Annotated in this window: 56 protein-coding genes and 2 pseudogenes (2 of these 58 cut by a window edge); 30 read left to right on the top strand and 28 right to left on the bottom strand. The window is 74.3% G+C overall.

Annotated features, from left to right (window positions below; translation table 11 throughout):
- Positions 1-165, bottom strand: the 5' end (the start) of a protein-coding gene (dnaA, locus tag KPL57_RS32665; protein WP_226354460.1) for a chromosomal replication initiator protein DnaA. Its footprint begins 1599 nt before the window's first position; the window shows 165 of its 1764 coding nt (coding positions 1-165); the start codon lies at positions 163-165; its stop codon lies off the left edge, out of view.
- Between the two features lie 504 nt (positions 166-669).
- Between dnaA and rpmH the strand changes: the two genes are divergently transcribed.
- The 9 genes from rpmH to KPL57_RS32620 all read left to right on the top strand — a co-directional run bounded on the left by rpmH (position 670) and on the right by KPL57_RS32620 (position 8534).
- A complete protein-coding gene (gene rpmH / locus KPL57_RS32660) occupies positions 670-807 on the top strand; it encodes a 50S ribosomal protein L34 (RefSeq protein WP_020622600.1) in 138 nt (45 codons plus the stop codon).
- 27 nt (positions 808-834) lie between these two features.
- Positions 835-1221 (top strand): ribonuclease P protein component, encoded by a 387-nt coding sequence (gene rnpA, locus KPL57_RS32655; RefSeq protein ID WP_208820459.1) that lies wholly within the window; start codon positions 835-837, stop codon positions 1219-1221.
- 41 nt (positions 1222-1262) lie between these two features.
- Positions 1263-1628: a membrane protein insertion efficiency factor YidD gene (gene yidD, locus KPL57_RS32650; protein ID WP_308253063.1), complete on the top strand. Its 366-nt coding sequence runs from the start codon at positions 1263-1265 to the stop codon at positions 1626-1628.
- A 40-nt stretch (positions 1629-1668) separates the two neighbouring features.
- Positions 1669-2820 carry a membrane protein insertase YidC gene (gene yidC, locus KPL57_RS32645; RefSeq protein ID WP_226354459.1) on the top strand — a complete coding sequence of 384 codons (1152 nt, stop codon included), beginning with the start codon at positions 1669-1671 and terminating at the stop codon, positions 2818-2820.
- Between the two features lie 155 nt (positions 2821-2975).
- Positions 2976-3467 carry a protein jag gene (locus KPL57_RS32640; RefSeq protein ID WP_374203860.1) on the top strand — a complete coding sequence of 164 codons (492 nt, stop codon included), beginning with the start codon at positions 2976-2978 and terminating at the stop codon, positions 3465-3467.
- Positions 3464-4138, top strand: coding sequence for a 16S rRNA (guanine(527)-N(7))-methyltransferase RsmG (gene rsmG, locus KPL57_RS32635; RefSeq protein WP_226354457.1), 675 nt, complete (start codon positions 3464-3466; stop codon positions 4136-4138). The genes KPL57_RS32640 and rsmG overlap by 4 nt, the downstream gene beginning before the upstream one ends.
- 70 nt (positions 4139-4208) lie before the next feature.
- Complete coding sequence (locus KPL57_RS32630) at positions 4209-5102, top strand: ParA family protein (protein WP_060713924.1); 894 nt, start codon at positions 4209-4211, stop codon at positions 5100-5102.
- Position 5103: 1 nt separating this feature from the next.
- Positions 5104-6075 carry a ParB/RepB/Spo0J family partition protein gene (locus KPL57_RS32625; protein WP_226354456.1) on the top strand — a complete coding sequence of 324 codons (972 nt, stop codon included), beginning with the start codon at positions 5104-5106 and terminating at the stop codon, positions 6073-6075.
- Between the two features lie 1520 nt (positions 6076-7595).
- Positions 7596-8534 (top strand): phosphotransferase, encoded by a 939-nt coding sequence (locus KPL57_RS32620; RefSeq protein ID WP_226354455.1) that lies wholly within the window; start codon positions 7596-7598, stop codon positions 8532-8534.
- 46 nt (positions 8535-8580) lie between these two features.
- Here KPL57_RS32620 and KPL57_RS32615 read toward each other — a convergent pair whose 3' ends face one another.
- Both KPL57_RS32615 and KPL57_RS32610 read right to left on the bottom strand, forming a co-directional pair.
- On the bottom strand, positions 8581-9531 hold the full coding sequence (locus KPL57_RS32615) for a D-alanine--D-alanine ligase (RefSeq protein WP_062399020.1): 951 nt from the start codon (positions 9529-9531) through the stop codon (positions 8581-8583).
- An 89-nt stretch (positions 9532-9620) separates the two neighbouring features.
- Positions 9621-10991 carry a PLP-dependent aminotransferase family protein gene (locus tag KPL57_RS32610; protein ID WP_224401045.1) on the bottom strand — a complete coding sequence of 457 codons (1371 nt, stop codon included), beginning with the start codon at positions 10989-10991 and terminating at the stop codon, positions 9621-9623.
- A 272-nt stretch (positions 10992-11263) separates the two neighbouring features.
- Here KPL57_RS32610 and KPL57_RS32605 point away from each other — a divergent pair, with 272 nt between their 5' ends.
- On the top strand, positions 11264-11953 hold the full coding sequence (locus KPL57_RS32605; protein WP_224401046.1) for a GNAT family N-acetyltransferase: 690 nt from the start codon (positions 11264-11266) through the stop codon (positions 11951-11953).
- 86 nt (positions 11954-12039) lie between these two features.
- Here KPL57_RS32605 and KPL57_RS32600 read toward each other — a convergent pair whose 3' ends face one another.
- The 8 genes from KPL57_RS32600 to KPL57_RS32565 form a co-directional block, all read right to left on the bottom strand.
- Positions 12040-13200: an N-acetylmuramoyl-L-alanine amidase gene (locus KPL57_RS32600; protein WP_073573702.1), complete on the bottom strand. Its 1161-nt coding sequence runs from the start codon at positions 13198-13200 to the stop codon at positions 12040-12042.
- Positions 13201-13402: 202 nt separating this feature from the next.
- Entirely contained in the window at positions 13403-13729 is a 327-nt protein-coding gene (gene trxA, locus KPL57_RS32595) for a thioredoxin (protein ID WP_020622767.1), read from the bottom strand.
- Between the two features lie 50 nt (positions 13730-13779).
- Positions 13780-14793, bottom strand: coding sequence for a thioredoxin-disulfide reductase (gene trxB, locus KPL57_RS32590; RefSeq protein ID WP_073573701.1), 1014 nt, complete (start codon positions 14791-14793; stop codon positions 13780-13782).
- A 192-nt stretch (positions 14794-14985) separates the two neighbouring features.
- On the bottom strand, positions 14986-15546 hold the full coding sequence (locus tag KPL57_RS32585) for a hypothetical protein (protein ID WP_226354454.1): 561 nt from the start codon (positions 15544-15546) through the stop codon (positions 14986-14988).
- 140 nt (positions 15547-15686) lie between these two features.
- The gene (locus tag KPL57_RS32580) at positions 15687-16199 is read right to left on the bottom strand and encodes a sigma-70 family RNA polymerase sigma factor (RefSeq protein ID WP_226354453.1); all 513 of its coding nucleotides are present in this window, start codon (positions 16197-16199) and stop codon (positions 15687-15689) included.
- Positions 16200-16276: 77 nt separating this feature from the next.
- The gene (locus KPL57_RS32575; RefSeq protein WP_226354452.1) at positions 16277-18040 is read right to left on the bottom strand and encodes a protein kinase family protein; all 1764 of its coding nucleotides are present in this window, start codon (positions 18038-18040) and stop codon (positions 16277-16279) included.
- A 243-nt stretch (positions 18041-18283) separates the two neighbouring features.
- The gene (locus KPL57_RS32570; RefSeq protein ID WP_226354451.1) at positions 18284-20560 is read right to left on the bottom strand and encodes a DUF6049 family protein; all 2277 of its coding nucleotides are present in this window, start codon (positions 20558-20560) and stop codon (positions 18284-18286) included.
- Positions 20557-21105, bottom strand: coding sequence for an NUDIX hydrolase (locus KPL57_RS32565; protein WP_202417219.1), 549 nt, complete (start codon positions 21103-21105; stop codon positions 20557-20559). Before KPL57_RS32565 ends, KPL57_RS32570 begins: the two co-directional genes overlap by 4 nt.
- Before the next feature lie 196 nt (positions 21106-21301).
- On the opposite strand from KPL57_RS32565, the gene KPL57_RS32560 reads away from it, so the two are divergent.
- The 4 genes from KPL57_RS32560 to KPL57_RS32545 all read left to right on the top strand — a co-directional run bounded on the left by KPL57_RS32560 (position 21302) and on the right by KPL57_RS32545 (position 25108).
- Positions 21302-22786: a CCA tRNA nucleotidyltransferase gene (locus KPL57_RS32560; RefSeq protein ID WP_308253062.1), complete on the top strand. Its 1485-nt coding sequence runs from the start codon at positions 21302-21304 to the stop codon at positions 22784-22786.
- Positions 22787-22927: 141 nt separating this feature from the next.
- Positions 22928-23524, top strand: a complete 597-nt coding sequence (locus KPL57_RS32555) for a YqgE/AlgH family protein (RefSeq protein WP_073573695.1) — start codon at positions 22928-22930, stop codon at positions 23522-23524.
- Positions 23525-23580: 56 nt separating this feature from the next.
- Positions 23581-24579, top strand: a complete 999-nt coding sequence (locus tag KPL57_RS32550; RefSeq protein WP_226354450.1) for an ABC transporter substrate-binding protein — start codon at positions 23581-23583, stop codon at positions 24577-24579.
- A 19-nt stretch (positions 24580-24598) separates the two neighbouring features.
- Positions 24599-25108: a DUF427 domain-containing protein gene (locus tag KPL57_RS32545; protein WP_226354449.1), complete on the top strand. Its 510-nt coding sequence runs from the start codon at positions 24599-24601 to the stop codon at positions 25106-25108.
- A gap of 53 nt (positions 25109-25161) precedes the next feature.
- Here KPL57_RS32545 and KPL57_RS32540 read toward each other — a convergent pair whose 3' ends face one another.
- Entirely contained in the window at positions 25162-25647 is a 486-nt protein-coding gene (locus KPL57_RS32540; protein WP_226354448.1) for an SdpI family protein, read from the bottom strand.
- Positions 25648-25854: 207 nt separating this feature from the next.
- Between KPL57_RS32540 and leuS the strand changes: the two genes are divergently transcribed.
- The 3 genes from leuS to KPL57_RS32525 all read left to right on the top strand — a co-directional run bounded on the left by leuS (position 25855) and on the right by KPL57_RS32525 (position 30045).
- Positions 25855-28716, top strand: coding sequence for a leucine--tRNA ligase (gene leuS / locus KPL57_RS32535; RefSeq protein ID WP_308253061.1), 2862 nt, complete (start codon positions 25855-25857; stop codon positions 28714-28716).
- Positions 28717-28762: 46 nt separating this feature from the next.
- Positions 28763-29530, top strand: coding sequence for a hypothetical protein (locus tag KPL57_RS32530; RefSeq protein ID WP_226354447.1), 768 nt, complete (start codon positions 28763-28765; stop codon positions 29528-29530).
- A gap of 86 nt (positions 29531-29616) precedes the next feature.
- Positions 29617-30045, top strand: a complete 429-nt coding sequence (locus KPL57_RS32525; RefSeq protein ID WP_226354446.1) for a DUF805 domain-containing protein — start codon at positions 29617-29619, stop codon at positions 30043-30045.
- 23 nt (positions 30046-30068) lie between these two features.
- Here the strand turns inward: KPL57_RS32525 and KPL57_RS32520 are convergent, their stop codons facing one another.
- The 5 genes and pseudogenes from KPL57_RS32520 to KPL57_RS32500 all read right to left on the bottom strand — a co-directional run.
- Positions 30069-30524, bottom strand: a complete 456-nt coding sequence (locus KPL57_RS32520; RefSeq protein ID WP_226354445.1) for a HEPN domain-containing protein — start codon at positions 30522-30524, stop codon at positions 30069-30071.
- Entirely contained in the window at positions 30521-31276 is a 756-nt protein-coding gene (locus tag KPL57_RS32515) for a UPF0158 family protein (RefSeq protein WP_226354444.1), read from the bottom strand. The genes KPL57_RS32520 and KPL57_RS32515 overlap by 4 nt, the downstream gene beginning before the upstream one ends.
- A 50-nt stretch (positions 31277-31326) precedes the next feature.
- A complete protein-coding gene (locus tag KPL57_RS70495; protein WP_226356731.1) occupies positions 31327-31566 on the bottom strand; it encodes a hypothetical protein in 240 nt (79 codons plus the stop codon).
- Between the two features lie 87 nt (positions 31567-31653).
- Positions 31654-31752, bottom strand: a pseudogene (locus KPL57_RS70490) (DUF1707 domain-containing protein); the annotation flags it as partial.
- A 127-nt stretch (positions 31753-31879) separates the two neighbouring features.
- Positions 31880-32740, bottom strand: a pseudogene (locus KPL57_RS32500) (DMT family transporter); the annotation flags it as partial.
- Positions 32741-32822: 82 nt separating this feature from the next.
- Between KPL57_RS32500 and KPL57_RS32495 the strand changes: the two are divergent.
- A complete protein-coding gene (locus tag KPL57_RS32495) occupies positions 32823-33725 on the top strand; it encodes a LysR family transcriptional regulator (protein WP_226354443.1) in 903 nt (300 codons plus the stop codon).
- A gap of 12 nt (positions 33726-33737) precedes the next feature.
- On the opposite strand, the gene KPL57_RS32490 is transcribed toward KPL57_RS32495, so the two are convergent.
- The 4 genes from KPL57_RS32490 to KPL57_RS32475 all read right to left on the bottom strand — a co-directional run bounded on the left by KPL57_RS32490 (position 33738) and on the right by KPL57_RS32475 (position 37249).
- Positions 33738-34457, bottom strand: a complete 720-nt coding sequence (locus tag KPL57_RS32490) for an SDR family oxidoreductase (RefSeq protein WP_226354442.1) — start codon at positions 34455-34457, stop codon at positions 33738-33740.
- A gap of 102 nt (positions 34458-34559) precedes the next feature.
- Positions 34560-35159, bottom strand: a complete 600-nt coding sequence (locus KPL57_RS70485; protein ID WP_226354441.1) for a C40 family peptidase — start codon at positions 35157-35159, stop codon at positions 34560-34562.
- Between the two features lie 364 nt (positions 35160-35523).
- A complete protein-coding gene (locus KPL57_RS32480) occupies positions 35524-36603 on the bottom strand; it encodes an inositol-3-phosphate synthase (protein ID WP_226354440.1) in 1080 nt (359 codons plus the stop codon).
- A 1-nt stretch (position 36604) separates the two neighbouring features.
- Positions 36605-37249, bottom strand: a complete 645-nt coding sequence (locus tag KPL57_RS32475) for a PadR family transcriptional regulator (RefSeq protein ID WP_226354439.1) — start codon at positions 37247-37249, stop codon at positions 36605-36607.
- Positions 37250-37443: 194 nt separating this feature from the next.
- Here KPL57_RS32475 and KPL57_RS32470 point away from each other — a divergent pair, with 194 nt between their 5' ends.
- The 4 genes from KPL57_RS32470 to KPL57_RS32455 all read left to right on the top strand — a co-directional run bounded on the left by KPL57_RS32470 (position 37444) and on the right by KPL57_RS32455 (position 43638).
- Positions 37444-37839: a DUF5318 family protein gene (locus tag KPL57_RS32470; RefSeq protein ID WP_226354438.1), complete on the top strand. Its 396-nt coding sequence runs from the start codon at positions 37444-37446 to the stop codon at positions 37837-37839.
- A 288-nt stretch (positions 37840-38127) separates the two neighbouring features.
- Entirely contained in the window at positions 38128-40545 is a 2418-nt protein-coding gene (locus KPL57_RS32465; RefSeq protein ID WP_226354437.1) for a transglycosylase domain-containing protein, read from the top strand.
- Positions 40542-42353, top strand: a complete 1812-nt coding sequence (locus KPL57_RS32460; protein WP_374203859.1) for a glycosyltransferase family 87 protein — start codon at positions 40542-40544, stop codon at positions 42351-42353. The genes KPL57_RS32465 and KPL57_RS32460 overlap by 4 nt, the downstream gene beginning before the upstream one ends.
- A 607-nt stretch (positions 42354-42960) precedes the next feature.
- Positions 42961-43638 (top strand): CoA pyrophosphatase, encoded by a 678-nt coding sequence (locus tag KPL57_RS32455; RefSeq protein ID WP_226354436.1) that lies wholly within the window; start codon positions 42961-42963, stop codon positions 43636-43638.
- Between the two features lie 198 nt (positions 43639-43836).
- Here the strand turns inward: KPL57_RS32455 and KPL57_RS32450 are convergent, their stop codons facing one another.
- The 3 genes from KPL57_RS32450 to KPL57_RS70475 are packed head-to-tail and all read right to left on the bottom strand — an operon-like array spanning position 43837 to position 45537.
- Positions 43837-44604 (bottom strand): deoxyribonuclease IV, encoded by a 768-nt coding sequence (locus KPL57_RS32450; protein WP_062398963.1) that lies wholly within the window; start codon positions 44602-44604, stop codon positions 43837-43839.
- A gap of 43 nt (positions 44605-44647) precedes the next feature.
- Positions 44648-45163, bottom strand: coding sequence for a DUF4333 domain-containing protein (locus KPL57_RS70480; protein ID WP_226354435.1), 516 nt, complete (start codon positions 45161-45163; stop codon positions 44648-44650).
- Positions 45160-45537 carry a hypothetical protein gene (locus tag KPL57_RS70475; RefSeq protein ID WP_226354434.1) on the bottom strand — a complete coding sequence of 126 codons (378 nt, stop codon included), beginning with the start codon at positions 45535-45537 and terminating at the stop codon, positions 45160-45162. Before KPL57_RS70475 ends, KPL57_RS70480 begins: the two co-directional genes overlap by 4 nt.
- Positions 45538-45801: 264 nt before the next feature.
- Between KPL57_RS70475 and rpsF the strand changes: the two genes are divergently transcribed.
- The 5 genes from rpsF to dnaB all read left to right on the top strand — a co-directional run bounded on the left by rpsF (position 45802) and on the right by dnaB (position 49479).
- Positions 45802-46116 (top strand): 30S ribosomal protein S6, encoded by a 315-nt coding sequence (rpsF, locus tag KPL57_RS32435; protein WP_062398960.1) that lies wholly within the window; start codon positions 45802-45804, stop codon positions 46114-46116.
- Positions 46117-46127: 11 nt separating this feature from the next.
- Positions 46128-46676, top strand: a complete 549-nt coding sequence (locus KPL57_RS32430) for a single-stranded DNA-binding protein (RefSeq protein WP_208822721.1) — start codon at positions 46128-46130, stop codon at positions 46674-46676.
- 54 nt (positions 46677-46730) lie between these two features.
- Positions 46731-46967, top strand: a complete 237-nt coding sequence (rpsR, locus tag KPL57_RS32425; RefSeq protein ID WP_085915038.1) for a 30S ribosomal protein S18 — start codon at positions 46731-46733, stop codon at positions 46965-46967.
- A 14-nt stretch (positions 46968-46981) separates the two neighbouring features.
- Positions 46982-47428: a 50S ribosomal protein L9 gene (gene rplI / locus KPL57_RS32420; RefSeq protein WP_226354433.1), complete on the top strand. Its 447-nt coding sequence runs from the start codon at positions 46982-46984 to the stop codon at positions 47426-47428.
- Positions 47429-48069: 641 nt separating this feature from the next.
- A complete protein-coding gene (gene dnaB, locus KPL57_RS32415) occupies positions 48070-49479 on the top strand; it encodes a replicative DNA helicase (RefSeq protein ID WP_062403954.1) in 1410 nt (469 codons plus the stop codon).
- A 115-nt stretch (positions 49480-49594) separates the two neighbouring features.
- Here dnaB and KPL57_RS32410 read toward each other — a convergent pair whose 3' ends face one another.
- Both KPL57_RS32410 and KPL57_RS32405 read right to left on the bottom strand, forming a co-directional pair.
- Entirely contained in the window at positions 49595-49933 is a 339-nt protein-coding gene (locus KPL57_RS32410) for a DUF3040 domain-containing protein (RefSeq protein ID WP_226354432.1), read from the bottom strand.
- Between the two features lie 170 nt (positions 49934-50103).
- Positions 50104-50622 (bottom strand): dTDP-4-dehydrorhamnose 3,5-epimerase family protein, encoded by a 519-nt coding sequence (locus KPL57_RS32405; protein WP_226354431.1) that lies wholly within the window; start codon positions 50620-50622, stop codon positions 50104-50106.
- Between the two features lie 196 nt (positions 50623-50818).
- On the opposite strand from KPL57_RS32405, the gene KPL57_RS32400 reads away from it, so the two are divergent.
- Both KPL57_RS32400 and KPL57_RS32395 read left to right on the top strand, forming a co-directional pair.
- Positions 50819-51979, top strand: a complete 1161-nt coding sequence (locus tag KPL57_RS32400; protein ID WP_226354430.1) for a class I SAM-dependent methyltransferase — start codon at positions 50819-50821, stop codon at positions 51977-51979.
- A gap of 64 nt (positions 51980-52043) precedes the next feature.
- Positions 52044-52406 (top strand): BlaI/MecI/CopY family transcriptional regulator, encoded by a 363-nt coding sequence (locus tag KPL57_RS32395; RefSeq protein ID WP_226354429.1) that lies wholly within the window; start codon positions 52044-52046, stop codon positions 52404-52406.
- Positions 52407-52464: 58 nt separating this feature from the next.
- Here the strand turns inward: KPL57_RS32395 and KPL57_RS32390 are convergent, their stop codons facing one another.
- Positions 52465-54084, bottom strand: coding sequence for an SDR family oxidoreductase (locus KPL57_RS32390; RefSeq protein ID WP_226354428.1), 1620 nt, complete (start codon positions 54082-54084; stop codon positions 52465-52467).
- Between the two features lie 44 nt (positions 54085-54128).
- The gene (locus tag KPL57_RS32385) at positions 54129-55583 is read right to left on the bottom strand and encodes an AI-2E family transporter (protein ID WP_226354427.1); all 1455 of its coding nucleotides are present in this window, start codon (positions 55581-55583) and stop codon (positions 54129-54131) included.
- Between the two features lie 541 nt (positions 55584-56124).
- Here KPL57_RS32385 and KPL57_RS32380 point away from each other — a divergent pair.
- A protein-coding gene (locus KPL57_RS32380) for a hypothetical protein (RefSeq protein WP_226354426.1) crosses the window boundary here: on the top strand, positions 56125-56512 show its 5' portion. It continues 89 nt past the right edge of the window; 388 of the gene's 477 nt are visible here — the first part of the coding sequence; it begins with the start codon at positions 56125-56127; the stop codon falls past the right edge of the window.

The following is a 56512-nucleotide window of genomic DNA, read 5'->3' as shown; positions in this document are numbered from 1 at the left end:
GGCGAGCAGTGCGGTGCCGTCGAGCAGGCCGAGGGGACGGGTCAGGCGCAGGAACGCGCGCTGCTGCGGGGAGAGGGCGGGTGTGCCGGACTCGGCCGACGCGCCGGAGAGATCGGCGATGACCCGGTTCCAGACCGCGCCGAGATCGCCCGGCTGGTCGGTCATCCGCGTTTCCCCCTCCCGATCGACCGCCGTCGGCGGTCTGCTCCCCCCGGAGCACTGGCGATGAGCCGTCCGGACACGAGGACTCGGCCTCAGGGGCGATGTATCCCCAGAGTTGTCCACACTTGTGCGTAAAGGTACGCAGCAGGTCCCGGCCGGTGCGCATCGGGGCGCCGGCCGTCGGTCGTGTGGAGGTCTCGGTCGGGGTGCGGGCGGTCGTTACTCCCGCGCCGGTCCCGGGCGGGGTCGGCGACGCTAGCAGCAGCCGTCGTGGCGGCCGTCCGGCGGGGTCGCGGCGCCCGGTGGGGGCGGTTTGACCCCCTCGAAACGCGCTGCGTACCCTTGACGACCGGACACCTGGTCGGATGGGCGTGTCGCGCCCGTCGAACGCGGCTCCCCGCATCTGTTGCGGAGTGCCGTGTGGCCGGTGGCCCGCGAACCCGAGCCAGTGACCGTAGACATCTCGGCGTCGCAGGACGCCTGCGAACCGCCGACCAGGAGCCGACCGTGAGCAAGCGTACTTTCCAGCCGAACAACCGCCGCCGGGCCAAGACGCACGGCTTCCGGCTGCGCATGCGCACCCGCGCCGGCCGCGCGATCCTCGCCGCGCGCCGTCGCAAGGGGCGCGGCAACCTCTCGGCCTGACGGCCGGCGCCCCCACCGGCCCGCGCCGTGCTGCCGGCACACGCCCGGCTCACCCGCCGGCCCGAGTTCGCCTCGACGATCAGGCGCGGACGACGTGCCGGCCGGTCGAGGCTGGTGGTGCATCTCGACCTGACCCGCCCCGGCGGCGTGCCCGAGCACGCCTCGCCGAGGGCGGGTTTCGTCGTGAGCAAGGCCGTCGGCAACGCCGTGGTCCGGCACCGGGTCTCCCGGCGGCTGCGGCACCTGGTCGCGGACCGGCTGACGGCGCTGCCCGCCGGCGCCGCACTCGTCGTCCGTGCGTTGCCGCCCGCCGGTGACGCCTCGTCCGCCGAGCTGGCGGCCGACCTCGACTCCGCACTGCGCGCGGCGCAGCGGCCGCGCCGTCCGCGCCCGGCCGCGGACGGCCCGCGATGAGCACGGCACACGACGCGGCCCCGACGGGTGAGGAGGCTCCGATGGACGACGGAGGGACCCCCGGCGCCCGGCCCGGTGTCGGCGCGCGGGCCGCGATGGCCGCGGTGCGCTGGTACCAGGTGTGGATCTCCCCGAACCTGATGCCGAGCTGCCGGTTCCACCCGAGCTGCAGCGCGTACTCGGTCGAGGCGTTCCGCGAGCACGGCTTCGTGCGCGGTCTCGGCCTCACCGTGTGGCGGTTGCTGAAGTGTGCCCCGTGGCACCCTGGCGGGTGGGACCCGGTGCCGCCGCGCCGGCGGCGCAGCGACGGGGTCCCGCGCAGCGGCACCGAACCCGATCCCGGGCCGGAGCAGACGTCCACCGACCCGCCCCGGACCGAAGGCCTCTCACGCGGTACGGACCGCTGACCCGCGGGCCCCGCCCGAGACCACGAGGAGCAACGCAGCAGTGCTGGACTTCATCTACTACCCCGTCAGCTGGATCATGTGGGTCTGGCACAAGGTCTTCGGCTTCGTCCTCGGCGACGACAACGGGTTCGCCTGGGCGCTGTCGGTCGTCTTCCTCGTCTTCACGCTGCGCGTCATCCTCTACAAGCCGTTCGTCGTGCAGGTCCGCTCCATGCGCAAGATGCAGGAGATGGCCCCGGAGATGCAGAAGCTCCGGAAGAAGTACGCGAACGACCGCCAGAAGCTCGCCACCGAGATGCAGAAGCTCCAGCAGCAGAACGGCGCCAACCCGCTCATGGGCTGCCTGCCGATCCTGGTGCAGATCCCGGTGTTCATCGGTCTGTTCCACGTGCTGCGCGAGTTCAAGCCGGGCAAGACCGAGAACTACGTCTTCAACGCGGCCGAGAACGCCTCGTTCGTCGACTCGAGTCTGTTCGGCGCGAAGCTGGGCTCGGCCGTGTGGCCGCTGCAGAACACCGCCTCGGTCGCTGAGCTCGGCGGCAACCTGGTCTCGCAGTGGATCGTGATGATCCCGCTGATGATCGCGGCCGGCATCTTCACCCACATCACCGCGCGCCACTCGGTCGCCCGCCAGCAGGCGCAGATCGCCGCCGGCACCGTCGCGGCGAACCCGCAGGCCGAGATCATGCAGAAGCTGATGCTCTACGTGTTCCCGATCGGTGTCGTCGTCGGTGCGCCGTTCCTGCCGCTCGCGGTCCTCTTCTACTGGGTCGCCAACAACCTGTGGACCCTCGGCCAGCAGTACGTCGTCTACCGCAAGATCGACGCCGAGGAGACGGACAAGGCCGAGAAGGCCACCGAGTCCGCCAAGGCCCGCGCCCCGCGCCCCGGCCAGAAGCCGCTCCGCGACGTCCGTCGCGGCACCGCCGAGGACGTCCGCGAGATCGCCGACGAGCCGATCCAGCCGGCCGAGGAGGAGGCCGCCGAGGCGGCGTCCGAGGCCCGCGCCACCGGATCCGACGGCGCCTCCGCCGACACCGGCACGACCCCCGACGGGCAGCGCAACGGCACGGCCCGCAACGGCAACGGCAACGGCTCCGGCAACGGCTCCGGCAACGGCCAGAAGAAGCCCGGGGCGAAGCCGGTGCAGAAGCGTCCGGGGGCGAAGGCCCGGCGCGGCAAGCGTCGCTGACCGTCCCACCGCACCACCCCGACAGACCCCGGCGCGCCCCGCCGGCCCCGGCGGACCCCACCGCCGCGCGGGCCCGGGCGCGACGGACCGCGAACCGTTGACGAGAGGAGTTGCGCGTGCCCACCACCGCCAAGGAGCCCGCCGAGGGTCCGGACGTGCAGGACAAGCCGTCCGGCGAGAGCCTGCTGATCCAGGAGGGCGACGTCGCAGGTGACTACCTGGAGCGCCTGCTGGACATCCTGGACTACGACGGCGACATCGACCTCGACGTCGAGGGCGGCCGCGCCATCGTCAGCATCGAGGGTGCCGAGGACGACGCCGAACTGCAGAAGCTCGTCGGCGACAAGGGCTCGGTGCTGGAGAGCCTGCAGGAGCTGGCCCGCCTGGCCGTCCAGCAGCAGCTGGGCAGCCGCAGCCGGCTGATGCTCGACATCGCGGGCTGGCGGCGACACCGTCGCGACGAGCTCACCGAGCTCGGTCTGGAGACCGCCCAGGAGGTCAAGGCCAGCGGCGAGTCCGCACGGCTGCGACCGATGACGCCGTTCGAGCGCAAGGTCGTGCACGACGCCGTCGCCACCGTGAAGGGCGTCGTCTCCGAGAGCGAAGGCGAGGAGCCGCGTCGCCAGGTCGTGGTCCACAAGAAGTGACCACCTCCCCCATCCCGACCCCGGAGGTCGCGGAGAAGGTCTTCGGCGACCGGACCGGGCTGGCCGTCCGCTACGTCGAGCACCTCGCGACCTCCGGGATCGAGCGCGGGCTGATCGGCCCGCGTGAGCGGGACCGGCTGTGGGACCGGCACGTGCTGAACTGCGCGGTCCTCGGTGAGGTCGTGCCCGCCGACGCCCGGGTCGCCGACGTCGGCTCCGGCGCCGGGCTCCCCGGGATCCCGCTCGCCCTGGCCCGGCCGGACCTGCGGATCGTGCTGATCGAGCCGCTGGCCCGCCGGGTGGAGTGGCTGGACGAGGTGCTGGGCGACCTCGGCCTGGACATCGTCGTCGAACGGGGGCGTGCCGAGGAGAAGCCCGTTCTGCGACGATGGGAGGGGGCCGACGTCGTCACCGCCCGGGCCGTCGGACCGCTGGCCCGGCTCGCGGGCATCTGCCTGCCCCTGCTGCGGCAAGGGGGTGCGATGCTGGTGCTGAAGGGCGCCTCCGCCCCGGACGAGATCGCCCGCGACGCCGCGGCGGTCCGTGTGCTCGGAGGGGGCGAGCCCCGGATCCACGAGACCGGAGCCGGTGTGGTCGATCCGCTGACCACGGTGGTCGAGATCCCGCGGACCGGCGCGCCCCGCCGCAACCGGAGGAAGGAACGGCGATGATGGGTGCCGGAGCGCCGTTTCACGTGAAACACCGACCGGGCACGAACCGTCCAGGAAGCGAGGGTCGCGCATGAGTGCCGGATGGACCCCCATCGCGGACGAGGCCGAGCGGGCCGCACGCGTCCTGCACCCCGACCGGCACGGCATGCCCCGCCCGGCCGCGCGCCGCATCATGGGCGTCGCGAACCAGAAGGGCGGGGTCGGGAAGACGACCAGCACGGTCAACCTCGCCGCGGGCCTGGCCCTGCACGGCATCCGGGTACTGGTGATCGACCTCGACCCGCAGGGCAACGCCTCCACCGCACTCGGCGTCGAGCACCGCACCGGCACGCCGTCGGTGTACGAGGTGATGCTCGGCGAGATCCCCCTCGAGGAGGCCGTCGCGGTCAGCACCGCGTCGCCGAACCTGCTCTGCCTGCCCGCCACGATCGACCTGGCCGGCGCCGAGATCGAGCTCGTCAGCATGGTCGCCCGGGAGTCCCGGCTGGCCCAGGCGCTGAACGACGAGACGCTGTCCCGGCTCGACGTCGACTACGTGCTCATCGACTGCCCGCCGTCGCTGGGGCTGCTGACGGTCAACGCGCTCGTCGCGGCGTCCGAGGTGCTCATCCCGATCCAGTGCGAGTACTACGCGCTGGAGGGGCTCGGGCAGCTGCTGTCCAACATCGACCTCGTCCGGTCGCACCTGAACACCTCGCTGCACGTGTCGACCATCCTGCTGACCATGTACGACGGCCGCACCAAGCTCGCCGACCAGGTCACCTCCGAGGTCCGCCAGCACTTCGGCCCGACGGCGCTGCGCACGGTCATCCCGCGCAGCGTGAAGGTCTCCGAGGCCCCCGGCTACAGCCAGACCGTGCTCGCCTACGACCCCGGCTCCCGCGGCGCGATGAGCTACATCGACGCGGCCCGGGAGATCGCCGAGCACGGGGCGAGCGGCGCCTACCGCCCGGACGGTCGCTGAGATGGCCGAGCGCAAGGGTGGACTGGGCCGCGGTCTCGCCGCGCTCATCCCCACCGGCCCGTCGGAGTCCGGTGACCGGCCCGGGAACAACGGACCCGGCGCACCCCTGCACCGCCCGGCCCCGGCCGTCCGGCGCGACGACCACGACCCCGAGACCCCGGTCGTCGACGGCGGCGCGGAGTACCGCGAGATCCCGCTGCGGCGGATCGTGCCCAACCCCAAGCAGCCGCGGACCCAGTTCGACGACGACCAGCTCGCCGAGCTGGAGCACTCGATCCGTGAGTTCGGGCTGCTGCAGCCGATCGTGGTCCGACGGGCCGGTGTCGACTACGAGCTGATCATGGGCGAGCGCCGGTGGCGCGCGGCCCAGCGCGCCGGGCTGGAGACGCTGCCCGCGATCGTCCGGCACACCGCCGACGACGTGATGCTCCGCGACGCGCTCCTGGAGAACATCCACCGCGTCCAGCTCAACCCCCTCGAGGAGGCGGCCGCCTACGAGCAGCTGCTCGCCGAGTTCGGCGTCACGCACTCCGAGCTCGCCGACCGGCTCGGCCGCAGCCGGCCCGTCGTCACCAACATGATCCGGCTGCTGAAGCTTCCGGTGTCGGTGCAGCGCCGGGTCGCCGCAGGCGTGCTGTCCGCCGGGCACGCGCGCGCCCTGCTCGGCCTCGAGGACGCCGGGCAGCAGGAGGACCTCGCCACCCGGATCGTCGCGGAGGGCATGTCGGTCCGCGCGACCGAGGAGGCCGTCGTGCTCGCGCGGCAGGAGGGTCCGCCGCGGGAACGCAGGGTCCGCCGTCGCGGCGATCAGCGCCCGGAGTTCGTCGAGCGCGCCGACCGGCTGGCCGACATGTTCGACACCCGGGTGAAGGTCGAGATGGGTCAGCGCAAGGGCCGCATCGTCGTCGAGTTCGGATCGGTCGAGGACCTCGACCGGATCACCGGGCTGATGGGGATCAGCGAGCGCGACTGACCGGACACCACTCCCCTTCACCGACGGCCGTCGTCCCCGTGGACGGCGGCCGTCGGTCTGTCCGGCACCCGGGGTGGCTGCGGGGTGTGGCGCAGTGGAAGGCTTCTGAGGGCGCCCTGAGACGGCCTCTGAGGTCTCCGGTACCGGCTCGGTTGATGGGGAGGCCGGGGTGGGTCTCAGGAGGCGTGTGAGGCTACTGAGCCGGTTGGACTGCCCGATTCGTCGCCTTTGTTGGCTCTTCGGTCTCTGTCGGGTGCGGACTGGTCAGGATACGGCCTGATCAGTCGTACGTCCGTCTGAACGCGGCGGCGTCGATGGTGGTCGCGCGTGGTTCGGCTCGTGGTGGATCCCCGGTGACGGTCGTGCGGAGTGGTCATCGATCGGGCTCGGCCGGTGAGTGGGACGGGAGCGTCCTGCCCCGGGGTTCTGCGGTCCGTGTGGGGCCGGGGTTCGCGGCTTCTCTCCCGGTGTCGGTCCGGGGCGTGGTCCGGACGGCGTCGCTGTTTCACGTGGAACATCGTCGGGAGGCCGTGTCGGGCGCCGGAGTGCTCCGGGTCGAGGGTCGGACTCGGTCGTGGCTGAGGCGGCCTGCGGGAGGCTCAGGGTCCGGTGGGAGATCCGGGGTGCTGTGTCTCGGTACTGCTGTCCCCTCGCGACCTGGGGTCCGGTCTGCAGGTGCGAGTCGGTTCGCAGGCTTCGTCCCGGTCCCGGTCCCGGTCCCGGTCCCGGTCCCGGTCCCGGTCTCCGGACGCGGGGTAGCGGTGTACGCAGCTCGACCTGGTGGCACCGTCCGGCCCGGGGAGACGACTCGGCTCGGTGGCGCGGTCCGGTCCGGTGGTGCTGCTCGGCCGGGTGGCGCGGCTCGGTTCGGTGGCATGGCTCGGCCTGGCGGCACTGTCCGGCCCGGTGGCACTGTCCGGCTCTGATGGCGCGTCCGGTCTGTCGGTGCCGATCGGAGGGTGCGGTCCTCCCCCGCGCTGTACGGGCCCAGCCCCGGGACGGGGGTCGCAACCCCTGGGTGGTCCGCCCACGCTGCGGACCGCCGCGCCGCGACCCGGTACGTGCCGCACGGACACGACGACCGGGTCGACGACTCATCCCGCCGACGGTGTCGGGGACGGCCGCCCCGGGCGCGTCGACCCGGTGTGCGGCGGTCGACATCCGGGACGATCGCGCGTGCCGTTGCGTTGAACCCAGACACCGGCGTCCGGCCCACCTACGCCGGGCTGCCCGATGTCCGGACCGCCGGCGTTCGGCCCGGAGCGTCCAACCCGAGAGTTCCCGGCGGCCTGGGAGTGCTCGGCCGGTCGGCACAACTCCGGAGGCGCGAGACCGGGTCGCGGACCGGACAGTGCAGGACCGGACAGGGCTGGACCGGGCGGTGCAGGACCGGGCGAGGCAGGGCAGGACAAGGCGACCCACTGCGACAGACCCGGGCGCACACCGAGCAGCTCCGCCCCCGCCGACCCGACCGATCCGGGCCCGGCGTCGCGTGCGTGTGTTTCACGTGGAACACCGCGATGCCCCAGGATGGCCCGGTGCTCACCGACGCCGAGCTCGCCGCTCGCACCGACCGCGCCGTCGACACCGCGGTGTCCGCCGCGCGGGACCACGGCTACCGCCCCGGCACGCCCCGCGTCCTGCACGACCTGTTCTCGGTCGTCGTCGCGCTGGAGCCGGAGCCGGTCGTGGTGCGTGTCCCCACCGTCCTCCCGCCCGGCCTCGACCCGGCGGCGCAGGCGGCGCAGCAGCGGCGCGAGATCGCGGTCTGCCGGTGGGCGTCGGACGCGGGACACCCCGTGGTCCGGCCCGCGCGCCCGGAGCGACCCGTCGCCGCCGGGGACCTGTCCCTCACCTTCTGGGAGCGCCTGACCGTCGTCCCGGACGGCCCGCCCGACGCCGGTGCGAGCGGCGCGACGGTCGCCCGGCTGCACGCCGCGCTGCGACCGTGTCCGGTCGAGCTGGACTGGATGCACCCACTCGACGACTCCGTCGCGGCGATGCTCGACGCGCTGCGGCACGACACCACCCACGTCTCCCCCACCGACTGCGCCCGCGCGCTGCGGGAGTGGGCGACGATCCTCCCGGTGCTCGGCGACGAGGCGGGCTGCGCCGACCGGTTCCCCGGCACACGACCGCAGCCGGTGCACGGGGACTCGCCGGCGTACAACGTACTGCGGACCCCGGACGGTCCGTACGACGCCGACCTCGAGCACGTCTGCGTCGGACCGGTCGAGTGGGACCTGACCTTCGCCGGTCCCGAGGTCGTCGCCGCGTACGAGCGGGCGGCCGACCGCCCCGTCGACGCCGAGCTGCTCGCCCTCTGCGAGGCGGCCCGGCTCGTGCAGCTCGTCGCCTGCTTCGCGATGGTCCCGCAGCAGCCAGGTCTCGGGGACGGGATGAGCCCGCTCCTGGAGCTGTGGCGGGCGTCCGAGCCGTGCGGCGGCGTGCTCGGCTGATGTTCCACGTGGAACCACACCGCTGTGGTTCCACGTGGAACATCGCTCAGCCCTGTCGGGCCGCCGCGCGCTCGACGAGCGCCAGGTAGACCGTCGCGAGGTCGGAACCGTCCGCGGCCACCGCGGTCGGGAGCAGCGAGGTGTCGGTCAGGCCCGGCGACACGTTCATCTCCAGGACGTGCACGTGACCGTCGGCGTCGACGATCGCGTCGGTGCGCGACACGTCGCGCATCCCCAGCAGCCGGTGTGCGGCCAGGGCGGTGTCGGCCAGCGCGTCCAGCACGTCCGACGGCAGCCGCGCCGGGCAGTGGAACGTGGCCGCACCTGGCGTGTAGCGGGACGTGTAGTCGTAGAACCCGGACGGCACCTCCACCTCCACCGGCGGCAGCGCGCGGGGCTCCTCGCCGTCGTGGACGACCGACACCGCGACCTCGGTCCCGGCGACGAACCGCTCGACGAGGACCGTCTCGGCGTAGGCGAAGCAGCTGACCATCGCGGCCGGCAGGTCCGCCGCGTTCCGGACCACCTGCACACCGAGCGCCGAGCCGCCCTGGTCCGGCTTCAGTACCAGCGGCAGGCCCAGGCGCTCGACGATCGCACCGAGCACGCCCTGTGCGCCCAGCTCACGGAAGGTCGAGTGCGGCAGCGCGACCCAGTCCGGCGTCGACAGGCCCGCGCGGACGAGCTCGGTCTTCACGCTCGGCTTGTCCCACGCCCGCCGGCACGCCCCGGACGGCGTCCCGACGAACGGGATGCCCAGCAGCTCCAGCACCTGCTGCACGGCACCGTTCTCCCCCTCGCCCCCGTGCAGCGCGACGGCGACCGCGTCCGGCCGGTCGGTCGAGAGCCGCTCCAGCAGGCGCGCGTCGACGTCCCACTCGCGGACGTCGACACCGTTCGCGCGCAGCGCACCCGCCAGTCGACGACCGGATCGCAGGGACACCTCACGCTCGTGGGACAGGCCTCCGGCCAGCACGGCCACCGTTCGATCGCTCACGCGGGCATTCTGCGCCATGAACGGGAACGCCCCGGACCGGGAGCCGGTCCGGGGCGTTCCACGTGAAACATCGCCGTCGTCGGACGGCGTCAGGTCGTGTCCGGTGACGGGCTCTGGGTGCCCCGGGTCAGCTCGGGGCGGACCGGTGTCCCGAACGTCCGCACGACCTCCATCTCGGCCTCCAGCACCGCCGCCAGCCGCCGCACGCCCTCGGTGATGCGCTCGGGCGTCGGGAAGCAGAACGACAGCCGCAGCTGCCGACTGCCGAACCCGTCGGCGTAGAAGCCGGTACCGGACGCGTACGCGACCCGCGCGGTGACCGCGCGGGGCAGCATCGCCTTCGTGTCGACGCCCTCCGGCACGGTCAGCCACACGAAGAACCCGCCGTCGGGGACGTTCCAGGTGCAGCCCTCGGGCAGGTAGGTCTCCAGCGCGGCGAGCATCGCGTCGCGACGCTCGCGGTAGTTCTCGCTGAACGTCTTGATCTGGCTGCGCCAGTCGTGGTGCGACAGGTAGCGCGACACCAGCATCTGCGTGAACGACGGCGGGCACAGCGTCGCCGACTCCGCGGCCAGCACCAGCCGGTCCCGCACCAGCGGCGGCACCAGCGCCCAGCCGACCCGCAGCCCCGATGCGAACGTCTTCGAGAACGACCCCAGGTACAGCACGTCCGGGTCGTACGAGCGCAGCGCCGGGTGCACCTCGCCGTCGAACCCGAGCATCCCGTAGGGGTTGTCCTCGACGACCATCACGCCGTAGCGACGGCACAGCTCCAGGATCCGCGGGCGCCGCTCGTGCGCCAGCGTCACGCCGGCCGGGTTGTGGAAGTTCGGGATCGTGTACAGGAACTTCGGGACGATCCCCTGCCGCGCCAGCGACTCCAGCGCCTCGTGCAGCAGCTCCGGGACCAGCCCGTGCTCGTCCATCGCGACGTGCACGACCCGCGCCTGGTAGGCGGCGAAGCTGCCCAGCGCGCCGACGTAGGACGGTCCCTCGGCCAGGACGACATCGCCCGGGTCGACGAAGATCCGGGTCAGCAGGTCGAGGGCCATCTGCGAGCCGACGGTGACGACGACGTCGTTCGGGTCGGCCTCGATGCCCTCCTCCCGCATGACCTCGCAGATCTGCTCGCGCAGCTGCGGGACACCCTGGGCGGAGCCGTACTGCAGCGCGGACATGCCGTCCACGTCGACGAGCTCGGCCACCTCACGGGCGAGGGACTGCAGCGGCAGCGCCGCCAGGTTCGGCATGCCACCGGCCAGCGAGACGACCTCGGGACGGCTCGCGACGGCGAACAGCGCCCGGATCTCCGACGCCGTCATCCCGGCGGTGCGGGTCGCGAAGCGCTCGGTGGGGGCGAGCGGGACCACGGCCCCCTCCCCTGCCGCCGCTGCCTGCGCGGCCGCCGCGGCCGCGGAACGGCGGACGTCGGGCTGCTGCGGGCGGTCGGGCAGGGTCATCGCGTGCTCCTCTGCGAGGGGAAAAGGCTCGCCGAGTGTAACCGCGACGGGTGATCGGCCCGCCCTTCGTCGTGACGTTCGTACCGGTGGGCCCTCTCGGGGTGACGGGATCGCGAAAATCCACCTAGTCTCGGGCTGCGCGGGGTCACCGGACCCGGGGGCGGCCAGGGGGACGGCTGCTCCGGCGCCGGGGTCGGGACCACGCCCCGGACGGGCCGGGCCGCGCAGCAGCGCGTGCATCGCGCGACGACGACATCCGGAGGTCGGATTCCGTGTCCTGGCACGTTGCCGCGCTCAACCTCGACAACCTCGGCGATCTGCCGAAGCGGTGTCGGAACTGCGTCTACTGGGAGCTCTCGCCCCAGCTCGCCGACCAGGCCGAGGGGTACGGCACGACCGACCTGGAGAAGGAGGCCTGGCTGTCCGAGGTGCTCCTCGAGTGGGGCTCCTGCGGCCGGGTCGTCTACGTCGGCGGTGCCCCCGCGGGGTACGTGCTGTTCGCGCCGCCGGCGTCGGTCCCCCGTGCCACCGAGATGCCGACCGGACCGGTCAGCGCCGACGCCGTCCTGCTGACCACGATGCAGGTGGCCCCGGAGTTCGCCGGCGAGGGACTGGGCCGGGCGCTCGCCCAGGCCGTCGTGAAGGACCTGACCCGGCGCGGGGTGAAGGCCGTCGAGGCGTTCGGCGACGCGCGCCCCGGCACCGAGTCCGACTGCGTCGTCCCGGCGGACTTCCTCCGCTCGGTCGGTTTCAAGACCGTCCGCCCGCACCACCGCTGGCCGCGGCTGCGGATGGAGCTGCGCTCGGGGCTGGAGTGGAAGTCCGACGTCGAGGCCGCGCTCGAACAGCTGTTCAACACGGTGACCATCCCGATGCAGACCGCGGCGCCGCGCCCGACGGCGACACCGGCCCGCGCGGGGTCCTGCCAGCTCTCGTTCGTGCCGCCCGCAGGGACGATCTGAGGGCGCTCTGAGCGGGCCGTGGACGGCCTCGGTGGCCCGGCCCCGGGTGAGGGGGCCGGGCGGGGCACTGCGGGTCGTGACGGGCCTCAGACGGCCCGGATCTCGTCCCTCGCGTACTCGCGGGCCAGCACGTCGTTGAAGGTGAACGTGCCGGTGGGCTGGTCGTCCTGTCCGAGCAGGTACAGCCGCTTGACGGCGACGAGAATGCCCTCGGCGACGACGTCGCGGAAGCCCGGGTCGAGCAGCTTGCGGCGGTCCCCGAGGTGGGTCAGGTACCCGACCTCGACGCGGACGGCCGGCATCCGGGTCCGGCGCACGAGCTCCCAGGTGCACGTCTGGCTGCGGCAGTCGAGCATCGAGGTCCGGGTGAGCAGCTCGCGCTGGATCAGCCCGGCGAGCGCCTCGCCGACGTTCGACGTGGTGCCCGACCCGTTGCCGAAGTAGTAGGTCGCCAGACCCTGCGCGTGCGGGCTGAAGCTCGCGTCGGTGTGCAGCGACACGACCATGTCGGCGCCGACGTCGTTGGCGAACTGTGCGCGCTCGGTGTCCGGCGGGTTGCCGTTCTCCGGGCGGGAGAGCAGGGCCTCCATGCCGGTGGCCGACATGCGGCCGACGACCCGGCGGGCGAGGTCCCACATCAGGTCGGCCTCGGTGACCCCGCCGACGTCGACACCGCGGTCGTGCCCGCCGTGCCCCGGGTCGATGACGATGCGCTTGCCGCGCATCCGCGGGCCGGCCCGGCGCAGCAGCTCCTGCTCGCGCATGAGGTGCGGACGCCCGCCGGTGACCTTGCGGCCGAGCTGGCGCAGCGCGCGCAGCGTCTCCGGGCCGCAGACACCGTCGGGGGTCATGCCGTAGTCACGCTGGAAGCGGATCAGGGCCTGCTCGGTCTGCTGGTCGAACAGCCCGCTCGGCCGGCCCGGGTTGTACCCGAGCTCGAGCAGGCGTTCCTGCAGGTGGGCGACGTCGTCGCCGGTGGTGGGGGTGGAGAGCGTGAACGACAGCATCCGGTCGCCCAGGCTCCAGCCCGCCTCCCGCAGCGCACGGGCGGTGTCCGGGCCGACGATGCCGTCGGTGATCAGGCCACGGCCCTGCTGGAACATGCGGACGGCGCGGTCCACGCCGTCGTCGAACATGTCCTGGGCGCGCGAGCCCGGCGGAACCGCCGGGAGCAGACCGAGCTGTCCCAGCGTCGTCCGGATCTCGCGTACGGCCGGACCGCAGTCCCCGCGCCGGAGCAGCTGCATGCACCCCTCGCTCGCAGTCGTGAGGCGCCGTGCGACGCCCGTGATCGGTCGGTTTCGCCCGGTGACCGGACGCGTGCCGGACTCATTGTGCCCTGCCCCGCCCCCGGAGGAGTGCAGCGGGGCGGATACGCGCGTGTCCCGGTTGTGATCAACCGGGACACGCAGCGTTATCTCCGTGCGCTATGCAGCGCACGGACAGTGATCAGATGTGGTCGGCAAGATCGGCGAGGAGCGCCGCCTTCGGCTTCGCGCCCACGATCTGCTTTACCGGCTTGCCGCCGGAGAACAGGATCATCGTGGGGACCGACATGACCTGGTAGTCGCGGGCGACCTCCGGGTTGGCGTCGATGTCGAGCTTGGCGACGGTCAGCTTCTCGGAGTTCTCGCCGGCGATCTCGTCGAGCACCGGGGCGACCATCTTGCACGGGCCGCACCAGGTGGCCCAGAAGTCGACCAGGACGGGCTTGTCGCTCTTCAGGACGTCCTGGTCGAACGAGCTGCTGGTGACGTCGACGGTGTTGTTGCCCATGGGGTTCTCCTTCGGTCGCGGATGCGGGTCTGTCGGGTGCCGGTGGGCGGTCAGTGCGCGGCGTCGGCGACGGCGGCCGCCGGGGCGGTCTCCTCCGAGCCGTAGCCGCCGCCGGCCAGCTCGGAGCTGACCTCGTGGCCGGCCAGCCAGCGCTCGGCGTCGATCGCGGCCGAGCAGCCGGAGCCCGCGGCGGTGATCGCCTGGCGGTAGGTGTGGTCGACGAGGTCGCCACAGGCGAAGACGCCCGGGACGTTCGTGTAGGTGGTACGTCCGTCCACCTGCACGTAGCCCTCGTCGTCGACGTCGACCTGGCCCGCCACCAGCGCGCTGCGCGGGTCGTGGCCGATCGCGACGAACATGCCGGTCACGTCGAGCGTGCTGGTCTCACCGGTCACGGTGTCGCGCAGCTGCAGCTGCTTCACCGAGCCCTCGCCGGTCACCTCGGTGACCTCGGAGTTGGTGCGCCAGCGCATCTTCGGGTCGTTCTGCGCCCGCTCGTACATGATCTTCGAGGCGCGGAACTCGTCGCGACGGTGGATGACCGTGACGGTCTCGGCGAAGCGGGTGAGGAACGTGGCCTCCTCCATAGCCGAGTCGCCGCCGCCGATGACGGCGATGTTCTGGTCGCGGAAGAAGAAGCCGTCGCAGGTGGCGCACGAGCTGACGCCGCGGCCGAGGAGCTCCTGCTCGCCGGGGACGTGCAGGTAGCGCGGGGCGGCACCCATCGCGAGGATCACGGCGCGGGCCCGGAAGGTCTCCTTGCCGACCCGCACCTCCTTGACGTCGCCGTCGAGCTTCACCTCGTCGACGTCCTGCGGGCGCAGGTCCGCGCCGAAGCGCTCCGCCTGGCCACGCATCTGCTGCATGAGCTCGGGGCCCATGATCCCCTCGGTGAAGCCCGGGTAGTTCTCCACCTCGGTCGTGGTCATCAGGGCGCCGCCGAACTGGCTGCCCTCGAACACGAGCGGGGCGAGCTGGGCCCGCGCGGCGTACACCGCAGCGGTGTAGCCGGCCGGCCCGGACCCGATGATGATCAGGTTGTGCACCGTGTCGTCGGTGGTCACCGGTACCGATCCCTCCTGGCGCGCCCGGGCGACGGGCGCGATGACGGGGCCTGCGGGTGCCGGCCCGGGTGGCCGGCTCCTGCGTCGTGGCTGCCGTATGGCTCGAACGCGATCCTAGACAGGGGCATTCCCGCTCGTCGGTGCCGTCGGACGTGGGCCGCGTGACCCGGGCGTCGCCGGTGCCCGGCCGGGTCAGCCGGTGGTGGTCTCGGCGAGCACCCGTGCGATGCCCGGCCCGCAGTCCGGCGGTACGACGACGAGCCGGTAGCGGCCCCGTTCCGGCCCGCCGAGGACGAGCAGGACCGCCGGGCGGCCGTCGACGGAGTGCGGGCGGGCCCTCAGGAACGGAGCATCCGGTCGCGGGTCGCCGGCCGCGCTGAGGCAGGCGCGGACCCGGGCGGGGTCGTCGAGCGCGCCGACGGGGACGTCCGCGCCGGCGGCGGCGGACCGGAGCTCCTCCGGGGCGGTCCCGGCGACCGGGACGACGACCGGTGCGGTGGGCGCGAGGGCCACCGCACCGACCCCGGCGACGACGAGGGCCGCCGCGGCGAGGGCGAGCGCGCGCCAGGGACGCCGGCGGAGGCCGGACCGGCCGCGGCGCGCGGAGGTGCCCCGGCCGGGGTCCGGCACCCCGGTGTCCCCCGGTGGGACGAGGGCCGCCACCTCGACCCGGTCCGGCCCGTGAGCCCCTCGCGCCACCTCCGCGGCGAGCCGCGCCCGCATCCGCGCCGCCACGTCGTCCGGCATCGCCACCGGACCGAGCTCCCGGGCCACTCGCGCCCCGACCTCGGTGAACCGTTCCTCGTCGAGATGACATGAAGCAGGTGTGCGGGGTTTGTCGTCGTTCCGACGAGTTATGCTGAATGAATTGTCGTCGGATACATGAGAACTGCTCATCCCTCGTCCTCCCGAAGTACGGGGGCCAGCCGGGCCCGCGCACGGGCCCGGCGGCTCTTCACCGTCCCCGGCGCCACCGCCAGCATCTCCGCCGCCTCCGCGACGCCGTAGCCGAGCCCGTCCACGAGCACCAGCGCGGCCCGCTGGTCCACCGGCAGCAGGGCCAGCGCGTCGGAGACGGCGAGCCGCACCACGAGCCCGCCCGCGTGGTCCCGGGCCGCGACGACCGTCTCCAGGGCCCGCAGCCGGTCCCGTCGCCGCCCGGCCGCGCGGAGCCGGTCGACGCAGTCGTTCACGAGGATCCGGTGCAGCCACGTCCCCGTCGCGGCGTCACCGCGGAACCCGGGCGAGCGGAGCGCGGACAGGAACGCCTCCTGCACCGCGTCCTCGGCCTCGATCCGGTCGCCGAGCATCCGCAGGGCCACCGACCAGAGCCGGTCGGCGTACCTTCGGAACATCTCGTCCAGGTCGGGCGGGGCCCGGTCCGGGATCCGGTCGACGGTCGTCACCCGCGCACGGTAGGCAGCGCCGGGGGGTGCTCACGGGCGTTGCCGGGCCGATCCGTCGCGATCGCGAACGGGGCGGCTCAGGGTGCGGTGCGGCGGAACCCGATGTCGTCGATCTGGGTCTGGTTGTTCGGCCCGAGGTTCGTGATCCACAGGAGCACGTGCTGGGTGGGGCGGCCCGGGTCGAGCCCGACCGTCGTCCGTCCCGAGGACAGGGTGACGGTGTCGAGCAGCGTCGTCTCCGCCAGCGTCGGCTCGGCCGACGGGGCCGAGCGGACCTCGACCACCGCGCCCGCGGTCGGCGAGTCGATGGTGAGCCCGGTGAGCGGCTCGGCGGCGTCGAACGAGGCCAGCACGCCGATCCCGGGCTTGAGCGCCGGGAAGGGCTGGAAGTAGCGGCTCGTCGTCCACACGGTGGAGGGGTCGCCGTCGACGACGTTGCCGACGGTGCCGGCGTTGTCCGCGTCGCCGACCGGGTCGAACACCGTCGCCGACACGTCCGGCACCGCGGCACCCGTCCCGGACGACGCGGCCGGGGCCTGCGCGGCGGGTACCTGCTGCTGCACCGGGGCACTCGCCGCGGGCGGGACGACCACCGGCGGGGCGCCGCCGCCACCGAACAGCATGCCCAGCTGCACGGCGACGTACCCGAGCACGATCAGCACACCGACGGCGAGCACCCCGAGACCGATCCGCAGGTTGCGGCGGCGCCGGGGGTCGTTGCGGGTGTCGGGCAGCCGGTCGGAGTCCTGCCACACGTCGTCGGGCTCGGCGGGGGCGCCGTCGTGCACCGGCGGGAAGAAGGCCTGGTCGGCGTCCTCGGCGACGACGTCGGCCAGCATCCGGTGCATCGCCGCGGCGGTGTGCACCCGGCTGACGCCGTCGCCCTGGCCGAGCGCGCCGCTGCACAGCGTGTCCAGCTCCAGCGGCACACCGGGCCGCAGCTGCGACGCGGGCCGCAGCCGGCCCGCGGGCGTGCGGTCGGCGGCGACGAGCCCGGCGCGGGCGGCGTCGGACACCGACAGCGGCCAGCGCCGGGTGAGCAGGCAGTAGAGGATCCCGCCGAGCCCGCGGACGTCGTCGGCGGCGGACACCGACGGGCGCGGGAGCAGGAAGGCGAGCATGGCGCGGCCGTCCGGGGTGATCCGGACGCGCTGCGGGTGGTCGCAGCCGAGCACCAGGCCCTGCTGGTGGGCCTCGGTGGCGGCGGCCGACAGGGTCTCGACGGCCTTGGCGGCCCGCTGCGCGCGGACCGGGCCCTCGGCGACGGTCTCGGCCAGCGAACGTCCGGGCACCCACTCGGCGACGGCGGCGCCCAGCACGTCGGCCGGCAGGCCGTGCGTGCCCGGGGCCAGTACGTCGAGCAGCCGGGCGCTGCCGGAGTGCTCGAAGCAGCCCGAGCGCAGGGCACGCACGATCATCTCGCCGGCGCGCGCGGTGCCCTCCGGGTCGTCGGACCGGTCGTCGGCGGGGAGCCTGCGCAGCAGCGTGACGCCGACCGGGCGGCGCAGCACGGTGTCCTCGGCGCGCCAGAACTCCGCCCCGGCGGCCGGGTCGGACCCGATCCGCTGGCGGAGCACGTAGCGCTCGGTGAGCGGCGAGCCCGCGGTGGTGCCCGCGGTCTCGCGGACGGGCGGGATGCGCTCGGTGGGCCGGGCCTGGGCCGGCACCGCGGGCACGGCGGCCGTCGGCTGCTCGTCGGCGGGTACCCCGGCGGTCCCGGGCGCGTCGGCGGTCGCCGTGGCGTCGGTGGGGTCGAGCGACGGGTGCGGACGGGGGGCCGCGTCGTCCTCGACGGGGTGGGGGCCGGTCCGGGCAGTGCGCTCGCCGATCTGCCCGCTCAACGGCCTCGCCCTCCCCTGGCGCTCGGTGTCGTGTCCGGCGTCAGCCTACGGCACTCGGTCGGATGTGGACGAGCCGAGAACACGCCCCCGGACCCGTCTCCCCTGTCTTCGGAGACGGGGGTCGATCGGTTTGCCTCCCGGTCCTCCGGATTCGCCGGGAAGCACCTGTGATGCGACGAGCGGTCAATACCGGACGGCGAACGACGGCGGTGTTCCTTGTCTCCCCCGATCGCTCCCCGGGCCTCAGGAGCCGTGGGCGCGTCCGGACGGCGCCGGTCCCGGTGGCACGGGGACGTCCGGGGGCGTGTCGGGCCCGGGACCGGGGCCACCGGACGGGCCGGGTGCGGCGGCCGGACGCAGCCGGCGCAGCACCCGCCGGACCACCAGGACCACGAGGACGCCGCCGGCGATCGCGGTCAGCCAGACCGTGACCGTCCCGTAGACCGTCGACCGCACCCGTAGCCGGGTGTCCGGGCCGAGCGCGACGCCGTCGGGGGTGAGCAGGCCCGCGTCGACGCTGAACACCCCGGAGCGGGTGACCTGGGCGCTGACCCGCACCTGGACGCGGCCGCGCGGCGGGACCGCCTGCACCTCGATCGGGGCGACCCGCAGCCCGGTGGTGCTCGACAGCACCACCCGCACGTTCATCGTCACCGGCAGTCCGTTGGCGACGGTGATCAGCAGCGGTGCGTCGCTGGTCCCGAGCGAGTACGGGCTGGGCGGCTCCACCACACGCACCGACGCGCGGATCTCGGCGATCCGGTCGGCGACGACGGTCTCCTCCCGCTCGGCGCGGGCCGGGTCGCCCCGCCACCACGACGACACCGCCCGCAGCGTGCCGGTCACCAGCGGGTCGAACACGTCGGCGGGGCTGGCCCCGACCCCGGTGCGGGCCTCGGCCGCGGCCCGCAGCGCCTCGATCGTCCGGACCTGGTCGGCCACCCCGGACACGACCGTCCCCGGGATCTCCGCGCCGCCGGCCTGCGGCGGGTAGAACAGCTGTGTCCCGCCCGCCTGCACGTCGCCGCCGATGAGGGTGGACAGGCCGGTCGGGGCGATCCGGCCGTCGTCGATCAGCGAGGTCAGGGCGGTCAGCACCCCGGCGGCGGCCGGCCCGTCCGCGGCCCAGCGGTGCGGCGGCGCGACGACCAGCGGGCCGCCGGCGTCCCCGGCCCGGAACGCGAGCGCCCCGGCGAGGTCCTGGCCGGCGAGCCCGCCCACGTCCCCCTGCTGCACCTCGACGCCCGCGGGTCCGCTCGCGGCCTCGGTGAGCAGCGGGTCGGTGAGCAGCGCGGAGTCGTCGCCGTCGCGGCCGGTGCCGTCGGAGCCGCCCACGCGCACCCGGCCGGAGGCCGCCGTGCCGGTCACCCCGTCGGCGGAGAGCAGCAGCCGGGTCCCGCCACCGAGGGCGTCCAGCGTCGCCTCGTCGACGACGCCGTCGGCGGGCCACACGACGCCGTCGAGGACCGTGGTCCCCAGCTCGGTGGACAGGGTCCGGCGGCCGCGGTCCAGCGCGGTCCGGGCGAGGTCGGCCTGGCCACCGCGGACCAGGGCGACCAGGTCGGCGTCCGACTGCGGCAGCGCGATCACACAGGTCCCGCGCGCGGCGGCGGTCAGCGCCGCGAGCCACTGGCCCGCCGCCTCCGCGCCGCGGCCGGGCACGGACTCGTCGGGGCCGGTGACGACGCCGTAGCCGTCGCGCATGGCGGCCGCGGTGGCGACGAGCTCGGGGTCGATCGCCAGGCAGAGCGCGGCCCGGGTCGGGGACCCGGCGGGCGCGGCCGAGCCGAGCGCCTCGACCAGGCCGCGCAGCCGGCCGCCGTCGGCGAAGGAGGTCGCGAGGTCGTCGTCGGTCAGCAGCGGCTGCTCGCCGGGCAGCGGCGGGATCCGGCGCGGGGCGTCGGTGATCGGGTACAGCATCGTCACCGGCGTGGCGGCGACCGGCGACGACGGCGGCGCGGTCCCCGGCAGCGACGACACCGGCAGCATCGTGCGGACCCCGGCCAGCCGCGACGGCGTGCCGTCGACGGTCCCGTTGAGGTTCACCAGCAGCGGGTAGGTGCCCGGGCCGGGCAGCGCCAGCGTCGACTGCGGGGGCCCGGTGAGCGGGACGGCGTAGCGGAACGGGACCGACGCGCCCGGCGCGAGCGGACCGAGGTCGGCGAACGGCGGCGTCGCGTCGTCGACCGCGGCCTCCCCGGCCAGCGCGGTCCGCAGCCCCGCCTCGCCGGCGAGCAACGGCCCGCGCTGCACCCGGACGGCCAGGTCGTCGACGATCCCCGGGCCGGTGTTGGTGACGGTCCCGGTGACGACCAGCTCGCCCGGCCCCGCCGACGTCACCACCCGCGGGGTCATCGTGCCGACGTCGAGCCGGACCGGGGCGACGGGCTGCTGGGCCGGTTGCTGCGCCGGGCGGTCCCGGGCGGCGGCCTGCGGGGCGCCCGCCGGGAACGCCGCGGGCAGGAACAGCGCCACCACCGCGGTGAGCACGATCGCGACCAGGGCCGCGACCCGGCTCACGCCGTCTCCTCCAGCAGGTTGGCCGCATGCCGGATCAGCCGGCGCTCGTCGGCGTAGGCGAGACGGCCCTCGAGCTCGTCGAGCGGCACCCAAGCCACCTCGGAGACCTCGACGTCCTCGTCGCAGAGCTCGCCGCCGAGCGCGCGCATCAGGTAGTGGTGGACCGTCTTGTGGACGCGCCGGTCCTCGGCGACGAACCAGAAGTCGATGGTGCCCAGGGGAGCCAGCACCTCACCGATGATGCCGGTCTCCTCCTGCACCTCGCGCACCGCGGCCTGCTCCGCGGTCTCACCGGCCTCGATGTGGCCCTTGGGCAGTGACCACAGCAGCCGGCCCCGGCGGTCCAGCCGGCCGATCAGCGCGGCGGCGCCGGTCTCGGGGTGCACGACGAGCCCACCGGCGGACGTCTCGTCCACCGTGCGCAGCCGGCGACGGCGGTCCGGGGACCGGTCGGCGCGCCCGGCACGGCCGGCGCGTGCGCTCCGGCCCTCACGGCCGGGTTCCGCGCCGCGCCCTGCCGAGGAGCGGCCGCGGGAGGTGGACATGTGGCGATGGTAACGAGGAGGTGGCTCGAAGGGGGGTCGACGAGCCGTCCTCGGCCGTGGCGTCACCCGGTCGCCCCGCCGTCGATCAGCGGTCGAGCGGTACGGAGCGACCGGAGGACCCGTGCCCACCGGCCGGGCGCGTTGCCTAGACTGGCCCGTCGTGTCCTCGTCGTCCCCGTCCTCCACCGCCCGACAGGTGACCCGGCCGACCCGACCTCCGGCCGGATCCGCCCCGGACCCGGACGAGCTGCAGCGAGCACAGGAGAACGCCGTGGTCGCACTGCTCGACGTCCCGGCCGTCGCCGACGAGCTGGCCGCCCGTTTCGCCGCCCGCGGTCACCTGCTCTACCTCGTCGGCGGCAGCGTCCGTGACGCGGTGCTGCGCGGCACCGGCGCGTCGACCCGGGACTCCGGGGACCTCGACTTCACCACCGACGCCCGCCCCGAGCAGATCCTCGCGATCGTGCGCGGCTGGGCCGAGGCGGTCTGGGACACCGGGATCGCGTTCGGGACCGTCGGGCTGCGCCGCGACGGGCAGACCCTCGAGGTGACGACCTTCCGTGCCGACACCTACGACGGCACCTCCCGCAACCCCGAGGTCCGCTTCGGCGACACCGTCGAGGGCGACCTGGTGCGCCGCGACTTCACGGTCAACGCGATGGCGGTCGAGCTGACCGGGTCGCACCGGCGCTTCGTCGACCCGCACGGCGGGTTCGCCGCGCTGGCCCAGGGCGTCCTGGACACCCCGGACACCCCGGAGCGCTCCTTCTCCGACGACCCGCTGCGGATGCTGCGCGCCGCCCGGTTCGTCTCCCAGCTCGGGTTCACCCCCGCCGCGCGGGTCACCGCCGCGATGACGGCGATGGCCGACGAGCTGACCCGGATCACCGCCGAGCGGGTGCAGGCCGAGTTCACCAAGCTGATGATCGGCGACCACCCGCGGCGCGGCCTGGAGCTGCTCTGCGACACCGGCCTGGCCCGGCACGTCGTCCCCGAGGTCCCGGCGATGCAGCTGGAGACCGACGAGCACATGCAGCACAAGGACGTCTACACCCACTCGCTCGTCGTGATGGAGCAGGCGATCGAGCGCGAGACCGACGGGCCGGACCTCACGCTGCGCCTGGCCGCGCTGCTGCACGACATCGGCAAGCCGGCGACCCGGCGCAAGGAGCCGGACGGGCGGGTCTCGTTCCACCACCACGAGGTGGTCGGGGCGAAGATGACCCGCAAGCGGCTGCGGGCGCTCAAGTACTCGAAGGCCCTGGTCGACGACGTGTGCCAGCTCGTCTACCTGCACCTGCGGTTCCACGGCTATGGCAAGGGCGAGTGGACCGACTCGGCCGTGCGCCGCTACGTCGCCGACGCCGGCCCGCTGCTGGAGCGCCTGCACCGGCTGGTGCGCTCGGACTGCACCACCCGCAACCGGCGCCGGGCCTCGGCCCTGCAGCGCAACTACGACGGCCTGGAGGACCGGATCGCCGAGCTGCGCAAGCAGGAGGAGCTCGACGCGATCCGCCCCGACCTCGACGGCAACCGGATCATGGAGCTGCTGGGCATCCCGCCGGGTCCGGCCGTCGGGAAGGCCTACCGGCACATGCTGGCGCTGCGGATGGAGCAGGGGCCGATGGACGCCGAGCAGGCCGAGGTCGCCCTGCGGGCCTGGGCGGCCGAGAACCTCTGATCCGGACGTGCGTCCCGTACGGACGTACACATCGATGAACGTTCGTATTACACGAACGTATGGACGATCATGTCCGGTGTACGACGTTGCGGCGAACGGGTGGCGGCATCGCGTCCGCGCCGGAGGTGCGACCATGGACACGTGCGGGAACACCGCGCCACGCGAGGCGCCGCTCTTCCCCCGGTCACGCCGGGGAGTCTGCTCGTCGCCGCCCCCGGTCTGGGCGACCCGAACTTCTCGCGGACGGTCGTCTACATGATCGAGCACCGTCCGCAGGGCAGCCTCGGGGTCGTGCTCAACCGGCCGGGCCAGGCGGCCGTACGGGACGTGCTCCCGCGGTGGGCCGGGCTCACCAGCGACCCCGGGACCATGTTCGTCGGCGGTCCGGTGGAGGCGCGCACCGCGCTCTGCCTGGCCGCCCTGCGGACCGGGGAGACCGGCCGCGGGCTCGGCGGGCTGATGCCGGTCCGGCCGCCGGTGCAGCTGGTCGACCTCGACTCCGACCCGGCTCCGCTCGCGCAGCGGCTGCGCGGCCTGCGGATCTTCGCCGGGTACTCCGGCTGGGACGCGGGCCAGCTGGGCGGCGAGATCGCCCGGGGCGACTGGTACGTCGTCCCCGGACTGCCCGACGACCTGCTGACCACCGTCTACGACCAGCTGTGGGAACGGGTGCTCCGTCGCCAGGGCGTCCCACTGGCGCTGCTCGCCACGTTCCCGCGTGATCCCGCCTGGAACTGAGTCCCCGCGAGCGGTGCGTGGCCTATGGTGAGCCTACCCTTATCCAGGAGGTTCCCGTGGTCGTCGTCCCCCGCACCGTCCCGTCCGCGTCCCGCGGCGCCGTCGACCGGCGCACGCTGCTCGGCGGGGCCCTGCTCGGCGGCCTCGGCCTGCTGACCGGCTGCTCCCCCGTCACCGGCGGCGGACCGGCCGGGACGGCCACCCGCACGCTGCGGACCGCCTACGGCGAGGTCGCGGTGCCCGCGGACCCCGCGCGGGTCGCGTGCGTCGGCTACTACACGCCGTTCCAGATGCAGGCCCTCGGGAAGCGCCCGGTCGCCGTCGCGGACTACACCCCCAGCAGCGCGGCGCTGACCGCGGACCAGAAGACGTTCCTGGAGGGGCTGCCCACCGTCGGGACGGTCGTGACCCCGGAGCCGGAGCGGATCGCCGCGGCGCGCCCGGACGTCATCCTCGGCGAGGCCGACTACGCCGACGAGGACCTGTGGCGCGTCCTGTCCGGGATCGCGCCGACCGCGCTGTTCGCACCCCTGGACAACGGCGACTGGCTGACCGTCGCCGAGCAGGTGGCCGTCGCGGTCGGCGCCGGGGACACCCTCGTCGACGCCCGGGCCCGCTACGCCGCCGGCGTCGACGAGCTCCGCACCCGGCACGCCGCCGCACTGGCCGGGCGCCGGATCGCCCCGATCACCTTCGGCGGGACGGTCGGCGAGTTCTCGGTGCTGCACGCCGACAACCCGTACTGCTCGATCCTGACCGCGTTCGGGGTCCGGCTGGCCGACTTCCCGTCCGCGCCGGGCGACGGCTCGTTCACCACCATCGGGATCGAGGCGCTCGGCAGGCTCGGCGACGCGACCGACATCCTCCACCCGGTCCGCCCGGACGGGGGCACCTTCCCCGCGGTCGACGCGGTGCTGGCCCACCCGCTGTTCACCCGGCTCCCCGCCGCCCGCGCCGGACGTGTCTTCCCGGTCGTCGGCTACGACGTGTTCGACCACGCCACGGCCGGTGTCGCGCAGCGCGAGTTCGCCGCGACCGTGCTCGGGGACCGCTGACCGGCCTACCGTGGGGGTCGTGCTGTTCGACCGTCGTCCCCAGCCCGATCCCGTCGGCCCCGGGCAGGAGTCGGTGTGGGACTACCCGCGCCCGCCCCGGGCCGAGCGGGTGCCCCGGCACGCGGAGCTGTGGCACGGCGGGACGCTCGTCGCCGCGTCGGACGACCTGGTCCGGGTGCTGGAGACCAGCCACCCGCCGACCTGGTACCTGCCCCGCACCGCCTTCACCGACGGCGTGCTGGTGCCCGGTGAGCAGCGCACGTTCTGCGAGTGGAAGGGCGTCGCCCACTACTGCGACGTGCGCGTCCCCGGCGTGCCGCCGCTGACCGACGTCGCCTGGTGGTACCCGCGGCCGGACGCGCGCTACCCGGAGCTGACCGACCGGGTCGCGGTCTACGTGGCGCCGTTCGAGCGGATCACCCTCGACGGGGAGACGGTCCGCCCGCAGCCCGGCGGGTTCTACGGCGGCTGGGTCACCGACGAGGTCGTCGGCCCGTTCAAGGGCGGGCCGGGCTCCCGCGGCTGGTAGCCCGCCCGGGGTCGGGTCCCGGGGATCAGGCCCCGCAGGTCGGGCCTCGCAGGTCAGGCCTCGCGGGCGAGCCCGGTGCGGGCCCCGGGCTCCGAGCCCGGCTCGGTGCCGGTCGCGTCGCGGCAGCCCGCGACCAGGTCGCAGCCGGCGCAGACCCCGCCGCAGCTCGGGGCCGCGGCCTGCGCGGCGATCGCCGCCGCCGCGGCCCGCGCCCCGACCGCGCCACCGAGACCGGCGAGCACGACCGTCCCGACCAGCGCGATCGCACCCAGCACCCACGGGGCGGCGCCGGTCCGGTCCAGGAACAGCAGCACCGTCCCGCCGACCAGGGCGATAGCCCCCGCGGCCCCGACCGGCGGCGCGGCCACCCGGTTGGCGATCGCGAACGCGTCGGCGGTCCGCAGGCTGTCCGCGGTGCGGACGCCGACGAAGCGGTTGCGCGGCAGCCGGCCGGTCGCCCCCAGCACGGCGAGGACGACGAGGACCACCCCGGCCAGCAGGAGCAGGGCGGCGAGGAGCAGGCGGAGCGTCGTGGGCACGTGACCAGGGTAGAACCCGGGGGAACGGGGATGCCCGCCCCGGCTACCCTGGTCACATGTGCACGGCCCGCCGACTTCCCGGCGCGGCGTCGTAGCCACAACACGGCGCCGCGACGGCCCCTCCTGCGTGATGCGCACGAGGGGCCGCGACGTGTTCCGGGCCCCGAGTCGGGCCGTCACGACAGGCATCCCCGAGGTGAGACGGACATGAGCACCGAGACCACGACCGCGTCCGAGCAGCGCGCGGACCGACCGGCGTACCGCTACGACGCCGAGATGGCCGCCCGGATCGAGCGGAAGTGGCAGGACTTCTGGGAGACCGAGCAGACCTTCCACGCCCCCGACCCGGGGCAGCCCGGCTCGGAGAAGCCGAAGGTCTACCTGATGGACATGTTCCCCTACCCCTCCGGGGCGGGGCTGCACGTCGGGCACCCGCTGGGCTTCATCGGCACCGACGTGCTGGGCCGCTACCTGCGGATGAACGGCCACAACGTGCTGCACCCGATGGGCTTCGACGCCTTCGGGCTGCCCGCCGAGCAGTACGCCGTCCAGACCGGGACGCACCCGCGGACGACGACCGAGGCCAACATCGCCCGCTACCGGCAGCAGCTGCGCCAGCTGGGCCTGGGCCACGACCCGCGCCGCTCGGTGTCCACCACCGACATCGGGTTCTACCGCTGGACCCAGTGGATCTTCCGCGAGATCTTCGAGTCCTGGTACGACGCCGCGGCCGACCGCGCCCGTCCGATCACCGAGCTGCGCGCCTCCTTCGAGGACGGCAGTCGCGCCACTCCGGACGGCCGTCCGTGGGCGGAGCTGTCCGAGGGTGAGCGGCGCGCGGTGGTCGACGGCCACCGGCTGGCCTACATCTCCGAGGCCCCGGTCAACTGGTGCCCCGGCCTGGGCACCGTGCTGGCGAACGAGGAGGTCACCCCCGAGGGACGCTCCGAGCGCGGCAATTTCCCCGTCTTCCGCCGCAACCTGAAGCAGTGGATGATGCGGATCACCGCCTACGCCGACCGGCTGGCCGACGACCTGGACCGGGTCGACTGGCCGGAGTCGGTCAAGGCGATGCAGCGCAACTGGATCGGCCGCTCCGAGGGCGCCAGGGTCCGGTTCCCGGTGCAGTCCGGCGCCGACGCGATCGAGGTCTTCACGACCCGCCCGGACACCCTGTTCGGCGCCACCTACATGGTGCTCGCGCCCGAGCACCCGCTGGTGTCCTCCCTGGCCCCCGGGCAGTGGCCCGACGGCACCGACCCGCGCTGGACCGGTGGCGCCGCGACGCCCGCCGAGGCCGTCGCCGCGTACCGCGCCGAGGCCGCCCGCAAGTCGGAGCTGGACCGGCAGGAGAACAAGGAGAAGACCGGCGTCTTCACCGGCGCGTACGCGACCAACCCGGTCACCGGCTCCCCGGTGCCGGTGTTCGTCGCCGACTACGTGCTGATGGGCTACGGCACCGGCGCGATCATGGCGGTGCCCGCCGAGGACACCCGCGACTGGGACTTCGCGGCCGCGTTCGGGCTGCCGCACGTGCGCACGGTGCAGCCGCCGTCGGACTGGGACGGCGGCGCGTACACCGGCGACGGCCCGACCATCAACTCCGCGAACGACGAGATCAGCCTGGACGGGCTGGGCGTCGACGAGGCCAAGCGCACGATCATCGACTGGCTGGCCGCGAAGGGCGCCGGCGAGGGCGTCGTGCAGTACAAGCTGCGCGACTGGCTGTTCTCCCGGCAGCGCTACTGGGGCGAGCCGTTCCCGGTCGTCTGGGACGAGCACGGCCCGATCGCGCTGCCCGAGGACCAGCTGCCCGTCGTCCTGCCCGACGTCGACGACTACTCGCCCAAGACCTACGCCCCGGACGACGCGAACTCCGAGCCGGAGCCGCCGCTGTCCCGGGCGCACGAGTGGGTGGCCGTCGAGCTGGACCTGGGTGACGGCCCGAAGCAGTACCGCCGCGAGACCAACACGATGCCGCAGTGGGCCGGGTCGTGCTGGTACTACCTGCGCTACCTGGACCCGGAGAACACCGAGCGGTTCGTCTCCGCCGAGGCCGAGAAGTACTGGATCGGCAAGGACGCGGCCCGGTCGGTCGCCGACCCGGGCGGTGTCGACCTGTACGTCGGCGGTGTCGAGCACGCCGTGCTGCACCTGCTGTACTCGCGGTTCTGGCACAAGGTCCTGTTCGACCTGGGCCACGTGAGCAGCGAGGAGCCGTTCCGGAAGCTGTTCAACCAGGGCTACATCCAGGCCTGGGCCTACACCGACGCCCGCGGGACCTACGTGCCCGCGGAGGAGGTCGTCGAGGTCGTCGGCGAGGACGGCACGAGCGCCGGTTTCACGTGGAACGGGCAGCCCGTCACCCGGGAGTACGGGAAGATGGGCAAGTCGCTGAAGAACGTCGTGACGCCCGACGACATGTGCGACCGCTACGGCGCGGACACCTTCCGGCTGTACGAGATGTACACCGGCCCGATGGACGCCTCGCGGCCGTGGTCGACGCGGGACGTGGTCGGCCCGCAGCGGTTCCTGCAGCGGGTGTGGCGCAACCTGGTCGACGAGGGCACCGGAGCGGTGACCGTCGTCGAGGACGCGCCGTCGGAGGAGATCCTGCGGTCGCTGCACAAGGCGATCGCCGGTGTGCGCGAGGACTTCCCGGCGCTGCACTACAACACCGCCGCCGCGAAGCTGATCGAGCTGAACAACGCGCTGACCAAGCGCGGGGCGCCGGTGGAGCGCGAGGTCGCGGAGGCGCTGGTGCTGATGCTGGCGCCGCTGGCCCCGCACATCGCCGAGGAGCTGTGGCAGAAGCTCGGTCACGAGGACACGCTGACCTACGCGTCGTTCCCGGTCGCCGACGAGCGCTACCTGGTGGCGGACACCGTCGAGTACCCGATCCAGGTCAACGGCAAGGTCCGCTCGCGGGTCACCGTCGCCGCCGACGCCGGCCAGGACGAGATCCGGGCGGCCGCGCTGGCCGACGAGAAGGTCGTCACCGCGCTGGACGGGGCCGAGCCGAAGAAGGTCATCGTCGTGCCGGGGCGCCTGGTCAACGTCGTCCGGTAGGGAACGCAGGCGACCTCCTGCCCGTTGAGCGGGCAGGAGGTCCGTCATGAGCGCAGTCCTGACCCTGATCGTCGTCCTGGCCGTCGTCGCGGCCGTCGTCTGGCTGGTGCGTCGGCACAACGCGGACAAGGCCGCCGCTCTGGCCGACGCCCAGGCCGAGTCCCGGCGCTGGGTGGAACGCCTCGGCGGCCAGGTCCTGGCCCTGACCGGGACCGACGACCCGAGCCGTCAGGCGCTGGCCGACGCCGCCGAGCGCTACACCGCCGCGGGCTCGCAGATGGAGCAGGCGCGCACGGCCGCGCAGTGCCGGCAGGTCACCGAGACCGCCTACGAGGGTCTCTACTACGTCCGCGCCGCCCGCACGGCGATGGGCATGGACCCCGGGCCCGAGCTGCCGCCGCTGCCGGGCCAGTCCCGCGCCGGTGAGGTCACCGAGGACCGCGAGGTCGAGGTGGAGGGCCGCAGCCTGGGCGCGTCGCCGCGGCCGACCGACCGGAACAGCCACTACTACCCCGGCGGGACCGTCGCCGGGCGTCCGGTGCCGCGCGGCTGGTACTCCGAGCCGTGGTGGAAGCCCGCACTCGTCGCCGGGGCCTGGGGTGTCGGTTCGGCGCTGCTGTTCACCTCGCTGTTCAGCGGGATGGCCGGCGCCGACCCGGCCGCCTACGCCGACGGGTTCGCCGACGGCGCCGCCCTCGACGACCCGGGCTTCGACGGCGGTGCCGACGGCGGCTTCGACGGCGCCGACCAGGGCGGCTTCGACGGCGGGGGCCTGTTCGACAACGACTCCGACTTCGGCGGGGACTTCTTCTGACCCGCGCGCTGTAACGGCCGGCCCCCGGGCGGCATCCCCTCGTCCGAGCGACCAGCCCGTGGTCGCACGGCGAGAGGGGCCACGTCATGACGTACTACCTGCAGGCGATGCGCGGGTTCTCCGACTTCCGGGGGCGCGCCCGGCGGGCCGAGTACTGGATGTTCGCCCTGGTCTACCTGGGGATCTACCTCGTCGCCGGGACCCTGGACGTGGTCCTGGGGACGACGCAGCTGCTCGGCGCCCCGGTGCTGGCGACCGTGGTCGCACTCGTCCACCTGGTGCCCGCGATCGCGCTCCTGGTGCGGCGGCTGCACGACACCGGCCGCAGCGGGTGGTGGTACTTCATCGGCCTCGTCCCGCTGGTCGGGGTGGTGCTGCTGATCGTGTGGCTGGCGGCCGACGGCGAGCACCGTCAGAACGCCTGGGGTGACGACCCGAAGCGCGCCGAGCGTGCTCCCGCGCAGTTCGTCGCGCCGCAGGCCGGGCCGTACGGGGTCCCGCCGCAGTTCCGCTGAGGCAGCGGGCCGGACCCGGCCGGTCAGGCGCGGGACCCGCGCCGGACCGGCTTCTCCGGCCGCCGGGTCGCCCCGTTCCCCGGGTCCGGCGGCCCGGACAGGGCCGGCTCGGCGAGCCAGGCCTCCACGGCGTCGAGCACGAACGCGGCGTCGTCGAGGGCCGCCCGCGCCTCCGCCGCCGGAGCGGTCACGTCCGAGTGGTCGGCCAGCGCCCGCCGGTTGTAGAGCGACCGCAGCAGCCGCCCGGCCCGCGGGTCCAGCGACCGTTCCCGCACCACCCGGCGCACGAACGCGCTGACCACCTCGGAGTGCTCGGCGCGGGTCTCCCCCAGCACCAGCAGCGCGGTCTCGGCGGCCCGGAACGCGGCGTGGAACGCGCGGGAGACCGCGGCGTCGCCGAAGCCGTTCTCGGCCAGCACCCGGGCCCCGCCCAGCTCGACCCGGGCCCGCGCGATCCCGCCGTGCACCCGCCGGGTCACCGGACCCGCACCGCCTCGGCGCGGGCACGCACGACCGTCGGGTCGGCGGCGCGGACGAGCTCGCCCTGGCCGACCGGCAGCACGCTGATCGTCAGCCCGGTCCGCCGGGTGTGCTGCCACAGCACGTCGTCCATCGCGCGTACCTCCTCCCAGGGCAGGATCGGGAACCCGTCGTCGTCGAGCACCACGAGCAGGTCGATCGCGGACTCGACCGAGCCCTCCCCGCTGGCCCAGGACCCGAACAGCAGCACCTGGCGCAGCCGGGGGCCGTAGAGCAGGGCCAGGTCGTCGGCGACGGCGGCGGGCACGTCGTCGTTGGACGGGTCCGGGTCGGGGTGGCGTGCCCGGAGCCGCTCGCCGTCGTCGGCGCCGATCAGGCCGGCCGCGACCAGCCAGTCCGCCGCGCGCCGGCGGGAACGGGCGTCGCGGAAGCGGTACCACTGGTCGCGGACCTCGGGGAACTCGAACAACGTGTTCTTGAACCGGCGGAACGCGCCCCGGCCGTCGATCGCGCGGTCCAGCAGCGCCGCGGCCCGGCGGTGCTGCACGCCCGCGGTGAAGTCGGACATGTCCCGGTAGGACTCCCGGCTGGTCACCGGCCGGATCTCCACCCAGTCCGGACCGGGCCGGTCGTCGCCGGACACGCCGTGCACCTCGGCGTCGGCCGGGTCGAGGTACCAGGTGACCTCCGGCGTGCGGTCCTCGAGCGCGTCCGCGAGCGCGGACAGGTCGAGGCGGGCGGGGTCGAGCACGGGGCGACTCTATGCCCGGTCCGGTGCGCGTGGCAGCCGCCGCGGGCCCCTCAGTCGTCCTCCTTCTCCCCGGAGCCGAAGAAGAAGTGCGCCACGAGGACCGCCCCCCAGATCCCGATCGGGAAGATCGGCCAGAAGAACGGGAGGCCCTCCCCGCCGGAGGACGAGGCGAACGCGGTGACGACCCAGATGCCGGTCAGGATGACCGAGGTGCCGGCCCACGAGCGCCACTCGGTGAGGTGCTCACGCCTCGCTTCGGCCTTCTCCACCTGCGCCGTCTCGGCACGCACCGACGGCAACGTCGTGCGTTCCACCGCGGGCAGGTCGGTGACCAGCCGGTCGAGGTCCGCGCGGACGGTCGCCGCGTAGGCCTGCTGCAACCGCTCGTCGTACTCGGTCAGTGACAGCCGGCCCTCGTCGTGCGCCAGCTTCAGCCGTTCCGCGGTCTCGCTGCGGTCGGCGTCCGACACCCGCATCACGGACCGCTCGTCGTCCCTGGACTCCCCCATGCCCGTCGAGCGTAGCGACGGGGAGGGCCACGGGGGTCTGTCGTTCGGACGATCCCCGCCCCCGGGGCGGGGCCGAACGGGTGGCGACGGCGACGCCGACGAGGCACAGCAGACCGCCGGCGAGCGCGGCCGGTGCGGGTACCTCCCCGAGCAGCGCCCAGGACAGCCCGACCACCAGCGGCGGGATCGCGTACGTGGTGGCGGCCAGCCGGCCCGCGGTCGTGCGGGTCAGGGCGTACCCCCAGGTCAGGAACGCGACACCGGTCGGGAACACCCCCAGGTAGACGACGCCGGCGACGGCCGTCGGCGGCGCGGTGGCGAGCTCGGCGACCAGCGACGGCAGGAACGGCAGCAGCGCGACGGCCCCGGCGACGGCGCCCGTCCAGGTCATCGTCAGGGCGTCGACCCGGGGCAGCAGCCGCTTCTGTGCGACGGCCGCGCCCGCGTAGACCAGTGCGGCGAGCAGCCCCAGCAGCACCCCGGACAGGTCGGCGCCCCCGGCGGAGGAGGCCGCCGCGATCAGGGCCACCCCGGCGAACGCGACGCCCATCCCGGCCAGCAGCCGCGCGGGGAAGCCCTCCCCGAGCAGCAGCCCGGCCAGGACGGCGACGACCACCGGCGCCACGTTCACCAGCAGCGCGGTGGTGCCGGCGTCGAGGTGCCGCTCGGCCGCGTTCAGCGCGAGGTTGTAGACGCCGAACCAGGCCGCACCCCAGATCGCCACCGCCGCCAGCAGGCGTCCGCGCGGTGCCGGCGGGGCCGGGGCGCGTCGCCGCGCCCGCACCACGGTGAGGATCGCGGTCAGGGTGAGCGCCCCGACCAGCATCCGGCCCGCGGCGAGCGTGCCCGGGGAGAGGTCGTGCCCGACGGCACGGATGCCGACGAAGGCCGACGCCCACAACACCACGGTGACCGACGCGGCGAGCGCCGGGAGAGCACGGGTCGAGCGGTTCATGGGGACCAGCCTGGCGCTCCGGATACTTCAGCACCAGCGATGATTCCTTCTCCTGGATTCAGTGCCGCTGTACTGTCGAATCGTGCTCGACACCCACCGCCTGCGCGTGTTCCGGTCCGTCGTCGCCAGCGGCTCGGTCCAGGCCGCGGCCGCGAACCTGGGCTACACGCCGTCGGCGGTCAGCCAGCACGTCACCACCCTCGCGCGGGAGACCGGGCTGACCCTGTTCGAACGGGCCGGGCGCGGCCTGCGGGCCACCGCGGCCGGGGTCCGGCTGGCCGAGCAGGCGGATCTGGTCCTGGCCCGGATCGGGGAGGCCGAGGCGGTCGTCGCCGACCTGCGGGCCGGGCGGACCGGCACCCTGTCGGTGGCCTACTTCGCCTCGGTGGGCTCGGCCTGGCTGCCCCGCGTGGTGCGCCGGCTGACCGGCGACTTCCCGGGCGTCCGGCTGGACCTGCGGCTGCGGGAGTGGCTGCCCGACGACCCGGCCGACCGTGCCGACGTGCAGATCGCCGTCGAACGGCCGGACTTCGCGGCCTGGCCCGGCTTCTCGGTGACCCCGCTGCTCTCCGACCCCTACGTGGCGGTCCTGCCCGTGGGGCACCCGCTCGCCGGCCGGGACGAGGTCGAGCTCGCCGAGCTGGCCTGCGAGCGCTGGGTGGACAACGACTTCGCCCGCGGCTGGTGCCGCCGCAACCTCGTCGAGGCGTGCACGGCGGCGGGGTTCCGGCCGCCGTTCCACGTCGAGGCGCACGACTACCCGACCGCGCTCGCCTTCGTCGCCGCCGGGATCGGGCTCACCGTGCTGCCGCGCCTCGGGGCCGCCCACCTCCCCGCCGGGACGTGTGCGGTGCCGGTCGTGCGGCCGACCCCGGTGCGGTCGATCCTGGCCGTCGTCCGCGACGCCGTCGCCGCCGCACCGCCGGTGGAGGCGGCCCTGGCGGAGCTGCACGCCGCGGTGGCGGCGGGACCGGCCCCGGTGTGATCCCGGCGCAGGTCAGCCCTGGGGGCGGACCACGATGTCGGTGAGGTGGGCGTCGCGGGTCGCGGTCAGCGCGGCCAGGATCGCGGCACCGACCGACTCCGGGCGCAGGAACCGCGAGCCGTCGTACTCCCCGCCCTCGTGGGCGACGACCCGCTCCTGCATCGCGGTGTCCACCCGGCCCGGGTGCACGGAGGTGACCCGGATGCCGTGCCCGGACTCCTCGGCGCGCAGGGCGTCGCCGAACGCGCGCAGCGCGAACTTGCTCGCCGCGTAGGACCCCCAGCCCGCGCGGGCGGTGAGCCCGGAGCCGGAGTTGACGAGCACGACGTCGGCGCCGGTGTCGGCACCCGCCGCGCGCAGTGCGGGCAGCAGCAGCCGGGTCGCCTCGGCGACCGCGACGACGTTGACGTCGAACTGGTGGCGCCAGGTCTGCGCGGTGGTCTCCGCGACGGTGCCCAGCTCCCCGACCCCGGCCGAGTGGACCAGCGCGTCGAGCCGGTCGATGCCGTCGAGGGCCGTGGCCAGCGCGTCGTCGTCGGTGAGCTCCACCGCCACGGTGCGGACCGCGACCGGGCCCGCCTCGGTCAGCTCGCCGGCCAGGGTCTCCAGCCGCTTCTCGTCCCGGCCACCCAGGACCAGGTCGTAGCGCGGCGCGAGCAGCCGGGCGGTGGCGGCGCCGATGCCCTGGGAGGCACCGGTGATCAGGGCGAGCGGGCGGCGGGGAGCGGTCACCCGGTGAACCTACGACGACCGGCCCCGTCCTGCGCGAGGACGGGGCCGGTCGCACCGGGGAGCGTGCGCGCTCAGAGCTGAGCTTCGTTCCGCAAGCTTCTCTCAGACCCGGCGGGCCGAGTTGAACGGCATCCGGTCGATGTCGGAGATCTTCACCGGCTGGCCGCTGGTGGAGGCGTGCACGATCTGGCCACCGCCGATGTAGATGCCGACGTGGCTGACCGGGCTGTAGAAGAAGACCAGGTCACCGGGCTTCAGGTTCGACTTCGACACCGGGGTTCCCACCTGGGCCTGGGCCCGGCTGGTGCGGGGCAGGTCCTTGCCGGCCTTGGCGAAGGCGTAGCGGACCAGGCCGGAGCAGTCGAATGCGCTCGGGCCGGTGGCGCCCCAGCGGTAGGGCTTGCCGAGCTGGGCCATCGCGGTCGACATCGCGCCGCTGCGCGCGGCGGCGGCCTGCGCGGCCGGGGCCGCGGCCTGCGCCGCGGAGGAGACCGACAGCGCGGCCGGGTTCGCGCCCAGCGCCGGCAGGACGTTCGCGGCCGGGGCGACGTCACGGGTCACGGTCTCCGCGGCGGGTGCCGCGGAGGCGGCGTCCGTGGGGGCCGCGGTGGCGGCGGGGAGCACGGACAGAACTGCGGCCGCGGCGGCGGTGGTGGCCACGACGGCGACGCGGAGCGCCGGAGCGGAATGACGCTGGGGCACGGTGGGGTCCTCGGGATGTTGCACCACCGGAGGAGCGGTCGGGGCGGGACCCGTGGGCGCCGGTACGAAGGGGGAGTTCCGGTGGGGACCGGACGGCACTCACGACCCGCCCGCGTCGTCGCCCGGCGGTGACCCTGCACCCCTCACCCCGGATGGGCGGTGGTCGCACAAGGCCGGACCGCACATTACGAACAGATATCGCTCGGATAAATGACGCAGAGCACATTCATTGCATGACTGCGCTCACGACGAATAACGAGAACATTCCGGATCGGTAATGTCGTCTTCCGGAACGTCTCCGGTACGGCAACGGCCCGGGGATGACCTGCGCGGTCGTCCCCGGGCCGTTGTACCGAGAAACGGATCAGTTGTCGATCTCGCCCCGGATGAACGCCTCGACCTTGTCGCGCGCCTCGGAGTCGCGGTACTGCTCCGGCGGCGACTTCATGAAGTAGCTCGACGCCGACAGGATCGGTCCGCCGATGCCGCGGTCCTTGGCGATCTTGGCCGCCCGCACCGCGTCGATGATGATGCCCGCGGAGTTCGGGGAGTCCCAGACCTCGAGCTTGTACTCCAGGTTCAGCGGGACGTCACCGAACGCGCGGCCCTCGAGCCGGACGTAGGCCCACTTGCGGTCGTCCAGCCAGGACACGTAGTCCGACGGGCCGATGTGCACGTTGCCCTTGCCCATGTCCCGGTCCACCTGCGAGGTGACGGCCTGGGTCTTGGAGACCTTCTTGGACTCCAGCCGCTCGAGCTCCTTCATGTTCAGGAAGTCCATGTTCCCGCCCACGTTGAGCTGCATCGTGCGGTCCAGCTGCACGCCGCGGTCCTCGAACAGCTTCGCCAGCACCCGGTGGGTGATGGTCGCGCCGACCTGGGACTTGATGTCGTCGCCGACGATCGGGACGCCGGCGGCGCGGAACTTCTCCGCCCACTCCGGGTCCGAGGCGATGAAGACCGGCAGCGCGTTGACGAACGCGACGCCCGCGTCCAGCGCGGCCTGCGCGTAGAACCGGTCGGCGTCCTCGCTGCCCACCGGCAGGTAGGACACCAGCACGTCGGCCCCGGTGTCGCGCAGCACCTGCACGACGTCGACGGGCTCGCCGTCGGCCTCGGTGATGGTCTCCCGGTAGAAGCGGCCGAGACCGTCGAGGGTCGGACCGCGCTGCACGGTCACCCCGAGCGGCGGCACGTCCGCGATCTTGACCGTGTTGTTCTCGCTGGCCGAGATCGCGTCGGCGAGATCCTGACCGACCTTCTTCGCGTCGACGTCGAACGCGGCCACGAAGGTCACGTCCCGGACGTGGTACCCGCCGAAGTCGACGTGCATCAGGCCGGGGACCTGGGCCGACGGATCGGCGTCCGCGTAGTAGTGAACCCCCTGGACCAGCGACGCCGCGCAGTTGCCCACGCCGACGACCGCCACCCGAACCTGGCTCATGTCAGGCTCCTCCTGTTGTCTCGTCCTGTCGTACCCCGCCGGTCGCGGGCCGGGATGGCCCGCCGCCGGGGAAGGTCCTCTCGTCGCGGCCGTCCGCGGCGCCCTGCTCGGCCCGTTCGGTCGCGATCAGCTCGTTCAGCCAGCACACCTCGCGCTCGGAGCACTCCAGCCCGAGCCGGTGCAGCTCGCGGGTGTAGCGGTCGACCCCCTCGCAGGGCCTGCCGAGCGCGGTGCGCAGACCGTCCCGGCGTTCCTCGACGGCCCGTCTGCGGCCCTCCAGGATCCGGATCCTGGTCTCCGCCGGTGTCCGCGCGAAGAACGCCAGGTGCACGTCGAAGCTTCCGTCCTCCCACGCCTGGGGGCCGGCCTCGGCGAGCATGGCCGCGAACCGGTCCCGGCCCGCCGGGGTGATGCGGTAGACCCGCCTGCCCCGTCGCAGCCGTCCCGGAGCGCGTCCGTACTGATCACCCGCCTCGTCGGTGGTCTCGGCGATCGACCCGGCCCGGAGCAGCCGGCGCAGGGCCGGGTACAACGAGCCGTAGGAGAACGCGCGGAAGCCGCCGAGCCTGCGGCCGAGCTGCTTGCGCAGCTCGTACCCGTGCAGCGGACCGTCCTGGAGCAGGCCGAGGACCGCGAAGTCCAGCATCGCGACCTCCTCCGTGCGGACCGCCGACCGGTCATCCTATCGGTCCGATACATCGATCCGTTCCCTCCATGATCGTCATCACAGGCGGTCACGGACCGGACGAGTGCCCCGACCAGGCACGGAACGGTCGTGCCCGCAGGGGCCCGTGCGGGACGGCGATGGGTCCGCGGGTCCGTCCCGCGTACCCTGGTCGGGTGCTCAGCCCGCGACAGGTGGTGGACTACGCCCTGCAGCGCCGTGCTCTGCTGGCCGATGTCCGGGCCGGCCGGGTCGGCCGTGAGGAGGTGTGCGATGCGGGTGCCTACCTGCTCCGCGCCGCGCGCTTCCACGGCACGGCCGCCGGTCGGGCCTGTCCGGTCTGCCGGCACGACGAGCTCGCCCAGGTCTCGTGGGTGTTCGGCGAGAGCCTGCGCCACGTCTCCGGCTCGGCCCGCTCCGCGGCGGACCTCGAGCAGCTCGCGGCGCAGGTCGCCGACTTCTCCGTGCACGTCGTCGAGGTGTGCACCGAGTGCCGCTGGAATCACCTGGTCCGCTCGTTCGTCCTCGGCACCGGCCGCCCCCGCCGCGGCCGGCGGAGTGCGGGTGGCTGAGTCCGATGGCGCCCTGCCCGACGAGCACGACCACCCGGACCGCGCGCACCGCGCCGGTCCGCTGCCGGATCCCCTCCGCCCCGGGCACCCCCGGCCCGGGCCACTGCGGATCCGGTCCACCGCATCCCACGGAGCCGCCCGGTGAACGACGAGCGTGACCCCCGGCGCACCCCGCCGCCGCCCCCGCCCCCCGGTCCTCCGCGGTCCCGTCCCCCGATGCCCCCGCCGGCCCCCCAACCGGGCGTGGGCCCCCGTCCCCCGATGCCCCCGCCCCCCGGTCGTCCACCGGTGGGCGGCCGTCCCGCACCCGCGGGGCCGCCGCCGCGCCCGGTCCCCCAGTCCCCTCCGCCGCTGCTGACCCACGACGACTCCGGGGTCGGCCATTTCGACCCCGTCGTCCGGCCCGCCCAGGCCGGTCCGCGCACGGCCGCCCCGCAGCGCACCGGCCGTCCGCCGGCCCGCGGTGCCGCGGCGGCCGCGGCGGCACCGGCCACGGCCGCCCGTCGTGGCGGCGGTGGCGGCCGCCCGCCCGGCCCGCCCGGTCGTCCCGACGGTCGCGGTCCCGGGGACGGCGGTGACGGGCGGAAGAAGCCCGGCCGTCGCCGGCTCCGGCGCTGGGTGATCGGGCTCGCCGCGTTCGCGGTGATCGGCCCGCTGGTCGCGTTCGCGATCGGCTGGCTGGTGTTCCCGGTCCCCAAGGCCGACGACATCGCCGTCACCCAGGTCGCGACCTTCACCTACACCGACGGCGCCCCGCTGGCGACCGTCCGGCCGGACAACGTCAACCGGACCAGCGTCGACCTGTCCCAGGTGCCGGTGCCGGTCCAGCAGGCCGTGCTGTCCGCCGAGGACCGCACGTTCTTCTCCAACCCCGGCTTCGACATCACCGGCATCGCGCGGGCGGTGATCAACCAGCTGTCCGGCGGGATCGGCGGCGGCTCGACGATCACCCAGCAGTACATCAAGGTGACCACCGGCAACGACCAGTACTCGCTGTTCCGCAAGTTCCGCGAGGTCGTGCTGGCCGCGAAGATGTCCAAGGAGATGACCAAGGAGCAGATCCTCGGCAACTACCTGAACGCGATCTACCTGGGTCGCGGCGCCTACGGCATCCAGGCCGCCAGCCAGGCGTACTTCGGGAAGAACGTCCAGGACCTGAACGCCTCCGAGGGCGCGATGATCGCCGGGCTGATCCAGTCGCCGTCGCGCTGGGACCCGGCGAAGAACCTTGAGATGTCCCAGCAGCGGTGGAACTTCGTGCTCGACGGCATGGTCGCCCAGGGCTGGATGACCCAGGCCGACCGGGCGCAGCAGAAGTTCCCGCAGTGGCGCGAGGCCTCCGCGGCCGAGGGCGGCGGCATCCCCGGCGACGACAAGGGCCACATCTACAACGCGGCCCGCGCCGAGCTGGAGAAGCTCGGGATCTCCGAGACCGAGATCAACACCCAGGGTCTGACGGTCACCACGACGATCGACCCGAAGGCCCAGGAGGACGCGGCGACGGCCGTCCAGAAGGTCATGGACGGCCAGCCCGGCAACCTGCGGTCCTCGCTGGTGTCGGTGAACCCGAAGACCGGCGCGATCATTGCCTACTTCGGCGGGGAGAACGGCGTCGGCCTCGACTACGCCTCGGTGCTCAAGCAGCCCGGCTCGTCGTTCAAGCCGTTCGTGCTCGCGGCGGCGCTGCAGGCGAACCCGCCGGTCGGCCTCGGCACGATCTACGACGGCTCCTCCCCCCAGGAGCTCGCCGGCACCACGGTCACCAACTCCGAGGGCGTGAGCTGCGGCCAGTGCTCGGTGAAGGAGGCCATGACCAAGTCGATCAACACGGTCTTCTACCGGATGGGTCTCGACGTCGGCCCGCAGCGGGTCGCCGACGCCGCGCACCAGGCCGGCATCCCCGCCGACCTGCTGCCGAACCCCACCGGCGGCATCTCGCTGGGTGACCGCGAGGTCCACCCCGAGGACATGGCCGCCGCCTACGGCACGTTCGCGGCCGACGGCATGAAGCGCGACCCGTTCCTGATCGCGAAGGTCACCGCCAGCGACGGCCGGGTCATCTACGACCGCGGCAGCACCGACAACGGCCAGCAGGTGATGCCGGCCGAGGTCGCCCGCAACGTCACCGAGTCCATGACCGACGTCGCGAGCTCCTCGCGGATCGGGCTGGACGGGCGTCCGGTCGCCGCGAAGACCGGCACCGTGCAGAGCAGCGTCCAGGGCCAGAACAACGACGCCTGGACCGTCGGCTACACCCCGTCGGTGTCCACCGCGGTGTGGGTCGGCACCGACGACAACACCCCGATCAAGAACTCCGCGGGCCGCCCCGTCTACGGGCGGATGCTGCCCGGCTCGATCTGGCAGTCGTTCATGAACGACGTGCTGCAGGGGACGCCGGTGGAGCAGTTCTCCGACTTCGAGCCGATCGGCCAGGCCCCGGCCCGGGCCGTCTCGAACGACTCGGGGCAGGGCGACGACCAGCAGCCGACCACCACCCAGGAGCCCGGCGACAGCCGCGACAACGGCGACCGCGGGGACCGGGGCGACCGCGGGAACCGCGGCGACCGGGGTGACTCCTCGGGCGACGGCTCCGGTGACGGATCCGGCGACGGCAGCAGCGGCGACCCCGGCAACGACGGCAACAGTGACGGTCCGCCCGGCTCCGACGCGGGCCGGGACCGTCCGGGCCGCGGGGGCGACAACTGACCGCAGGCGGCCGGCCCGGAGCCGCACCGCCCGCCCCCCGCGACGCGCCGGGGGCGGGCGTCCGGGACCGGGAGATCCCGACCTGGACCGAGCCGCTGGCGCGCGCCGCCAGCCGGGTCGTCGGCGGCCCGCTGGGCCGGCACGCACTCGTCGGACGGTCGCGCTGGTGGACCCCGCTGCGGGTGGTGCTGCTGCTCGCCGTCGTCGTGCTGGCGCTGGGCTGGCTGGGCAAGGCGGCCTGCCTGCAGCAGTACCGCACCCCCGACGGTGCGCTCGCGCTGGACTGGCGCAACGACCGTCAGTACGTCGCGATGTGCTACTCCGACACCGTCCCGCTCTACGGGCTGGAAGGTCTCGCCGACGACGCCGTCCCCTACCGCGACGCCTGGTTCGAGACCGCCGCCGACGGCTCCCGCACCGCCCGGTACATGGAGTACCCGGTGGTCACCGGGATGTTCCAGTACCTCAACGCGCAGCTGACCGACGGCTGGCAGTGGCTGGCCGAGCGGCTGCCGCTGCCGACCGCGCTCGACGTCGTCGTCTACTTCGACGTCACCGCGATCTGGCTGGCCATGGCCTGGCTGGTGGTGGTGTGGGCGGTGCTGATGCTCCGCCCGGAACGTCCGTGGGACGCCGCGCTGGTCGCGCTGTCCCCGCTGGTGGCGGTGCACGCGTTCACCAACTTCGACACGCTCACCGTCGCGCTCGCGACCGGGGCGCTGCTCGCGCTGCGCCGAGACCGTCCGGTCTGGGCCGGGGTGCTGCTCGGGATCGGCGGCGCGGCGAAGCTCTACCCGCTGCTGTTCCTGCTGCCGGTGCTGCTCGTCGGCTGGCGACGCCGCGCCGACGGCGGCCTCCCGCGAGCCGCGTGGACGATCGGCGCCACGGTCCTCGCCTGGGTGGCGGTGAACCTCCCGGTCGCGCTGGCCTGGCCGCGCGGCTGGGTCGAGTTCTTCCTGCTCAACCGCACGCGCCCGGCCGACCCGGACTCGATCTGGTACTCGCTGTACTGGTTCACCGGCTGGTCCGGCTTCGACGGCCCGCTCGGCGACGGGCAGTCCCCCACCGTGCTCAACACCGTCACCGCGGTCCTCATGGTGCTGGCGTTCGCCGCGATCGCCTGGCTCGCGCTGCGCGCGCCGCGCCCGCCCGCGGTCGCCGAGCTGGCGTTCCTGACGGTCTCGGCGTTCCTGCTGGTCAACAAGGTGTGGAGCCCGCAGTACTCGCTGTGGCTGGTCCCGCTCGCGGTGCTCGCCCTGCCACGCTGGCGGCTGCTGCTGGCGTGGATGGTCGTCGACGCGCTGGTCTGGGTGCCGCGGATGTTCCAGTACCTGGGTGTCGCGAACAAGGGACTGCCGCCGGAGCCGTTCCTGGTGACCGTGCTGGTCCGCGACGCCGTGGTGGTCGCGCTGTGCGTGCTCGTCGTCCGGCAGATCCTGCGGCCCGGCACCGACCCCGGCCGGGACCCGGAGCCCGTGTGGCCGGTCGGCCCGCGGGTCTCCCGGTCCCGCGTTCCCGCCGTGCCCGCCGCTGCGGCGTCCGCCGTGGCGGTGCCCGCACGGGGCGGGCGGCGTCGGCGAGGGGACGGCGGCGGTTCCGGCGCCACCGGTTCCGTCGGGGCGTCCCGGTCCGGTGGCGCGACTCGGTCCGGCGGCGTGACCCGGTCCGGCGGTGCGACTCGGTCCGGCGGGACGTCCCCGTCCGGTGGCGCGGCCGGTTCCGCGGGCTCCGGCCGCTCCGGCCGCGCGGCGGCACCCGAGCCGTGGCCGTCCCGGGCGGCCCGCCCCCGGCGCGACCCCGCGGACTGAACCGCGGCTGCTCCTCGCGTCGCCGCACCCGTTGTGCGGTGGCCGCGCCCGGGCAGTTGTTGCGCCCTTGCGGTCGCCGCACCTGTCGTGCCGGTCGCTGCACCCCCGGCGGTCGCCGCACCTGTCGTGCGGTCGCCGCACCCCCTCGCGGTCGGGGCACTCTCCCGCGGTCGCCGTTCCCCGACGCTCGTCGCACCCCTGGTGACGTCGACGCACCGCTCGTGCGGTCGCCGCACCCTCTGCGGCGGGTGCGGCGACCTCGCCCGGGGTGCGACGGCAGGCGTCGTGGTCGTCCCGGCCGGCGCGCACCGGGGCCTGTGCGGCGCGCACCGGCGCGACGGCGGCGTGCCGCCTACCGCCCGTGCCGCCTACCGCCCGTGCCGCCTACCGCCCGTGCCGCCTACCGCCCGTGCCGCCTACCGCCCGTGCCGCCTACCGCCCGTGCCTCTCGCCGCCCGTGCCGTCGGGCGCCGACCGTAGGGCCGGGCGCCGACCGCGTGCGCCGGGTGCCGGGCGCCGCACAGGGTGTGGTGGCGCCGCACAGGGTGTGACGTGTGTGGCGGCGACGGAACCTGTGCGGCGCCCGGGCGGGTGCGACGATCGGTGCATGGCCGACGACGTGGTGGTCCCGGAACCGGTGCAGCGCCAGCTGCGGGAGCGTGTCGAGGCGGCGCTGACGACGCTCCCCCCGGCCGAGCGCCGGGCCGCGTCGGAGGCGGACCGGGCGGGGAAGCGGGCCGCCGCCGTCACGCTGACGCTGCTGCCGGTCCCCGGTGCCACCGGCGACGGCCGTCTCGCCGACGAGGTCGCGTTCGTCCTGACCCGGCGCGCCCGGTCGCTGCGGGCGCACTCCGGGCAGTGGGCCCTTCCGGGCGGGCGGCTCGACCCGGGTGAGACCGCCGAGCAGGCGGGGCGCCGCGAGGTGTCCGAGGAGATCGGGCTCGAGCTCGGACCGGACCGCGTGCTCGGCCTGCTCGACGACTACCCGACCCGTTCCGGCTACGTCATCACCCCGGTCGTGCTGTGGGCCGGCGGCGCGGGCGAGCCGACGCCCAACCCGGACGAGGTCGCCGAGCTGCACCGTCCGCCGCTGGCCGAGATCGACCACGAGCCCCGGTTCCTCACGATCCCCGAGTCCGACGCCCCGGTGATCCAGGTGCCGCTGTTCGACCGCTACGTCCACGCCCCCACCGGCGCGGTGCTCCACCAGTTCCGCGAGGTCGTCCTGCACGGGCGCGCGACGCGGGTCGCGCACCTGGAGCAGCCGGTGTTCGCCTGGCGCTGAGGAACCCGACCGACGTCCCGGGGCGCGGCCGGGCGGTGCCCGTCGCCGGTCGGGACGGCGCGGTCACCCACGGCGGGGCCGGCGTCGCCGAGCGGCCGGCCGACCTCGGCGGTGCCACGGACGGGGCGCTCCCGTTCCGCTGCTCGGGCCGATCCGGGCGGCCCGCTCACCGCCAGGGTCCTACCGCCTGAGCCCGCCTCAGGTGTGCTCCCGCAGGAACGCGATGTCGCGGGCCTGCCCCTCGGCCGGGGTCTCCACCACGACCGGCGCCCCCGCCGCCGCGACGACGGCGGCCAGCTCGTCCGGCGGGATCGTCCCGTCGTCGATGTTGGCGTGCCGGTCGCGGGCGGAGTCGAACGCGTCGCGCGAGTTGTTCAGGTGGATCAGGTCGATCCGCCCGGTGATCCCCCGGACCCGCTCGACGATCCCGGCCAGCTCCTCGCCGCCGGCGAAGGCGTGGCAGGTGTCCAGGCAGAACCCGACGCCGAACTCGCCCACCGCGTCCCACAGCCGGCCCAGTGCGTCGAACCGGCGGGCCATGGCGTTGTCCCCGCCCGCGGTGTTCTCGATCAGGACGGGCACGTCGAAGCCGTGCTCCCCGGCCTGGCGCTCGACGAACTTGCGCCAGTTGTCGATCCCGACGGCCGGGTCGTCGTCCTTCGTGACGTGCCCGCCGTGCACGACCAGGCCGAACGCACCGACCTCGGCGGCCCCGGCCAGGTGCTGCTGCACGATCTTGCGGCTGGGGATGCGGATCCGGTTGTTCGTGGACGCGACGTTCGCGGTGTAGGGCGCGTGCACCACCACCGCGACGTCCGACGCGGCCAGCTCCGCCGCCCGTGGGTGCGGCGGCGGCTTCTTCCAGCCCTGCGGGTCGGACAGGAACAGCTGGATCACCTCGGCGCCGACCTCGGCGGCCGCGGCCAGGGGGTCCTCGGCGTCGCGGACGTGTGCTCCGATCTGCATACGGGCACGGTAGCGAGGACCCCCGACAGCCGTCGGCCGCCGGTCAGGCGTCGGCGATCGAGAAGTTCACCAGGCCGCCCTCCACCGAGGTCACGGTCACCCGGGCCGGCAGCTGCTCGCCGCCGACGGTAAGGGTGCAGGTCTGCACGGCGCCGGGGCGCGGGGCCAGCTCGCCGTCGCAGGTCGTGGTCTCGACCGGCCGGCCCATGGATGCGGTGACCTGCTCACCGACGGTCCTCGCCAGCACCTCCGGCGACACCGGCCGGGCCTCGGTGGTGATGTCGAAGTTCACCGTGCCGCCGTCGACGGCGCTGACCGCGGCCACGGCGTCGACCGGCTGGCCGCCGGTGGTGAACTCGCAGCGCAGGGTCCGCCCGACCTCGGCGGCCAGGTCGGACGGGCAGGTCACGGTGCCGGCGTCGATCGCCACGCCCTGCCCGCCCAGCTGGGTCGCGATGGTCGAGGCGACCTGGTCGCGCGGCACCGACGAGGAGCAGCCCGCCGCCGCCAGCAGCCCCGCGGCCGCCACGAGCGCGGCGAGGACCCGCGGCGCGCTCACGCCGCACCGCCGGTCAGCAGCGCCCGCCAGGACTTCCCCGCGGTGCGCCCGGTGGCGATGTCGTGCACCGCCCGGCTCGCGACGAACGCCTCGCCCACGGCGGTGTCGAACAGGGCCGCGGTCGCGGTGTCGGCGCCGTTCGGGCGGACCAGCGCGATCCGCCGCCGCTGCCCGGCGACGGTGGCGCGGAAGCCCCCGCCGAACTCGTACCAGGGGAAACGGACGTCGGTGACGGCGTCGAGCGGCTCGTCGAAGACGGGGCCGGTGTCGGCGACGAACGACAGCCGTCCGTCGGCCAGGACCAGGATCCCCGGTGTGTTCATGAGCCCGGACAGGATCCAGGCGTGGCTGCGGAAGTGGGTGGTGCCGGACACGAGCTCTCCCCCGTGGTCGTCGGCGCCCGCGGACCGGGCACCCGTACGACGACCAGCGTCTCCGCGGGCACGGCCCGAACCCATCCCAGCGATCTGGGGAACCGCGTACCCGCAGGTCGGGGCCGGAACGGCCGTTGCTAGGCTGTACCGGCATCCCCGCAGCTCCCGCGCATCCGCCGGAAACTGTCGGGGTGCACTGAGAACCTCCTGTCACGGCCGTCCGGGCCGTGACCGTTTCGAGTCCATAGGAGGTGAGTGGTTCTCATGCGTCATTACGAGGTCATGGTCATCCTCGACGGCGGCCTGGACGAGCGCACTGTGCAGCCGTCCCTGGAGCAGTTCCTCACCGTCGTGAAGAACGACGGCGGATCGGTCGAGAAGATCGAGGTCTGGGGCAAGCGCCGCCTGGCCTACGAGATCAAGAAGCAGGGCGAGGCCATCTACGCGGTCCTCGACATCACCGCTGAGCCGGCCACCGTCACCGAGCTGGACCGCCAGCTGGGTCTGAACGAGTCCGTGCTGCGCACCAAGGTCCTGCGCAAGGACGTCACCCGCACGCCGGCGCCCGCCGCCGGCTGATTGGAGCCGTCATGGCCGGCGAGACCGTCATCACCGTCGTGGGCAACCTGACGGCGGATCCCGAGCTGCGGTTCACCCCGTCCGGCGCCGCGGTCGCCAACTTCACCGTGGCGTCCACCCCGCGCACCTTCGACCGCCAGTCCGGCGAGTGGAAGGACGGCGAGGCGCTCTTCCTGCGCTGCAACATCTGGCGCCAGGCGGCGGAGAACGTCGCCGAGTCCTTGACCCGCGGCGCGCGCGTCGTGGTCCAGGGTCGTCTGCGCCAGCGGTCGTTCGAGACCAAGGAAGGCGAGAAGCGCACCGTCGTGGAGATGGAGGTCGACGAGGTCGGCCCGTCCCTGCGCTACGCGACCGCCAAGGTCAACAAGGTCAACCGGGGCGGAGGCTCCGGTGGCTTCGGTGGCGGCGGCGGTGGCTACGACGGTGGCGGCGGCGGTGGCGCCCGACAGGGCGGCGGTTCCGGCGGTGGAGGCAACTCCGGCGGCGGCTATGACGACCCCTGGGGTTCGGCCCCGCCCGCGGGCAGTGGCGCCGCGTCCGACGACGAGCCCCCCTTCTGATCCACGTACCTCTCCGCCCGTGACGGGCGGAGGACGATCTCCAGGAGCACCACCATGGCCAAGGCCATCGTGCGCAAGCCGAAGAAGAAGGTCTGCGCTTTCTGCAAGGACAAGGCCCAGCTGATCGACTACAAGGACACCGGTCTGCTGCGGAAGTTCATCTCCGACCGCGGCAAGATCCGTGCCCGTCGGGTCACCGGCAACTGCCGGCAGCACCAGCGGGACGTCGCCGTCGCGGTGAAGAACTCCCGTGAGGTCGCCCTGCTGCCGTACACCTCGACCGCTCGCTGAGGAAGGGGAGACACATGAAGCTCATCCTCAACGCCGACGTCCCGAACCTGGGTGCCCCGGGTGACATCGTCGAGGTCAAGGACGGCTACGGCCGCAACTACCTGCTCCCGCGCAAGCTCGCGGTCGTCGCCACCCGTGGCGCCGAGAAGCAGGTGGAGCAGATCCGCCGGGCCCAGAAGACCCGCGAGATCCGCGACCTGGGCCACGCCCAGCAGGTCGACTCGCAGCTGCGCAACATCAACGTGACCGTCCCGGCCAAGGCCGGCGACACCGGCCGTCTGTTCGGCTCGATCACGCCGGCCCAGGTCGTCGACGCCGTCAAGGCGGCCGGCGGCCCGCTGCTGGACAAGCGCAGCATCGACGTCCCGGGTCACCTCAAGACCCTGGGCAAGCACCAGGTGCAGGTCCGCCTGCACCCGGAGGTCACCACCGAGCTGCCGATCGCGGTCGTCGCGAGCTGAGCGGTCCGGTGGTCGTACGACCACCGAGCGTGAACAGGGCGGTGTCCGGAGCCATGTGCTCCGGGCGCCGCCCTTTCGCGTGTCCGGGGCCGGCCGGAGGGGCGTCGTGCACACGGTGCGCAGTCCCGGATGGACGATCGACACCGATCGGACGACCCCACACCGGATGCCTTGTCACGCAGCCGACACGCCGTGCGGTGACGACCCACTCGTCGGGCGGGCCTGTGGACGCGCCGGGCGGTGAGCGGTCCGCCGGGCGCTCCGACACGCCCGTACGCGGCGTGCGACGACACGCCAGAGCAAAGTTGTCCACAGCTGTGAGTATGCCTCTGACCTGCGCAGACGGCCCATTCCGCTGCGCTGTCCCCAGGTTGTCCCCAGCACGGTCCCGGGACGGGCGGCATCCGTGCACAGTTCATCCCCAGTTCGATCACCAGGCCGGTTCGCCACGGGCGGTACGGCCGACCTAGTGTCGGCCGTACCGGTACGCGAGCGCCTTGCTCCCCGGGCCGCGCCCGCCGCGGTCCGTCGGGCACCGCGCCGGCCGGCAGATCACCGACGACGGTCGCGGGTGGGCAGCACGTACCACTCGCGCGTCGAACGTGCGTTCGGTACTGTGTCCACCGGGGGTGACGCTGCGTATGGCTCTGACGGACGATCGTCCCGGCAACAAGCCCCGTGCGGTCCGTGACGGCGAGAAGGCCTCCGGACCCGGCGAGGGCGCCACGTTCGACCGTCAGCCCCCGCAGGACCTCACGGCCGAGCAGTCGGTGCTCGGCGGCATGCTGCTGAGCAAGGACGCGATCGCCGACGTCGTGGAGGTCCTGCAGCCGGAGGACTTCTACCGGCCCGCCCACCAGACCGTCTACGAGACGATCCTGGACCTCTACAGCCGTGGCGAGCCCGCGGACGCGGTGACCGTCTCGGCGGAGCTGCAGCGGCGCGGTGAGCTCGTCCGCCTCGGCGGCGCGCCCTACCTGCACACCCTCATCGCGACCGTGCCCACCGCGGCGAACGCGGCGTACTACGCCGAGATCGTCGGCGAGAAGGCGGTCCTGCGGCGGCTGGTCGAGGCCGGCACCCGGATCGTGCAGCTCGGCTACCACGGTGCCGACGGCGGCGACGTCGACGACGCGGTGGACCGGGCCCAGGCCGCGGTCTACGAGGTCACCGAGCGCACCACCACCGAGGACTACACGGTGCTGGAGGAGCTCCTCCAGCCCACGATGGACGAGATCGACGCGATCGCCTCCCGGGGCGGCCAGTCCACGGGTGTGCCGACCGGCTTCGCCGACCTCGACCAGGTCACCAACGGTCTGCACCCGGGCCAGATGGTCGTCGTCGCGGCCCGGCCGGGTCTGGGCAAGTCGACCCTGGGTCTGGACTTCGCCCGCTCCTGCTCCATCAAGAACGGCATGACCAGCGCGTTCTTCTCGCTGGAGATGAGCAAGTCCGAGATCGTCATGCGTCTGCTGTCCGCGGAGGCCCGGATCCGGCTGGCCGACATGCGCGCCGGCCGGATGTCGGACGAGGACTGGACGCGGATGGCGCGGCGGATGTCGGAGATCTCCGAGGCGCCGCTCTACATCGACGACTCGCCGAACCTGACGCTGATGGAGATCCGGGCCAAGGCGCGCCGGATGAAGCAGCGCTACGACCTGAAGCTGATCATCCTGGACTACCTGCAGCTGATGACCTCGGGCCGCAAGGTCGAGTCCCGTCAGCAGGAGGTCTCGGAGTTCTCCCGGCAGATCAAGCTGCTGGCCAAGGAGCTCGAGGTCCCGGTGGTGGCCATGAGCCAGCTGAACCGTGGTCCCGAGCAGCGCACCGACAAGCGGCCGATGCTGTCGGACCTGCGTGAGTCCGGCTCGATCGAGCAGGACGCGGACATGGTGGTGCTGCTGCACCGCCCCGACGCGTTCGAGCAGGACGACCCGCGTGCCGGTGAGGCCGACCTGATCCTGGCCAAGCACCGTAACGGCCCGACCACGACGATCACCGTCGCCCACCAGCTGCACTACAGCCGGTTCTCCGACCTCGCCCACGGCTGAGGCCGCCGGTCGCGCGACCGCGCGCCACGGCCACCCCGTCCGTCCGGGGAGGCACCGGTCACTGCGCGGTTCCGCCGGGGAGGCACCGCGCGGTGCGCGGTGCGGGGGTGCCGGGTCAGGCGGTCCCGGGGTGCGCCTGCGGCCCGGTGGTGGCCGCGACGGCCAGGGCGAGGCCGGCCACGAGGATCCCCGCGACGACGACCGGCACGCTCACCAGCACGGCACCGAGCAGCAGCACGACCAGCGCGATCCCCAGCAGCATCGTCGGGAACGGGCCCGAGCCGTGCACGGTGCGCCGGTCGCGGGCGAACCCGGCGAGCAGCCGTCCGCCGTGGCGGGCCGGGGCGTGCAGTGCGGCGTTCAGTGCGGAGAACCGGCGGACCAGTCGCGGGTCGGTCAGTCGCAGCTGCACCTCGATCTCGTGCAGTCGACGGTTCTCGCGCTCGCTCAGCACCTCGGAAACCCCTCGTGTCCACGTCCCGGCAGACACGGTCGTGCCGCCGTCCGGCGCGGGGCGTCGTCGATCCGGCCTGGTACCGACGTTACGTGACCGATTCGTGATCTCGCCGACCGGGCCGCCCGGCTCACATGCGCCCGTCCTCACACCGGGGACGGGGCCCGGGGTCACCAGAGGGAGACGCGGTCCCGGCGGGGGCCCGCGGGGGCCCCGAGGCGGGCGATCAGCGCGGCCCACGAGCGTGCCGTCCCCGGTGTCCGGGACGGCCGGGGGCGGAGCCAGCGGACCGCGAGGTCCGGGTCGTCCGGGTCGACGTCGAAGCGTTCCCGGCGCGGGAGCCGGGTGGCGCTGCGCAGCTCGACGACGGTCCCGCTCGCGACGGACTGGACGCCGTAGAGGCAGCCCGGCGGGACGAGCAGCCGCTGCGGGCCCTCGAGCAGGGCGACGGCGAGCCGGCCGAAGGTGTCGGCGTCCGGCCGGGCGTCGATGACGACGGCGTAGCCGCTGCCGCGGGGGACGCCGAGCAGCACCGCGTCGCCGGGATGGCCGAACAGGCCGAGCACGGCGTCGCGGGCCGGGCGGCGCCGTCGTCGCACGGTGAAGGCGGTGAGGTCCGGGCCGGACGCGTCGGCGGCGGTCGGGTCGAGCAGCAGCGCGCCGGGCACCACGGTCCGTACGACGTCCACTCGACCTCCCTCGGGTCCGGTCACCGCGTGCGACGGGCGCGCGATGGGCTGCGGTTGGGGTACCGGAGACGACAACGAGCGGCCTCGGCCCCGGTGACGCTGCGCGAGTCCACGTTGCTCCGATCGGGTTCACAGCGGGCTTTCAGCCCCCGTATCTACTATCGGAGCTAGTACTGCTGCGACGAAGGGGTGGCGCATGACCGACGACCCGACGCCGGGTACCCGGTGCCGTGCCTGTGGCGGTGCCGCGGGCGCGGTCGTGCTCGACCTGGGCGAGCAGCCGCCGTGGGACCGGATGCCCGCGCGGGACGCCCCGCTGCCCGACCCGGCCGCCCCGCTGCGCATGTGGCTGTGCGCCGGCTGCGGTCTCGCCCAGCTGCAGACCGACGCCGCGGTGGCCGAGGAGCTGCACGGCGTCGAACCGCGGGCGATGGCCGAGCAGAGCGACCGCTCGGTCGGTCGGCTCGCCCGCGCCGGCCTGGTCCGCCCGGGCGGCCGGGTCGTGGAGTTCGGCAGCCCGCACGGCGGGTCGTGGCTGCCGCGGCTGACCGGGCGCGGCATGACCGCGCTCGATCCGGGCGCGGTGTCCGCGGCCGGGCGGGCCGACCTCGTCGTCGACTTCTACGGGCTGCTGCACGAGCCCGACCAGGCCGATGCGCTCGCCCGGCGCGTCGCGCTGCTCGCCCCCGGCGGGACGCTCGCGCTCCAGTTGCTGTCGCTGGGCACCGTGCTGCGCGACGGCCAGTGGTTCGACCTGCGCCACGGCCACTACGGCTACTGGTCGCTGCCCGCCCTGGACACCGCACTGCGCCGGCACGGCCTGGGCGTGCACCGGGCGTGGTGGTACCCGCTGGCCGGCGGGACCGTGCTGGTCACCGCCCGGGCCGGGGCCGAGCCCGACGCCGAGACCCGCCGCCTCGTCGACGAGGAGCGCGCCCTCGCCGTCACCGAGCCGTCCGGGTTCACCCGGCTGCAGGCGGCCGCCGACGACACCCACCTGCTGCGCGACTGGCTGGTCGCCGAGCGGGCGGCGGGACGCACCGTCGCCGCCTACGGCGCGGCGTCCCGCGCGGTGCCGCTGGTGTGCCGCGCCGGGCTGGACGCGTCGCTGCTGGCCGCCGTCGGGGACGCCTCGCCGGCCAAGCAGGGCCACCGCATGCCGGGCAGCGACGTGCCCGTCGTGTCCCCCGCCGAGCTCGCCGGCCTGCGCCCGGACCGTGTCCTGCTGTTCCTGCCCGAGCTCCTCGACGAGGTCCGCGCCGCGCTGCCGCAGGTGGAGGCGGCGGGTGGTCGCTGGGTCGTGCTCGGCCCGGGACCCCGTGCGGTGGGGCCCGTGCACGCGCTGTCCGGCTGCTGAACCGGCGGCCCACCGACCGGGGGAGCATGGGGGGTTGCGGTTACCCTCGGACCCGGGAGGCAACATGCGTGGTCGACTCGGCGAGCTCGAGGGCGCCGTGATGGACGTGCTGTGGGGCGACGCGGGTCCCTGCCGGGTGCGCGACGTCCGCGCCCGCCTGGCCCCGGCCCGTCCGCTGGCGTACACGACCGTCATGACGGTGCTCGACAACCTGCACCGCAAGGGCTGGGTGCAGCGCGAGCTGGACGGCCGCGCCTACCTCTACACGCCGGCCGCGAGCCGCGAGGAGGAGACCGCGCGCGCCCTGCGCGACCTGCTCGACGGCCCCGGCGACACCGAGGCCGTGCTCCTGCACTTCGCGCGCTCGGTGTCCGAGCGCGAGTCCGCCGTGCTGCTCGCCGCCCTCTCGGGCCCCGACCGCGGCTGACGCCGCCGCCCGGAGCCGACCGGGCCACCGTCGTCGGGAGAGCGCCGACCGGAGGCGGTCAGGCCGCCCGGTCGCGGTGCGGACGGGACCGCAGCCAGGCCGGACGGCGGCCGGCCGTGGCGGGGACGTCGCCGTCGCGCTCGGCGGTGCGGGTGATGTTGCGGACCATCCCGCCGAAGACGATCCCGTGGAACGGCGCGACCGACCACCAGTACAGGTAGCCGGGCAGGCCGTGCGGGATGAACACCGCCCGCTGGTGGTAGGTCGACCCGCCCGGACGCGGGCGCACCGACATCTCCAGCCAGGCCCGGCCGGGCACCTTCATCTCCGCGCGCAGCCGCAGCAGCCCCTCCTCGGGGTCGCGGTCGCTGCCGGCCGGGCGGGCCCCGCCGGGCTCGATCATCCGCTCCACCCGCCACCAGTCCAGCGCGTCGCCGGTGCGCAGGTCGTGCGGGTCGCGACGACCGCGGGACAGCCCGACACCGCCGACCGCGCGGTCCATCCAGCCGCGCACCGACCAGGCCAGCGGGAACGAGTACCAGCCGCGCTCGCCGCCGATGCCCTCGACGACCGTCCACAGCCGTTCCGGGGTGGCGGTGCAGGCCTGCTCGCGCTCGTCGAGGTAGACGTCGCCGCCGGCCCACTCCGGGTCGCTGGGCAGCGGGTCCGACGGCACGTTGGCCACGGTCGCGCCCGACCAGCGGGTCTCGACCTCGCCGTCGGTGATGCGGGACAGGGCCAGCTCGACGGCGCGGTCGTAGCCGATCAGCCCGCCCGGCGGGTCGGGGATGCGGGCCTTGATGTCGTCCTCGGAGCAGACGACCTCGTGCACCAGGGACTCGATCAGCGGCTTCGCGATCGACTTCGGGACGGGGGTGACGACGTTGATCCAGTGCGCGGACAGCGACGGCGACAGCACCGGCACCGGCAGCACCCGGCGCCGGGACAGGCCGGCGACGCGGGCGTAGCGCTGCATCATCTCGTAGTAGGTGAGGACCTCGGGGCCGCCGATGTCGAAGGTCCGGTTCAGCTCGGCGGCCGGCGCGTCGATCTCCGCGACCCGGATCAGGTAGCGCAGCACGTCGCGCACCGCGATCGGCTGGATCCGGTTGTGCACCCAGCGCGGGGTGACCATCAGCGGGAGCCGCTGGGTCAGGTAGCGCAGCATCTCGAAGCTGGCCGAGCCGGAGCCGAGGATCACCGCGGCCTGCAGCACGACCGTCGGCACCCCGGAGCGCAGCAGGGTCTCCCCCACCTCCACCCGCGACGCCAGGTGGGCCGAGAGCTTCCCCGCTCCGGTGTCCGGGTGCAGCCCACCCAGGTAGACGATCCGCTTCACCCCGGCCGCGCGCGCCGCCTCACCGAGGATCAGCGCGGCCCGCCGGTCGGTGGCGGCGAAGTCGGAGTCCGACAGCGAGTGCACGAGGAAGTAGACGACGTCGACGTCCTCGCAGGCCGCGCGGACGCTGTCCGGGTCCAGCAGGTCGCCCTGCACGATCTCGGCGTCGGCGGCCCACGGTACGTCGGCGAGCTTGTCCGGGTTGCGGACCAGGCAGCGCACGTGGACCGGGCCCGCGGACGGGTCCGGGACGAGGTCGGGCTCGGGACCGTGGCCCAGCAGCCGGGGCGCGAGCCGCCCACCGATGTAGCCGGTCGCACCCGTCACGAGATAACGCACGTCGCGATCGTCCCACCGCAGGCCCTGCGCGGCAGGGCGTGCGCTCAGCCCGGCAGGGCGGGCGGCGGGTTCGCCTCGCGCGGGCGCAGCGGGTCCACCGCCCGCGGCGCGACCTCGCGCGACGCGACCAGGGACCGCACCGCGGCGGTCAGCACGGCCAGCAGCGGGACGGCGAGCAGCGCACCGGCGATCCCGGCGACGACCACCCCGACCGCGACGCCGAGCGCGACCGCCAGCGGGTGCAGCCGGACCGCCCGGCCCATCAGCACCGGCTGGAGCACGTGGCTCTCCAGCTGCTGCACGGCCAGCACGACACCGAGCACGATCAGCGCGGTCACCGGTCCCTCGGTGGCCAGCGCGACCAGCACCGCGACGGCGCCGGTCAGCACCGCCCCGATGACCGGCACGAACGCACCGAGGAACACCAGCGCGGCCAGCGGCAGCACGAACGGCACACCCGTTGCCCACAGGCCCAGGCCGATCCCGAGGGCGTCGACGATCGCGACCAGCACCGTCGCCCGCACGTAGCCGACGAGCGAGGCGAACGCCCGGCGGGCGGCGACGTCGACCCGCGAGCGCCGGGCCCGCGGGGCGAGCAGCCGGACGAAGCCCCAGATGCGGCGGCCGTCGTAGAGCATGAAGATCAGCGCGAACAGGCAGAGCGCGAACCCGGCGAGGATCTCCCCGACGGTCGCGGCGGTCGTCACCGCGCCGGAGGTCAGCGTCTGCTGGTTGTCGCGCACCGCCTGCAGCACCTGGTCGCCGAGCACACCGACGTCGATCCGGAACGGCGTCGCGTCGGCGAGCCCCTGCAGCGAGCCGACGTTGTCGGTGACCTCCGCGACCACCTGGGACGTGCCGTCGACCAGGGTGCTGACGACGGCGGTCAGCAGCCCCCCGAGCGCGGCCAGACCGCCGACCATCACCAGCGCCGTCGCGATGCCGCGGGGCACCCGCCGCTCGTGCAGCCAGCGGACCAGCGGGGCGAGCAGCGCGGACAGCAGCACCGCGATCGCCACCGGGACGACCACGACCCGCAGCTCGATCACGAGGAAGACGAGCAGCGCGAACCCGGCGGCGATGACGAGCATCCGGGCACAGGCCTCGGAGGCGATCCGCAGCGGGCGCGGGATCTCCGCCCGCGGCGACGGGCGGGGGCGCGCCCCGGCGGCCCGCGCCACGGGGTCCGCGATGTGCGGCCCGGTCCGCCCGCCGGAGGTGGCGGCGCGGTGGTGGTGGTCGGCGGTGTCGTCGACGAGGGGCTCGCTGTCGTCGTGCGGGGCCGGGGTGGCCCGGTGGGCGCCGGGCTCGGGATCGGCGGGCCGGGGGGCGACCACACGTGCGTGCCCGGCGCCGGGGTCCTCGTCCGCGGCGTGCGCCGGGTGCGCGTGGTGTCCGTCCGCGGGCGCGCGCCCACGAGGGGCAGGGTCGTCGTCGTGCCGTGGGTGCGGGATGCCGCCCCCGGCAGGAGCGGCGGGCCGCCCGGTCCGCTCCGTCATGACACGACGGTACGGCGGATCGGCCGGGGTGGCGCGGTGCACGCAACGGTGACGGCCCGGCCCCCGAGCACGGCACCCCGGACGGCCCAGCGCCGGAACGGACGGAGCAGTACCGGCGGCCGTTCGTGACGCTCCGTCGAACTACACTCGTGTAGTCGACACCCCGTGGGCCGGACCGGCACGAAGGGGTGGTGACGTGGTCACGCACCGCCGCATGGTGGCCGCGACGTGCCGGATCTTGGTCGCCGGAGTCGATGCGAGGGTCTGTCGCCGAGGGCTTCCGACGCGCCGGACTCCGGGCCGAGGTCACCGACTGCTCCAGGAGGAGTCCGGATGAACACGCTCCGTAGACAACACGGAGAGTCCCGGACCGGTCACGCCACTCGTACGAGGGGACCTCGGAACCAGAACTGTCACCCCCGTTTCCCCTCTCGGGTGTCACCCGTTGACCGGGTGAGTGGGCCGAACGGCGGTACGAGATGTACGCGATACGGACCAGGCCGTGGGTCCCCACATGTCAGGCGAGCAGGAGGTACGGCGGGTGTACGAGTTCGACAGCGCTGCGGGTGGCCTCGAGTCGTCGATCCGGGCGCGACGCGCCGCGCAGGAGAGCTGGCCGTTCCCCGGCCGGCACGAGTCGCACGACGAGATCCAGGAGGAGACGCCGATCTTCCACGCCCTCACCGTCGGGGGCTGGCGGGACGGCCGGCGGAGCGGGAGCGCCGGCAACGCCGTGCGCCGCGTCCACCGCGGCACCGTCCGCACGACCCGCCGCGGTGGCGCGGTCCGGCCGACCGGGGACACGGTCGCCGCGTTCCACGCCGAGGTCGCACCGGTCCCGGCGCAGCCGCTCGGCCACGCGCCGCAGGAGCAGGGCGACGACGCCTGGAACGCACCGGGCGACGCCGCCATGGTGATGCTGCGCCGCC

The organism is Pseudonocardia sp. ICBG601 (genome assembly GCF_020496245.1).
The sequence above is the reverse complement of the archived record's forward strand: the minus strand, read 5'-3'. Positions and strand labels throughout refer to the sequence as shown.

Coding starts and splice junctions, on each gene's coding strand:
- leuS (WP_308253061.1), top strand. CDS start 25,855: ATGAGCACCGAGACCACGACCGCGTCCGAGCAGCGCGCGGACCGACCG.
- rpsR (WP_085915038.1), top strand. CDS start 46,731: ATGGCCAAGGCCATCGTGCGCAAGCCGAAGAAGAAGGTCTGCGCTTTC.
- KPL57_RS32600 (WP_073573702.1), bottom strand. CDS start 13,200: ATGCAGCTGCTCCGGCGCGGGGACTGCGGTCCGGCCGTACGCGAGATC.
- KPL57_RS32620 (WP_226354455.1), top strand. CDS start 7,596: ATGCCCCAGGATGGCCCGGTGCTCACCGACGCCGAGCTCGCCGCTCGC.
- KPL57_RS32610 (WP_224401045.1), bottom strand. CDS start 10,991: ATGACCCTGCCCGACCGCCCGCAGCAGCCCGACGTCCGCCGTTCCGCG.
- KPL57_RS32565 (WP_202417219.1), bottom strand. CDS start 21,105: ATGTCCACCTCCCGCGGCCGCTCCTCGGCAGGGCGCGGCGCGGAACCC.
- KPL57_RS32385 (WP_226354427.1), bottom strand. CDS start 55,583: ATGACGGAGCGGACCGGGCGGCCCGCCGCTCCTGCCGGGGGCGGCATC.
- KPL57_RS32455 (WP_226354436.1), top strand. CDS start 42,961: ATGGCCGACGACGTGGTGGTCCCGGAACCGGTGCAGCGCCAGCTGCGG.
- rplI (WP_226354433.1), top strand. CDS start 46,982: ATGAAGCTCATCCTCAACGCCGACGTCCCGAACCTGGGTGCCCCGGGT.
- KPL57_RS32525 (WP_226354446.1), top strand. CDS start 29,617: ATGACGTACTACCTGCAGGCGATGCGCGGGTTCTCCGACTTCCGGGGG.
- KPL57_RS32395 (WP_226354429.1), top strand. CDS start 52,044: ATGCGTGGTCGACTCGGCGAGCTCGAGGGCGCCGTGATGGACGTGCTG.
- rpsF (WP_062398960.1), top strand. CDS start 45,802: ATGCGTCATTACGAGGTCATGGTCATCCTCGACGGCGGCCTGGACGAG.
- KPL57_RS32450 (WP_062398963.1), bottom strand. CDS start 44,604: ATGCAGATCGGAGCACACGTCCGCGACGCCGAGGACCCCCTGGCCGCG.
- KPL57_RS32625 (WP_226354456.1), top strand. CDS start 5,104: ATGGCCGAGCGCAAGGGTGGACTGGGCCGCGGTCTCGCCGCGCTCATC.
- KPL57_RS32400 (WP_226354430.1), top strand. CDS start 50,819: ATGACCGACGACCCGACGCCGGGTACCCGGTGCCGTGCCTGTGGCGGT.
- KPL57_RS32630 (WP_060713924.1), top strand. CDS start 4,209: ATGAGTGCCGGATGGACCCCCATCGCGGACGAGGCCGAGCGGGCCGCA.
- KPL57_RS32480 (WP_226354440.1), bottom strand. CDS start 36,603: ATGAGCCAGGTTCGGGTGGCGGTCGTCGGCGTGGGCAACTGCGCGGCG.
- KPL57_RS32430 (WP_208822721.1), top strand. CDS start 46,128: ATGGCCGGCGAGACCGTCATCACCGTCGTGGGCAACCTGACGGCGGAT.
- yidD (WP_308253063.1), top strand. CDS start 1,263: ATGGACGACGGAGGGACCCCCGGCGCCCGGCCCGGTGTCGGCGCGCGG.
- trxA (WP_020622767.1), bottom strand. CDS start 13,729: ATGGGCAACAACACCGTCGACGTCACCAGCAGCTCGTTCGACCAGGAC.
- KPL57_RS32475 (WP_226354439.1), bottom strand. CDS start 37,249: ATGCTGGACTTCGCGGTCCTCGGCCTGCTCCAGGACGGTCCGCTGCAC.
- dnaB (WP_062403954.1), top strand. CDS start 48,070: ATGGCTCTGACGGACGATCGTCCCGGCAACAAGCCCCGTGCGGTCCGT.
- KPL57_RS32530 (WP_226354447.1), top strand. CDS start 28,763: ATGAGCGCAGTCCTGACCCTGATCGTCGTCCTGGCCGTCGTCGCGGCC.